The sequence below is a fragment of the Actinomadura flavalba DSM 45200 genome (assembly GCF_000374305.1).
In the GTDB taxonomy this organism is placed as follows: Bacteria; Actinomycetota; Actinomycetes; order Streptosporangiales; family Streptosporangiaceae; genus Spirillospora; species Spirillospora flavalba.
This window is the reverse complement of record NZ_KB894093.1, coordinates 688,165-745,835: the sequence shown is the minus strand read 5'-3', so window position 1 is coordinate 745,835 and position 57,671 is coordinate 688,165. Positions and strand designations below refer to the sequence as shown.

Sequence of the window (57,671 nt, the reverse complement as noted above, 5' to 3'; positions counted from 1 at the left end):
TCGTCACGCTGATGACGCTGCACACGGCGAAGGGGCTGGAGTTCCCCGTCGTGTTCCTCACCGGCATGGAGGACGGCGTCTTCCCGCACCTTCGCGCCATGAGCAACCCGAAGGAACTGGAGGAGGAACGCCGCCTCGCCTATGTCGGCATCACCCGCGCCCGGCAGCGCCTCTACGTGAGCCGCGCGACGATGCGCAGTTCGTGGGGCGCTCCGCAGGTGAACCCGCCGTCGCGTTTCCTGGGCGAGATCCCCGCGAACCTCATCGAGTGGGAGCGCGAGGGCTCCACGACGTCCCCGGCGATGGCCTCGATGGCCGTCCGGCCGGGCGTCCGCTCGCCGGGCAACCGCGCCGTCCCCACCCTCAGCGCCGGTGACAAGGTCACCCACGACGCGTTCGGCCTCGGCACGGTCGTCTCCGTCGACGGCGCGGGCGAGAAGGCCGCCGCCAGCGTCGACTTCGGCGGTGAGTACGGCGTCAAGCGCCTCGTCCTGCGCTACGCCCCGGTCGAGAAGCTCTGAACCCTCGAAGACGCCGGGAAACCCCGGTGCTCCCCCCTCCGTGAGCACCGGGGTTTCGTCCGGGGGCCTGCGGGTCAGGCGGTGTTCTCGGCGGCGGTCACGGTGTTGGACAGCAGCATGATGCGGGTCATCGGGCCGACGCCGCCGATGCGGGGGGTGATCCAGGCGGCGACGTCCGCGACGTCGTCGGTGACGTCCGGGACGAGCCTGCCGTTCTCGAACGACACGCCCGCCGAGACGACGACGGCCCCGGCGGCGACCATGTCGGCGGTCACCAGCCCGGCCGAGCCCGCCGCGACGACCAGGACGTCGGCCCGCCGGGTGTGCCGGGCGAGGTCGGGCACACCGGTGTGGACGACGGTGACGGCCGCGTTCGCGCCGTCCTCCTTGAGGGTCAGCAGGTCGGCCAGCGGACGTCCGATCGTCAGCCCGCGCCCGACGATGACGACGTTCCTTCCCGCGACGGGAATGCCGTGGTGCGCCAGCAGCCGCTGGATTCCGAGGGGAGTGCAGGCGCGGGGGGCGTCGGCGCCCATGACGAGCTTGCCGAGGTTGACGGGGTGCAGCCCGTCGGCGTCCTTCTCCGGATTCAGCCGCAGAATGGCCGCCTCGTAGTCGAGCCCGCGGGGAAACGGGTACTGGATGAGGCACGCGTGGACGCGCGGGTCGTCGTTGGCCCGCCGCACGGTGTCGTCGACCTCGTCCTGGGACGGCCTGCCCGGAAGGTGCAGGTCGTAGGAGTCGATCCCCACGGCGGCGCAGTCCCGGTGCTTCATCGCGATGTACTTCTTGGACGGCTCGTCGTCGCCCACCAGGATCGTCATGAGCCCGGGGACGACACCGCGTTCCCGCAGCGCCCCGATCCGTTCCACCAGCGACTCCCGCACCGCGGCCGCGGCGGCCTCTCCGTCGAGCAGTCGTGCGGTCATGCGGTCCCCCCGAACTCGATCGACTCCAGAAAACGCCGCTCGACGACCGTGGCGAACGGATCGTCGGCGGAGAAGGGAACGACGCTCAGCCGGTGACCGGCGATCCGGCCGAGTTGCCGGCTGTAGACGACGTCGTCGGCGAAAGACTCCAGCTCGACGATGCTGGCGTGGACGTCCTCCAGGACGGCGGCGATCCTCGCCCAGTCGAAGCGCAGCGCTCCGCCGCGTGCGCGGATCGCCTCCTCCCGCCAGAGGACGTTGAAGAAGGCCCGTCCGACGCGGGCGTCCACGCCGGTCCTGGTGCGGGGATCGAGGGCCAGCCGCAGCAGCCTGTCGAGCAGCATGACCCGGGCGACGGCCTCGTCCCCGGCGCCGGCCCGCCGGAAGGCCAGGAACGCCGCGCTGTCGGCTTTGACCTCGTCGGCGATCGCGTCGAGCGTGCGTGTCTTCGAGCGGAGATTGACGCGGTGCGGCCGGTCGCCGACGTTGTGGAACGTGTCGTGCACGGCGAGCCACGCACAGCGCAGCGCCGCCAGGTCGCCGGACGCCAGATGGGTCACCGGGCGGTCGCTCGGATGGACGAGCCGGTCGCACACGCGGGCCGTGTGCCCGGCGTAGAGCCGGGGGAAGCGGTCGACGAGGAACACCGCGAACGACTGCCGGGCCGGGATCGTCGCCGTCGCGACGTTCTCCGCGAAGAGCACGGCGCACTGGCCGCGCGTGTACCCCTCCGAGGCGGCCAGAGCGGACGCGAAGCCGCAGGTCCAGCGGTGGCTCCCGAGCGCCGCGGCGAGGGGCGGTGACAGGCGCGGTGCGATCCCTTCGAGCAGCAGTGCTTCGAGGTGGTAGCCGCGCGGTCCCGCGCTGTTGGGCGTCCGTACCGGTGCCGCGAAGACGGCGGGCTCGCCCGGCGCTGGCGGCGTCCAGTGCCGTTGCGTCGCCTGGAAATCGGGGCTGCGGTCGAGCCCGGCGTCGCGCCAGGCGGAGAGGTCCGTCAGTGCCTCGCCGGTTCCCCGGACGCCGGGGAACCGGTGCGCGACGTCGCGCAGGCCCGCCGCCACCGCGTCCAGGGCGCGGCGTGCGGCGTCCGGATCGCCGACGACGCCGCCGTCCGGTGCCTGGAGTCGCCGGAATCGTGCGACGTGGGGGAGGACTCTGCGGTTGAAGGCGTGGGCGACGTCGCCTCCGGATTGGCGCGCGGCGCGGAATTCGTCGATCTGGGCCACGTGCGCCTCTCCCGCTGCGAGGAAATGTCACTTGCAGTGTAGGTCGCTCCCGCGCCGCGTCAAGATCATTCTTGTGCCGGAATAAAAGAGTTCCGTACGGCGGTCAGGATTCGGTGCGCCGACTCGCCATAGGCCGCATGCTTGGCGAAGAAGTGGAAAAGTGAGAGATGGTGGGCGATGTCCTTCGGGTCGCGCATGAGGAGGGTTCCGCTGAACAACTCCGCCGTCGCCAGTCTCTCGTCGTAGACGGTGAACGTGTTCATCGGGCCGTCGCTGATCAGCGGCAGGCCGTTCGGGATGACGCCGAGGGACACGTTGGGCCGCGTGCTCAGGGCCAGTATCCGGGCGATCTGTTCGCGCATGGCCGCCGGGCCGCACAGCGGCCACCGCACGGACTGCTCGGTGACCAGGAACGAGAAGCGCTTGCCGGGGTGGTCGAGGATCGCCTGGCGGGCGATGCGCCGGCGCGTCACGTCCGCGACGTCTCCGGGGAACGCCGCCAGGCTCGCGCGCGCGTAGTCGGGGGTCTGGAGAAGTCCGGTGAGCATGGCCGGGAGAAAGCAGCGGAGCGTCTCGGTGCGCGCCTCGAACGCGGCGAGTTCCCGCTGCTTGTGGTGCAGGCCGCGCTTCAGTTCCGAGCGCAGGCTCTCGTACTCGGTGTTCGCCAGGCGCGCGAGCGTGAACACCCTCTCGCGCTCCCGGGCGTCCGCGTGCAGCGCGTCGAGGAGGCGTTCGAGGTCGGTCGGGCTGGCGGTGACCCGGGCGTTCTCGATCTTCGAGATCTTGCTCTGGCTGATTCCGCTGTGGAACGCCAGACGGTCGCCGGTGAGACCGGCGCGGCGGCGCAGCTCGCGCAGGGCGCGGCCCACGTCCTCCCAGTGGGCGCCCATCTCGTCGGGTTCGAGCACTACGGTGCGGGCCGGGACCTCGCGGGCGCGCGGAAGGTGAATCCCCGTGCGCATTCAAAGCGCGGATATCCACCCGCCCGCCGCATGTCACGTCCCCCGGTTCGCCGTCATGTCAGCAGTGACGTTAAATGGTGGCGCCCGGTGGGTCAATGGCGGAGGATTATTCCAGAACTGGAATCCCGCGTGCTGAGGCCACATTCGGTTCCATCGCGGTAATGGAGGCTTATTCGCTGCAAAACGGACAGGGTGCGGCGTTCCTCAATTCCGGTATTTCAGGGGCGGGTGAGCGCGACCGTCTCCGGGCGGAGGAAGGCGTCGAGTTTCGCGTAGGGCACCGGGGTCGACCATCCCTTGTAAGCGCACTCGTTCCGCGAACCGAAGCCGAACCGGGCGCCGGACGGCGTCAGCAGGACGGGCAGCGCCGCGCGCGCCTCCGGCGTGGCGTAGCCGTCGAGGCTGGGACGGCAGTAGTCGGGGTCGTCCAGGTGGATGTGCCGGTCGTACTTGATCGGCGGGACGAGCGGTGACATCCGCTTGATCCCCGCCTTGGTCAGGACGCCGGGGCGCAGCACGTCCGCGGCGGGAAGCGTGCGCCCGGTGGTGAGATCGACCGTCACCACCACCGGACGCGGCCACGAGCCGCCCCCGGCGTTGATGGGGTCGTCCACCATGTAGCCCACCGAGACGAGCCGGGGCCCGCGCAGCCCGATCTCGGTGCTGATCCGCAGGATCATCCGGCCGGGCGAGTCCCGCGCCGACTCCTTCTGGAGCCGGATGAAGTCGGGCCCCTGCCCGCGCGCGTGCTCGCGGTACCGGGTGATGGCGTCGTCCACGGGCCGCCGGAGCGCCGCGTCGACCTGGCGGGCGACGGCGGGTGTGGTGAGGCCGCTGACGGTGACGTACTGGGCGCCGTCCACGATGAGGCCGGTCTCGGGGTCGGTGAGCGACCGCGTCGCGGACCGCAGCGCGACCACCGGTGCGGCCGTCGCCGCGCGCGGCGCGTCGTCGCCCTGGGCCGCCTGGTACGCCGCCACGCCGCCGCCGGTGACGACGGCGGTGCCGACGACCGCCGCCGTGATCGCCTTCGCCCCGCCGATCTGGGCGAGGACGCCGGTGCCCGCCGACGTCCCGGACGCCGCCGCGCCCGCTCCGGCGGCGGTGCCCGTCGATCCGGCGAGGGCGGCGAGGGGGAACAGCGCCGCGAGCGCCGCCGCCGCGACGGCCATCGCGCGGTAGCCCGTCTCCTCCCAGTTCGCGCCGTACGCGCGGCGGGCCGTCTCCTCCAGGTCGGTGAGGAACGCGACCGCGCCCGGCGGACGGTCCGCCGCGTTCTTCGCCATCCCGTGCGCGACGAGCGCGCGCAGCGGCTCCGGCACGTCCGCGACGGGGATCTCGGCGGAGCCGTGCAGCGCCATGAGCGCGGACACGCCCGACCCCTCGTACGGCCGGCGTCCCGTCACGCACTCGAAGAAGACGCAGGTGGCGGCGTACACGTCCGTCGCGGGGGTCGCGGGTTCGCGGTTCCACTGCTCGGGTGCCATGTAGTACGGCGTCCCCGCGCCCGACGCGGCCCCGGCGGGCGTCGCGATGCCGAAGTCGATGAGCTTGCTGCGGCCGTCGACGGGGACGACGACGTTGGCGGGCTTGTAGTCGCGGTGCACGACCCCGGCGGCGTGCGCGGCCGCGAGCCCGAGCAGCGACCCCTTGAGGACGGTCAGCGCCGCCTCCGGCGACAGCGCCCCGTGCCGCGCCAGCACGTCCTTCAGCGGCACCCCGTTCACCGCCTCCATGACCAGCGCCGACCCGTGCTCGCTCTCCACCAGCCGGTACAGCCGCGTGACGTGCGGGCTCCGCACCTGCCCGAGCATCTGCGCCTCGTGCCGGAACCGGGCCCGCTCCTCGTCGGTCGCGGCGGCGGGCAGGTACTTGATCGCGACGACCGTGCCCCGCTCGGTGTGCCGCGCCAGCGCCACGCGTCCCTGCGCCCCGCGCCCCAGCTCCCGCACTTCCTCGAAGCCCGAGATGCGCCACTCCGTCATGCCGAGATCCCCCAGATGTCCGTTCCGGCCCCCAGCATGGCGAACCGCGCGTTCCGGCGGGGGCGTTGTGGCCGGGGACGGTCACCGCGATCCCCTGACCCGGGCGGCCGCGCAGTGGCGCATCACACGTCGACGCCGCCGCCCTCATCGAGGGGACGGCTCCCTACTCTTGGGTAGGAACCCCGGGGAATCAACGTCGCTCAGGGGGAAACACACGATGACGGGATCACCGGTGACCGGCCTCGGCAGCTCCCGCTTGGGTCCTGCCGAACGCGCGGCGGCACTGGAGCGGATGGGACGCGAGGAGTTCGACGTCGTCGTGGTCGGCGGCGGCATCGTCGGCGCGGGCGCCGCGCTGGACGCGGCGACGCGGGGGCTCAGCGTCGCGGTCGTGGAGGCACGGGACTTCGCGTCCGGGACGTCGTCGCGGTCGTCCAAGCTCGTGCACGGCGGCCTGCGCTACCTGGAGCAGTACAACTTCGACCTGGTGCGCGAGGCGCTGACCGAACGCGGGCTGCTGCTCCAGCGCATCGCGCCGCATCTGGTGCGGCCGGTGCCGTTCCTCGTCCCGACGACGCACCGCGTCTGGGAGCGCGGCTACCTCGGCGCGGGCGTCGCCCTCTACGACGCGCTCGCGTTTCAGATGGGCAGCACGCGCGGCGTCCCGCACCACCGCCACCTGACGCGGCGGGGCGCGCTCAGGCTGGCGCCGTCGCTGCGCAAGGACAGCTTCAAGGGCGCCATCCAGGTCTGGGACGCCCAGGTCGACGACGCCCGCTACGTCATGATGGCGCTGCGGACGGCCGCCGAGTACGGCGCGCAGATCGCCTCGCGCACCCAGTGCACCGGGTTCCTGCGCGAGGGCGAGCGCGTCACCGGCCTGCGGGTGCGCGACCTGGAGAGCGGCACCGAGAGCGAGGTCCGCGCCAAGCAGGTCGTCAACGCGACCGGCGTGTGGACCGACGACATCCAGCAGCTCGTCGGCGGACGCGGGCAGATCCACGTCAAGGCGTCCAAGGGCATCCATCTCGTCGTCCCCAAGGACCGCATCCACTCGGCGACGGGCCTGCTGCTGCGCACCGAGAAGTCGGTGCTGTTCGTCATCCCGTGGGGACGGCACTGGATCATCGGCACGACCGACACCGCGTGGGACCTGGACCGCGCGCACCCGGCCGCGTCCCGCGCCGACATCGACTACGTGCTGGAGCACGTGAACTCGGTGCTGAACACGCCGCTCACCCACGACGACGTCGAGGGCGTGTACGCGGGGCTGCGGCCGCTGCTGCGCGGCGAGCGGGAGGAGACGTCGAAGCTGTCGCGCGAGCACGTCGTCGCGCACCCGGTGCCGGGCCTCGTCCTGGTCGCGGGCGGCAAGTACACGACGTACCGGGTGATGGCCAAGGACGCGATCGACGCGGTCGCGCACGGCCTGGACGGCAAGGTCGCCGACTCCTGCACCGACCGCGTCGCGCTGGTCGGCGGCGAGGGGTTCCAGGCGATGTGGAACGCGCGGCACCGGCTGGCGCGGACGTCGACGCTGCACGTCGCGCGGATCGAGCACCTGCTGCGCCGCTACGGCACGCTCGTCGACGACCTGCTCGCGCTGATCGCGGAGCGTCCCGACCTGGCCAAGCCGCTCAAGGGCGCGGACGACTACCTGCGCGCCGAGATCGTCTACGCGGCGACGCACGAGGGCGCCCGGCACCTGAACGACGTCCTGGCCCGCCGGACGCGCATCTCGATCGAGACGTGGGACCGGGGCGTCGGCGTCGCGCACGAGGCGGCCGACCTGCTGATGCCGGTGCTGGGCTGGTCGAAGAAGCAGCGCGACCGGGAGATCGAGTACTACCGCAAGCGGATCGAGGCCGAGCGGCTGTCGCAGTCGCAGGACGACGACCTGGAGGCGGACGCGAAGCGGCGCGGGGCGCCCGACATCGTCCCGACGGCCGCGCCCTGATCGGGAGGATGTGACCTGTTACGCACTGGGTGTCCGTGAGAGGCCCGAGTGGCGCGAATCGTCGCATGTGAAGCGGGCTATGAACGTGACATGGCGCGCCAATGTGGAGGATACGGACGAGTGTGGCCGGATGTGGTGACGCGCCCGGTGCGGGACAAGTCATTGCAAGAGTAAATAACTGCTAATCTCCACCATCTCAGCGGGAAACGGGTGTTCCGCAGGTGATGGAGGCGTAGTGCGGCGTATCGCGCTTGTTGTCGGGGGACTGGTCACCGGACTGGTGGTGGGATCGGCGGGACTGGCCGCGGCGGCGACGCCGGCGGCGGCCGCGACCAAGCCGAAGCCGCCCAAGCTGCAACTCCAGCCGGCGGCCAAGCCGTTCCAGGAGCCGCGCACCTACGTGCCGTCCGGTCCGCTGTTCAACCTGCCCACGGGCACGCTGGAGCAGGCCGGGGCCATCGACCTCTACCTGAAGCGGCTGATCCGGAACACCCCCAAGGGCGCGGAGATCAACGTCTCCCTGTTCCGCCTCCAGACCAAGGGCATGGCGTCGGCGCTGGTCGAGGCGCACCGCAAGGGCGTCAAGGTCCGGGTCGTGCTGGACACCGACAGCCTCAAGAAGAAGGTCGAGACCTACGACTACCTGGTCAAGCAGCTCGGCACCGACATGACGAAGCCGTCCTGGGTGACGCTCTGCCCCACCACCCGGGGCTGCATCGCCGACAAGTCCAAGCCCGACAGCTGGTCCAAGAACCACAACAAGTTCTACGTCTTCTCCCAGACCTACGACAGCAAGAACGTCGTGGTGCAGACGTCGGGCAACGCCACCGGCGGCATGTACAACCAGTTCAACGACGCCTACACCACCACGGACGCGAAGCTGTACGGCGCGTTCCGCAGCTACTTCTACGACCAGGCGAAGAAGACGCCGAACAAGGACTACTGGCGCACGATCACCTCGGGCGGCACGACGGCCAGCTTCTTCCCCAAGGCGGCCGGTGACCCGATCGTCGACATCCTGGGCCGGGTGAACTGCGCGGGCGGCACGAAGCTCCGGCTGACGAGCGGCCTGTTCACCCGCGACAAGGTCGCCGCCAAGCTGTCCGAGCTGGACCACGACGGCTGCGACGTGCAGATCGCCAGCGGCAGCCTCGGTGAGTCCGTCGCCAAGAAGCTCACCATGCCCGGCAAGGGCGACGGTCCGCAGGTGCGGTACTTCGCCGGGGCCAACGTGCAGGCCGCCCACTCCAAGTACCTGCTGATCGACGGCCTGTACGCGGGCAAGAAGCGCCGCCTCGTGGTCACCGGCAGCCACAGCTACACCTGGGACGCGCTGCGCAACAACGACGAGGCGATGCTGTCGATCGACAACGCCGCGACGTTCAACGCGTACGCGGGCAACTTCGCCCGGGTCTTCGCCGCGGCGAAGGGCAGGCTCCAGGTCGGCTCGCTGATCAAGCCGCCGCTGGTGTCCGACGGCGCGCCCAGCGTCGAGAACGAGGTCCCGAACCCGGCACTGCCCACGGCGCCGAACGCGCCGGCCGCGCCGACGCCGCCCGGCGCGCAGGAGCAGCCCGCGCGCGAGCGTGAGGCTGGTCTGCCGCCCGTCGGCGAGGCCCCCGAGGACGGCCCGCTGGGCCAGGCCGTCGACCCCACCGGCCCCGGGGACTGACCCCGGCCCGACCGATCGTCCGGCGACCCCCGCGAGCTTTTCGCTCGCGGGGGTCGTCATGCATTTCCGGGGTCGTGACCTGACGGAGGGTGATTTTCCGGGTGATCTTGGGGACGACAGCAGCGTGGCGCCGGGGCGAGGGGGGTCGAGGTGCGGCGGAGTGGACGTGTGGCAGGAGGCGTGATCACCGCGCTGGCAGTGGGGTTCGGGGGACCGGCGGTGTCGGCCGCAGGGGGCGTGCGGCCCCGGCCCGCGCTGAGTCCGGCGATCGGGGCGTTCGCCGAGAAACGCCCCAAGGTGCCCGAGGGGCCGCTGTTCAACCAGCCCACCGGCACCGCCAAGCAGGCCGAGAGCATCGACCGCTACGTCCGGGGGCTCATCGCCGACACCCCCAAGGGCGCGTCGATCGACGTGGCGCTGTTCCGGCTGCGGACGGCGGCGATGGCGAAGGCGCTCGTCCAGGCGCACGGCCGGGGCGTCCGGGTGCGCGTCGTCCTGGACAGCGACAGCCCGAAGGCGCAGGCCGACGTCTACAAGACGCTGGTCAAGAGCCTCGGCACCCGCACGGCCAAGGCGTCGTGGGTGACGCTCTGCCCGGCGCGGCGCGGCTGCATCGCCGACCGCCTCGACCCGGACGACTGGTCGAAGAACCACAACAAGTTCTACGCCTTCTCCAAGACGCGGGGCACGGCGAACGTGGTGGTGCAGACGTCCGCCAACGCCACCGGCGCCATGTCGAGCCGGTTCAACGACGCCTACACCAGCACCGACGCCACCCTCTACAAGGGATACCGCCGCTACTTCCAGGACCTGGCCGCCAAGAAGCCCAACAAGAACTACTGGCGGACGGTCACATCGCAGGGCGTCTCGGTCGGCTTCTTCCCCAAGGCGAGCGGCGACCCGGTCCTGGACGCGCTGCGCAAGGTGGCGTGCGCGGGCGGCACGCGGGTGCGCGTGACGAGCGGCCTGTTCACCCGCGCCCCGATCGCGGAGCAGTTGTCGGCGCTCGGGCACGGGGGCTGCGACGTGCGGATCGCCGCCGGAATCCTCGGCGCGAACGCCTCGAAGGCCCTGGCGCGGGCGGGCACCGGTCCCGGGCCGCAGACGCGGTACTTCACGGGACGCAACGCGCACGCGGCGCACTCCAAGTACCTGCTGATCGACGGCCTGTTCGAGGGCCGGAAACGGCGGCTGGTGTTCGTCGGGAGCCACAACTACACCTGGGACGCGCTGCGCAGCAACGACGAGGCGATGCTGACGATCGACAACGCCGCGACGTTCAACGCCTACCTGGCCAACTTCGGCCGGGTGTTCGCCGCCGCGAACGGGCGGGTCAAGGTCGGCACGCCCGTCCCGCCGGTGCCGCCGCCCGTCACGCCGAGCCCGGAGGAGCCCGAGCCGTCCGAGGCGTCGCAGGAGCCCGAGCCCGTGTCGGACGCCCCGGAGGAGACGCCGTCGCCCGCTGAGGCGCCCGCCGGGTCACCCGCCGAGGCGCCCGTCGAGCCCGCGCCGACGCCGGAGGTCTCCGGGGCCGAACCGGCTCAGCCGACCGAGTCGCCGAGCACGAGCCGCCGCCCGGTGGCGTAGAGCCCGGCGGGGACGGTGTCGGGGTCCAGCAGGTGCTGGACGGCGAGCCCGAAGTCGAGCGCGAGCGCGAGCGCCGCGCGTTCCTCGGCGGTGGCCTCGCCGGGGGCGTCGGCGGCGGCGTCCCCGGCCAGGCGGGTGCGGCGCTCGGCGTACGACTCCGCGACGCGCCACCCCGCCGCGTAGTCGCGCATCCCGTACAGCCAGAACTCGGCCAGCAGCATGGCGAGCAGCCGGGCGTCGTCGGGCCGGTCGGTGAGATCGGCCACGTCGGGGGAGGCGGCGCAGTGCTCCATGAGGGCGAGGACGAGGTCGGTCTTGCCGGTGAAGTTGGAGTAGACGGCGCCCTTGGTGAGCCCGGCGGCGGCGGCGATGTCGTCGAGGGAGGCGCCGTGGATGCCGCGCTCGGCCCAGAGCCGCCGGGCGGCGGACAGCAGGGCGGTGCGCGTGCGTTCGCGGCGGTCGCGACGGCCGTCGGTCATGGCTCGGGTCTCCTCGTGCCGGGGGTGGGAGCGCTCTACGCACCGGCATACACCGTGACCGCATGGTCGTTCCGGGATTCCCAAGGATGGAACGGTCCGTAAGAGGCCGAGGGGCCGAAGCCGGTCAAGGTGGGTGACGTCACGGGAAGTAACCCATTACCAGCGGGTAGCCAGGTATGGGCACCTGGTCATACCCTGGCGTACATGGCATCTTCGACGGCCCCCACCCACGGCGCGACGGAGTTCTCCCTCCCCTCCGGCACCGTCGAGCGACTGGTGTCGCATGTCGCCTCCGGCGGCGCCGAGACCGCGACCATCCCCGCCCCCTTCACCGGCGAGCCGCTGGCGACGATCCCCCTGTCGTCCGCCGACGACGTGCGCGCCGCGCACGCGCGCGCCCGCGTCGCGCAGGAGAAGTGGGCCAAGCTGACCCCCACCGAGCGGGCCCGCCCGTTCCTGCGGCTCGCCGACGCGCTCGTCGCCCGGCGCGACGAGATCCTCGACATCATCCAGCTCGAAACCGGCAAGGCCCGTCGGCACGCGCTGGAGGAGTTCCTCGACGTCGGCCTCTGCTCGCTCTACTACGCGCGCCGCGCCGGCAAGCTGCTCAAGCCGCGCCGCCGCCAGGGCATGATGCCCGGCCTCACCCGCGTCTCCGAGCTGCGCCACCCCAAGGGCGTCGTCGCGCTCATCTCGCCGTGGAACTACCCGTTCTCGCTCGGCGCGTCCGACATCGCGCCCGCGCTGATGGCGGGCAACGCCGTCGTCCACAAGCCCGACACCCAGACGTGCCTGTCGAGCCTCTGGGTGCTGGACCTGCTGATCAGCCTCGGGCTCCCGCGCGACCTGTGGCAGATCGTCGTCGGCGAGCCGCAGGAGATCGGCGGGCCGCTGATGGACGAGGCCGACTACGTCTCCTTCACCGGCTCCACGCGCGGCGGCAAGGCCGTCGCCGCCCGCGTCGCCCCCCGGCTGGTGAACTACTCGCTGGAGCTGGGCGGCAAGAACCCGATGATCGTCCTGCCGGACGCCGACGTCGAGCGCACCGCGCGCGGCGCGCTGCGGGCCTGCTTCACCAACGCCGGGCAGCTCTGCATCTCGATCGAGCGCCTGTACGTGCACGCCGACATCTACGACCGGTTCGTCCCCCGATTCGCGGAACTCGCCCGCGAGATGCGGCTCGGCACCGGGCTGGACTTCTCCGCCGACATGGGATCGCTGACGTCGCAGCGGCAGATCGACGGCGTCACCGCGCACGTCGAGCAGGCCGTCGCGGCGGGCGCGACCGTCCTGGCGGGCGGCAAGGCGCGGCCCGACGTCGGCCCGCTCTTCTTCGAGCCCACCGTCCTCTCCGACGTCACGACCGCCATGGACCTGTGCGCGAACGAGACGTTCGGCCCGGTCGTGTCCGTCTACCGCTACACCGACCTGGACGAGGTCATCGACCGCGCCAACGACACCGAGTACGGCCTGAACGCCTCGGTGTGGACGCGCGACGTCGCGCAGGGCCGCCGCGTCGCCGCCCGCATCCAGGCGGGCACCGTCAACATCAACGACGGCTACGGCGCCGCGTTCGCGTCCTACGACGCGCCGATGGGCGGTTTCAAGCAGTCGGGCGTGGGCCGCCGGCACGGCTCGGAGGGCCTGCTGAAGTTCACCGAGGTGCAGACGGTCGCGAGCCAGCACCTCATGGACCTGGAGCCGCCCGGCTCGCTGAGCTACGAGAAGTTCGCCGACCTCATGTCGGGCAGCATCACGCTGATGAAGAAGCTGCGGAGGTAGCCGGGGTGGGTCACCAGTACGACGTCCTGGTCATCGGATCGGGGTTCGGCGGCAGCGTGTCCGCGCTGCGGCTGACGGAGAAGGGCTACAAGGTCGGCGTCATCGAGGCGGGCCGCCGCTTCGACACCGGCACCGAGGACGTCCCTGGCGAGCGGCACAAGGAGCTGCCGAAGACGAACTGGCGCGTCGCCCGCTACATCTGGGCGCCCGCGCTGGGCCTGACGGGCATGCAGCGCATCCACGTCATCCGGGGCGAGAAGTCCAGCCGCGTCATGGTGCTGGCCGGGGCGGGCGTGGGCGGCGGGTCGATCAACTACGCCAACACGCTGTACGTGCCGCCCAGGCCGTTCTTCCAGGACCGGCAGTGGGCGCACATCACCGACTGGCAGGACGAGCTGTCCCCGTACTACGACCAGGCCCGGCGGATGCTCGGCGTGGTGCAGAACCCGACGATCACGCCCGCCGACGAGATGATGAAGCGCGTCGCGGACCGGATGGGCGCGGGCGACACGTTCGTCAAGACGCCCGTCGGGGTGTTCTTCGGTGACGGGCCGGGCGTCGAGTCCGACGACCCGTACTTCGGCGGGGCCGGGCCGCGCCGCAAGGGCTGCACCGAGTGCGGCGAGTGCATGGTCGGCTGCCGCCACGGCGGCAAGAACATGCTGACCGAGAACTACCTGTACCTGGCCGAGCGCGCCGGGGCGCGGATCATGCCGCTGAGCCGGGTGACGGCCGTGACGCCGCTGCCCGAGGGCGGCTACCGCGTCGACATCGTCCGGACGGGGTCGTTCGGGCGCAACCGCAAGTCGTTCACCACCAACCAGGTGATCTTCGCGGCGGGCACGTACGGTACGCAGAAGCTGCTGCACAAGCTCAAGGTGACGGGCCGCCTGCCGCGCCTGTCGGACCGGCTCGGCGCGCTGACCCGCACCAACTCCGAGGCGATCCTCGGCGCGGGGCGGCGCAGCGGCAAGGAGGGCGGCGACTTCTCCCGGGGCGTCGCGATCACCTCGTCGTTCCACCCGAACCCCGAGACGCACATCGAGCCCGTCCGGTACGGCAAGGGCTCGAACCTGATGTCGATGCTCCAGACGCTGCTGGTGGACGGCACCCGGCCGGGGGAGCGGCACCGGCCGCGCTGGGCCAAGTTCCTCGGCCACGTCGCCCGCAAGCCCGGCGAACTGGTGCAGCTCCTGGACGTGCGGGGCTGGTCGGAGCGGTCGGTGATCGCGCTCGTCATGCAGACCCGCGACAACTCGATCACGCTGCACCCCAAGCGTGGTCCGCTCGGCTGGGACGTCCGCGCCGGGCGCGGGCACGGCGAGCCGAACCCGACCTGGATTCCCGAGGGCCACGAGGCGAGCCGGCTGCTCGCCGAGGAGGTCGGCGGGGTCGCGGGCGGCGGCTGGGGCGACCTGTTCGACATCCCGCTGACGGCGCACTTCCTCGGCGGCTGCGCGATCGGTGACTCGCCGGAGACCGGCGTCATCGACCCGTACCACCGCGTGTACGGGTACGAGGGGCTGCACGTCGTGGACGGTTCGGCGATCTCGGCGAACCTCGGCGTGAACCCGTCGCTGACGATCACCGCGCAGGCGGAGCGGGCCATGTCGCTGTGGCCGAACCGGGGCGAGACCGACGCGCGTCCCGCGCAGCACGACGGCTACCGGCGGATCGAGCCGGTGACGCCGAAGAACCCGGTCGTCCCGGCGTCGGCGCCGGGCGCGCTGCGGCTGCCGATCGTCGGCGTCTCCTGACGGCGGCCCGGCCGGGGCGGGCGACCGCCCCGGCCGGTTCCGGTCAGACCGACGTGCCCAGCGTGAAGACCTGGCTGGTCGCGGTGAACGGGGCCCCGTTGAAGTCCGGGGACTCGCTGAAGTTCTTCCACTGGCCGTTCTCGACGCGGACGACGTCCACGTCGACGACCTGCTGGCCGCTGACCGTGCCCGTCCAGGTGATCGTGAACAGGGTGGCCTGGCTGTCGTTGCCGTTGTCGAGGACCGAGCCGGTCACCTGCGTGAGCGACTTCTGGCCGACGACGCTGCCGTGCGAGCGGATGATCTCGAAGTACTCCGACGCCGACGCGGCCGGCGCGTTCGCGGCGATCAGCGCGAGCGCCGAACCGGCGACGACGGTTCCCGCGGCGAGCTTCCTCAGGCGCACTGGTGCTCCTCGGGTGGGGGAGCCGGGCCCGTCCCGGCTCCGTCTCCGTCAGGATGCGCCGGTCCGCCGCTCACTTCCCAGACCGCTTTTCGCCCGGTTTCCGCTCAGCCGATATTCATCCCTGAAATGTCAGGGTCGCGAGTACGCTGAGACGAATGGGGGCTGCTCGCAACGGCGCTGTCATGAACGAGAGTCAGACCATCGCTGACCGGCTGCGCGCCGCACGGCGCCGCCGCTTCGTCGGCCGCACCGCCGAACTCGCGTTCTTCCGGGCAGCCCTGCGCGCTCCCGAACCACCCTTTTCGGTCCTTTTCGTGCACGGACCGGGCGGCACCGGCAAGACCGCGCTGCTCGACGCGTTCGCCGCCCTCGCTGAAGAGGAGGGCGTCCCCGCCTGGTACCGCGACGGCCGCGCCGCCGAGGCGCCGCGCGACGTCCTCGGCCCGCCGCCCGGATCGTCCGGCGAACCGGCGCGGCGCGTCATGCTCGTCGACTCCTACGAGCGGCTCGCCGCGTTCGACGACCGGTTCCGGCAGGACGTCGTCCCCCGCCTGCCCGCCGGGACGCTCGTCGTCGTCGCCGGACGCGAGCCGCCCGGCCCCGCGTGGACGGCCGACCCGGGCTGGCGCGAGCTGCTGCACGTCGTCCCGCTGCGCAACCTCCCGCCCGCCGACGCCACCGCCTACCTGCGCGCCGAACAGGTACCCGAGCGGCTGCACCGCGACGTCCTCGCCGCGACGCACGGCCACCCGCTCGCCCTGGCGCTGCTCGCGGACGTCCTGTCGCAGTGCACCGGCACCGGCGACCTCGACAAGGTCGTCCTCGGTGACACCCCCGACGTCGTGCGGCGGCTCCTGGACCGGTTCCTGGAAGAGGTGCCCAGCGCCCGGCACCGGCACGCGCTGGAGGTCTGCGCCCACGCGATGCTCACCACCGAGGACCTGCTGCGCGCCGCCCTGGACGACCCGGACGCGGGCGAGCTGTTCGAGTGGATGCGGCGGCTGTCGTTCGTGGAAGAGGAGTCCGGCGGGCTGCGCCCGCACGACCTCGCCCGCGAGGTGTTCGACACCGACCTGCGCTGGCGCGACCGCGCCGCCTACACCCGCGTGCACCGCCGCGTGCGCGGCCACCTGCTCGACCGCATCGCCGCCCGGGGCGGCGCCGAACAGCAGGGCCTCGTCGCCGAGCTGACGTTCCTGCACCGCGCCGACCCCGTCATCCGCGCCTTCCTCGACTTCACCCACCACGGCACGCACAGCGTGGACGGGCTCCGCCCCGCCGACGTCCCCGCCCTCGCCGCCATGACCGCGCGGCACGAGGACGCGGCGGCCGCGTGGCTCGTCGAGTACTGGGCGGGACGGCAGCCGGACGCGTTCGTCGTCGTCCGCGCCAAGGACGGCGCCCCGGCGGGCTTCGGCGTCCGCCTCGACCTCACCCGCGTCACCGACGCCGACCGCGCCGCCGACCCCGCCGTCGCCGCCCTCACCGCCTACCTGCACCGCAACGGCCCGCCCGCCCCCGGCGAGACCGCCGCCGCCAGCCGCTTCTTCGTGGACCGCGAGGCGCACCAGGCCCCGTCGGTGTCGCTGACGCCGCTGCTGACGGCGTTCGTCCAGCGCCGCTTCACCGCGCCGCGCCTCACCTACGACTTCCTCGCCGCCTACACCGACGTGGACGGGCTCACCGACCTGTTCGCGTTCGGCGGCTTCCAGCGCGCGCACGACGCCGACTTCACCGTCGGCGGGCGGCGGCACCGCGTGTTCGTCCGCGACTTCCGGCGCGGCGGCGTCGCCGCCTGGGCCGACCTCATCGCCGACAACGAACTGCACTTCGCGCCCCCGCCGCCGGTCGCGCCGCCGGCGCCGCTGCTGGCGCTGTCGCGGCCGGAGTTCGCCGCCGCCGTCCGGCAGGCATTGCGCGACCTGCACCGTCCGGCGGCGCTGACCGCCAGCCCGCTCGCGGCGTCCCGCAGCGTCCGCGACGCGGCGCCCGCGCCCGTCGCCGACGCCCTCGCCGCGCTGCTGCGCGCGGCCGCCGCCACCCTCCCCGGCGACCCGCGCGGCGACCGCGCGCACCGCGCCGTGGACCGCACCTACCTGCGTCCCGCGCCGACGCAGGAACGCGCGGCCGAAGTGCTCGGCCTTCCGCTCAGCACCTACCGGCGGCACCTGTCGTCGGGGCTCGCCCGGATCGTCGAGGTGCTGTGGCAGTGGGAGCTGTACGGGCGTCAGGCCCGGTAGGCCGCCCACACCTTGCGGAGCCGCGCGGCCTGGCCCGACGTGAACTCGCTCATGCAGCGGTCGTGGCTGTAGTCCATGTAGTTGTGGAACGGGTCGGCGCCGCCGCCCCGGCAGGTGTCCTTGGCGCCGGGGCAGCCGTGCGTCGGGTCGCGCTGCGGCGGGGTGTCGGCCACGCGGTCGCCCTGGCCCGCGCAGCCGTCCTGGAAGGTGTGGTAGAGCCCGAGCCAGTGGCCGATCTCGTGGACGGCGCTGAACCCGAGGTCGTAGTTGCGGACCCGTCCGCCCGGCAGCGTCCCCTCGTGGATGACGACGCCGTCCAGCACCGGCTCGGACCGGTACTGCCACGGGAACGACGACCAGCCGAGCAGGTCGTCGGCCATGCCCGCCGTGTACAGGTTGAGCGTCCCGGCGCCGCCCTTGCGGAGCTGCCGCTTGAACGTGCGCTCGTAGCGTTCGGCGTCGCGGTACCAGGCGGCGTTCCGGGTGCGGGTCGTCTTGACGAGCCGGAACGCGACGCCGGTGTCGGCTCCGCCCCGGCGTCCCCCGTAGGCCGCGTTCAACGCCGCGATCTGCCGTTTGACGGCCGCGTCGGACGGCCCGCCGCGCCCGTCGTGCAGGACGTGCACGTACACCGGCACGGACAGCTTCCCGGTGCGCCGCTGTCCCGGCGGCAACCGGCGCGTCAGCCCGTCGAGTTCCCGCTCGACCCCGGCCGCTTGGAGTGGCGTCAGCTCGTTCCGCTCGACGCCGGGCCGCGCGCCGTCCGCGACACGCAGGGCGGCCCCGCCGCATCCCGCGGCCCGCATGTTCCCCGCCGCCGCGGCCTCCCGCCTCTCACCCGGCGCGATCCCGCCGGACGGGACCACGAGCACACAAGCGACGAGAACGGCGACGAGAACTCTCACGACACTCCAGGCAGCGGAAAGACGGGGACGGCCACACACGGTGACCAATTCGTATCAGAACGCCACCCGTCCGCGAGCGGTCTCCACCCGATCCGCCACCTTCACCTCACCCCGAGGCCACTGTCTGGAGTACGGCACTACCAGCCGATGCGGGCGAATACCGGGAGATGGTCGCTGGCGGTGGCGGGCAGGACGCGGGAGGACGTCGGCCGCACGCCGCGCACGAGGACGTGGTCGATGCGGGCGATCGGGAAGCGCGCGGGCCACGTGAACCCGAAGCCGGAGCCCGCCGCGTCGTGGGCCGGGCGGAGGCGGGACGTGAGGCCCGCGAAGGCGCGGTCGTCCAGGGTGCCGTTCAGGTCCCCGAGGAGGACCATGCGGTCGTTCCTCTCGGCGGCGACGGCCCGGGCGAGCGCCTGGGCGTTGCGGTCGCGCGAGTCCGTCCAGAAGCCCGCGCGGGGGTTGACGCGGGCGGAGCCCAGATGGGCCACGTAGACGGCCAGGGGTCCGCGGGCCGTGGTCACCGTCGTGCGGAGCGCCCGGTTGTAGGACAGCCTGACGCGGGCGGGCCTGGTGGCCGCCAGGGGGCCGTAGTCCATCGCGGTGTCGACCGCGCGGGTGTCCGACAGGGGCAGCCGGCTCCAGAGGCCGACCGTGCCCTGGACCGTGTGGTGCGGGTACGTCCTCGCCAGCTCCTTCTCGTACGCGCCCCGGGCGTCCGGGGTCAGCTCCGCCAGCGCCAGGACGTCGGCGCCGGAGGCGGCGAGCGCGCGGGCGGTGCCGGACGGGTCGGGGTTGGCGGCGCCGACGTTGTGGACGGCGAGGGCCAGGTCGCCGCCCGGACGGGACTTGTCGGGGAGCAGCCCGCCGAAGAGGGACAGCCAGACCGCGACCGGGAGCAGCAGCGCGGTCAGCGCGGCGGCGGAGCGGCGCCAGAGCGCGGCGGCCAGGAGCGGCGGGACGAACAGGCCCGACCAGGGCAGAAAGGTCTCCACGAGGCTGCCGAGGTTGCCGATCCGGTTGGGGATCTGCCGGTGCAGCAGCAGGCCGAGGCCGAGCAGCAGCGCCGCCGCCGCGAGCACCGGGCCGCGTCTCCAGGGCCCCGGGCGGGGCGGCGGGTCGGCCTCGGCGGCGGGGTCCGCCCGGACGGGGTCCGTCCGAACCTGCCCGGTCACGGCCGCATCCTCGGGTCCTCGGTGGGGTCGGCGTACATGCGCGGGCAGCCCTGGGCGAACGCGCCGGGGCGCAGCTCGTAGTGCCAGGGCTCGTTGCGGTAGATCTGGCACAGACCGAACGCGGCGCCGCGCCGGGACAGCCACCTCGTCGCGGCGGCGGGCCCGAGATCGACCGCCTCGCCGGACACGTGCGGAGACGTCGCCGCCGTCGCGACCCAGCGGGCGGCCTCGTCCTCGGACCCGTACTTGGCGACGGCCTCGCGGAGAAGCCGGTTCTGGTACGTCCGGGAGCGCCAGCCGCTGTTGACGTGGAACTCGACGCCGTCGCGCGCGGCGGCCCGCGCCGCCTGGCGGAGGGCCGCGAGCAGGCCCGGGTCGAGGTTGGCGACGGCCGGGACCGTTCCGTCGAAAACGGTCACCCCGGCGGGGACGACGCCGTCGGCCCTCCCGGCGGCACGCCGGGGTTCCGTGGGCGCGGCGGGCGACGAGGCGGACGTATAGGACGAAGGGGACGCGGATCGCGGCACCTGGTGGACGGCCACCGCGATGATCGCCACGACGAGCGCCGACAGGACGACGATGATCGGCCGCCGGGTCGCCGGGGCCACTGCTGGACTTCGCTTCATGCCGCCAGTGAAGGCGACCCGGCGTTGCCCGCCCGTATGCGGTTTCCGATACGCGGGCGATAGGTGACGGCGCGTAACCTCGACGGTATGCGCGTGCTGATCGTCGAGGACGAGCCCTATCTGGCGGAGGCCGTCCGCGACGGCCTTCGCCTGGAGGCCATCGCCGCCGACATCGCCGGTGACGGCGACGCCGCCCTGGAACTGCTGGCCGTCAACAGCTACGACATCGCCGTCCTCGACCGGGACGTGCCCGGCCCGTCCGGCGACGAGATCGCCGGACGCATCGTCGCGTCCGGCAGCGGCATGCCGATCCTCATGCTCACCGCCGCCGACCGGCTCGACGACAAGGTCTCCGGGTTCGAGCTGGGCGCCGACGACTACCTCACCAAGCCGTTCGAGCTGCGCGAACTCGTCCTGCGGCTGCGCGCGCTCGACCGCAGGCGGGCGCACAGCCGTCCGCCCGTGCGGGAGATCGCGGGACTGCGCGTCGATCCGTTCCGCCGGGAGGTCTACCGGGACGGACGCTACGTCGCGCTCACCCGCAAGCAGTTCGCGGTGCTCGACGTGCTCGTCGCCGCCGAGGGCGGGGTCGTCAGCGCCGAGGAGCTGCTGGAACGCGCCTGGGACGAGAACGCCGACCCGTTCACCAACGCCGTGCGCATCACCATGTCGGCGCTCCGCAAACGGCTCGGCGAACCGTGGATCATCGCGACCGTGCCCGGTGTCGGCTACCGCATCGACACGGGCGGGACGCATGCCTAGGGCACCCGGGCTGAGCGTCCGGCTCAGGCTCACCCTCAGCTACGCCGGGTTCCTCATGCTCGCGGGCGTCCTGCTGCTCGCGGCGGTCTGGTTCTTCACGCTGCGGCATCTGCCCGCGTACACGGACGTCGAGGGCGGCGTGCTGATCCGCTCGACCCTCCTGAGCGACCTCGCGTCGGCCGCAGGCGTGGTGATGGCCGTCCTGCTGGTCTTCGGGCTGGTCGGGGGATGGGTCCTCGCCGGGCGGATGCTGGCGCCGCTGACCCGCATCACCGACGTCACGCGCATGGCCACGAACGGCTCCCTCTCCCACCGCATCCGGCTCCCCGGCCGCCAGGACGAGTTCCGCGAACTCGCCGACGCCTTCGACACGATGCTCGCCCGCCTCGAAGCGCACGTAGCCGAACAACGGCGCTTCGCGGCGAACGCCTCCCACGAACTGCGCACCCCGCTGGCGATCTCCAAGGCACTCCTGGAAGTGGCCCGAACCGACCCGGACCACGACACGGGCGAGATCATCGACCGCCTGCACACCGTCAACACCCGCGCGATCGACCTGACCGAGGCACTGCTCCTCCTGAGCCGAGCCGAACGCCGATCCTTCACCCCAGAACGCGTGGACCTGTCCCTCCTGGCAGAAGAAGCAACCGAAACACTCCTACCCCTAGCCGAAAAACGAGACGTCACCCTGGAAACGTACGGCGAGATCACCCCGGCTCTGGGCTCACCGGCGCTCCTGCTGCAACTGACGATGAACCTCGTACAGAACGCGATCATTCACAACCTGCCCCGCCAGGGCAAAGTCCGGGTGCACACCGAACGACGCCCCCGCACCGTGGTACTCGTCGTGGAGAACACCGGCGACCCCATCCCGCCGCCCGTCGCCGCGACCCTCACCGAACCTTTCCAACGAGGCACCGAACGAGTCCACACCGACCACGCAGGCGTGGGCCTGGGCCTGGCCATCGTCCGAACCATCACCGAAGCCCACAACGGCACCCTCACCCTCACCCCCCGCCGCCCCGGCGGCCTCCGCATCATCATCGAACTCCCCGCCCTCCAGGCTCGCCCTGGAACGGCCATCTGAGTTCAGTCGGGAAGGAGGTCGAAGTCGAACGTTCTCCACCGGCCCTGGACGGCCGCGTACTCGCCGTACTCGATGACCTCGCCCTCGACGTCCCTGATCCAGTTCTGGCCGATGAGGACGGGGTCTCCCGCAGAGATGTCGAGAGCGTCCGCGTGCTGACCGGTGGCGGCTCCGGGGAGGGCGCTGTGTGGATGTTGTCGCGGCGTGAATACGAAGGCGCGGACGGCACCTGGCCCGCGCCGATCATGACCACCCATCCTCCGCTGTGCCGGACTGCGTCGAGCGCTCAACGCGGCTTTGCCCGCATCTGCGCAATGGGCACGTCATCCTGCGCGCTCGACGGGTCACCCCGGTCGCGGTCTCGGGCATGGTCTTCCGGCCCACACCGGGCGGCCTGGAGTCCACGCCCATGATCGTTTCTCTTCATGACCCGCTGACCCGCTGATGCGCTGGGTGGCGAACGGCGAGTGCGCGGCCCGCGCTCCACGTCCCCGCGCCATGTGGAAGCAACGCGGCCGCGCCATGGCGGTCTGCCGCCGGACCGTCGCCGAGGCCGCTGGCGGGTTGTCCACAGGGTGGATGGGCGGCGCGTTGGTGCAGGCAGGCGGCTCTAGACTGGGGGCTTCCGAATCCCCGGTTGTTCGTGAGAGGCGCCAGTTCAGTGGAGCAGAGCTTCGACACCGTGCTCGTCGTCGACTTCGGTGCGCAGTACGCGCAGTTGATCGCGCGGCGGGTGCGTGAGTGTCACGTGTTCAGCGAGATCGTTCCGTCCACGATGCCCGCGGCCGAGATGCTCGCCAAGAAGCCCAAGGCGATCATCCTGTCCGGGGGACCGGCCTCGGTGTACGAGGAGGGCGCGCCCGCCGCGCCGGAGGGGCTGTTCGAGCTGGGCGTGCCCACGTTCGGCATCTGCTACGGGCACCAGGTGATGGCGCAGGCGCTCGGCGGGACGGTCGTCAACTCCGACGTCGCTGAGTACGGCGGCGCTACCGTCGCCGTCACCGCGCCGGGGATGCTGTTCGAGGGGCTGCCCGGCGAGCAGGCCGTCTGGATGTCGCACCGCGACTTCGTCAGCCAGGCCCCGGCCGGGTTCACCGTCACCGCGTCCACCGACGTCACGCCCGTCGCCGGCATGGAGGACCGCGAGCGCGGCATGTTCGGCGTGCAGTTCCACCCCGAGGTGCTGCACACGCGGCACGGCATGGAGATCCTGCGCCGGTTCCTCTACGAGGGCGCCGGATGCCGCCCGAACTGGACGATGGTGAACATCGCCGAGGAGTCCATCGAGGAGGTCCGCGCCACCGTCGGCAGCAAGCGGGCCATCTGCGGCCTGTCGGGCGGCGTCGACTCGGCCGTCGCGGCGGCGCTCGTGCAGCGCGCCATCGGTGAACAGCTCACCTGCGTCTTCGTCGACCACGGGCTGCTGCGCAAGGGCGAGGCCGAGCAGGTCGAGAAGGACTTCGTCGCCGCCACCGGCGTCAACCTGCACGTCGTCGACGCGCAGGAGCGCTTCCTGGCCGCGCTCGACGGCGTCACCGACCCGGAGACCAAGCGCAAGATCATCGGACGCGAGTTCATCCGCGTGTTCGAGGAGGCCGCCCGCGAGATCGTCGGTGAGAACGCCGCCGAGCCCGTCGAGTTCCTCGTCCAGGGCACCCTGTACCCCGACGTGGTCGAGTCCGGCGGCGGCACCGGCGCGGCCAACATCAAGTCGCACCACAACGTCGGCGGCCTCCCCGACGACCTCCAGTTCCGGCTGGTCGAACCACTGCGCACCCTGTTCAAGGACGAGGTCCGCGCGCTCGGGGAGCAGCTCGGCCTCCCGGCCGAGATCGTCTGGCGGCAGCCGTTCCCCGGCCCCGGCCTCGGCATCCGCATCATCGGCGCCGTCAGCCGCGAGCGCCTGGAGATCCTGCGCGACGCTGACGCCATCGCCCGCGAGGAACTCACCCGCGCCGGGCTCGACCGCGACATCTGGCAGTTCCCGGTCGTGCTCCTGGCGGACGTCCGCTCCGTCGGCGTCCAGGGTGACGGCCGCACCTACGGCCACCCGGTCGTCCTGCGCCCCGTCACCAGCGAGGACGCCATGACCGCCGACTGGGCCCGCCTGCCCTACGACGTCCTCCAGCGCATCTCCACCCGCATCACCAACGAGGTCCGCGAGATCAACCGCGTCACCGTCGACATCACCAGCAAGCCTCCCGGCACGATCGAGTGGGAGTAGGCGCGGGCGGTCAGCGTTCGGCCAGGTCCGCGAAGAGGTGTTCCCAGCGGGCGCGGATGGCGTCGGGGTCGTAGCGGCGGGCCGTCCGCAGGCCCGCCGTGCCGAGCGCGCGGCGGGCCTGGTCGTCGGCGATGACGCGGCAGAGGGAGGCGGCCAGGGCGTCCACGTCACGAGCGGGGACGAGAACACCGTCCACGCCGTCGGTGATGATCTCGCCGGGCCCCTCCGGGCAGTCGAACGCGACCGTCGCCAGGCCGTGGCTCATCGCCTCGGCCAGCACCATGCCGAACCCCTCGAACCGTGAGCTGAGCGCGAACACCGACCCCTTCGTCATCTCGGCGCCGAGGTTCGACCGGGCGCCCATGAGGAACACGTGGTTGTACAGGTGCCGCCTGCGGACCAGGCCGCGCAGCCGCGCCTCCTGCTCGCCGTCGCCGTAGATCCGCAGCCGCCAGTCCGGGAACCGCGCGGCCACCCGCTCGAACGCGGGGATCAGCAGGTCGAACCCCTTCTGCCGGGTGAGCCGCCCCGCCGCCACGACCGTCCGCGCGGACGGGTCGGCGCGCGGCACGTCCAGCGTGTGCAGCGCGTTGGGGATCTGCTCGATCCGCACCGCGCCGCCGAGCGCCTTCTCGTACGCGACGCGGTCGCCCTCGGTGAGCGTCACGACGGCGTCGAGCCTCCCGTAGGACGCGAGGATCGCCGCCCGCGTGCCGGGCCGGTGCACGCCGAGGTTGAGGTGCTCCTGCGCGACGCGCACCAGCCGCGCCGGCGCGTGCTCGGCGGCGAGCAGGTTCAGCGCGGGACGCGTCGTCACCAGCACCCCGCCGGTCACGCCGCGCAGGTACCGGGCGACGGTCTCCTCGACCTCGGCGGTGTAGGTCCCGGCGCGCGGCTCGTCGGCGGGGACGAGCCGTCCCGGCGCCCCGTCGGGCGCGGCGCCGCCCCGCCGGTCGATCAACGTCACCATCCGGACCCGGGGATCGACGGGAAAGTGCGGTTCGTCGCGGGTGCGCAGCACGGACACGAGTTCGACGTCGTGCCCGGCCGCCGCCATGGCGTTCGCCTGGGTGATCACGGTGCGGATCGTGCCGCCCACGGCGTACGCCCAGGTGAGGACGTACGTCAGCCTCATGCGTCGGCGGACTTGCGGCGGCTGCGGACGGCCAGCGCCTCACCTGCGGTGAAGTACGGCTGGACGGTCACGGCGTCGTCGACGCGCTGCACCGGGAACCGCACGATCTGCTTCTTGCCGGGCATGTCGTCCAGCCAGCGGCCGACCTTCAGCGCGCGGCGGTCCTCGCCGGAGCCGCTGACGAGCAGCAGGTCCCAGTGCTCACGGGCGTGCGGCGCGCGGGGGGCGAGGTCCTGGACGGGGACGGCGACCTCGAACCGGTCACCGTCGGCCGTGACGGGGAACGTCAGGCGGGCCGGGACGGAGCGCAACCCCGACCGGAGCCGCTTGCGGAGGCGTCCGGGCAGCGACGCGGGCCGCCGGTGCTCGCGCGACACCGCCTCCAGCGTCCAGGGGCCGGGCAGCGGCGCGGTCACCTCGCCGACGAGCCGGATGACGCCGTCCCGCGGCCAGACCTCCGCCACCTCGGCATGCGTTCCCGTCTCAGCCTGGACTGCCATTGATCCCCCTGATCGCGCAGTGAACCGAAAGAAAAAGGATACGGCGCCGTCGCACCGCTCCCTTTCTCATCAGACGTGTGAAGGCCCGGCCGGGATGACGGCACCGGCCGGGCCTTCGCGCGAGGGAGCCGTCAGACGCCGACGGCGGCGAGGACGTCCTCGCCCTCCAGCGTCGCGGCGGTGGCGTGCACCACGGCGGCGACGCGCAGCGCCTCCTGGATCAGGTCGCGGGACAGCCCGCCGTCGCGCAGCACCTTCTCGTGCGACTCCAGGCAGCGTCCGCAGCCGTTGATCGCCGAGACGGCGAGGCACCACAGCTCGAAGTCGAGCTTGTCGACGCCCGGCTTGCCGATGATCGACATGCGCAGCTTGGCGGGCAGCGTCGCGTAGGCGTCGTCACCGATGAGGTGCGTCGACCGGTAGTAGATGTTGTTCATCGCCATGATCGACGCGGCGCCCTTGGCCGCCTCGAACGCCTCGGCCGTCAGGTAGTCGCCGGCCTCCTCGGCCAGTTCCCGGATGACCTGCGCGTTGCGGCTGGCCAGGGCGGTCGCCAGGACCGTGCCCCAGAGCTGCTGCTCGGACAGCGCGGACGTGGAGGTCACCGAGCCGAGGTTCAGCTTGGTGTCCTTCGCGTACGCGGGAAGGGCGGACTTGAGGGCGTCGACGCTCACGAGGCGCCCGCCATGAGCTTGGCGGCGTCGAGGGTGTTCTCGCCCTTGTTCCAGTTGCAGGGGCACAGCTCGTCGGACTGGAGCGCGTCGAGGACCCGCAGGACCTCCTTGACGTTGCGGCCCACGGACCCGGCGGTGACCATCGAGAACTGGATCTCGTTGTTCGGGTCGACGATGAAGGTCGCGCGCTGGGCGACGCCGTCGGCGGTGAGGATGCCGAGGGCCTCGGTCAGCTCGCGGTTGAGGTCCGACAGCATCGGGAAGGGCAGGTCGCGCAGGTCGGGGTGGTCCTTGCGCCACGCGAAGTGCACGAACTCGTTGTCGACGGACGCGCCGAGCACCTGGGCGTCGCGGTCGGCGAACTCCTCGTTGAGGCGGCCGAACTCGGCGATCTCGGTGGGACAGATGAACGTGAAGTCCTTGGGCCAGAAGAACACGACGCGCCACTGGCCCTCGTAGGACTTGTGGTTGATCGTCTCGAACGCGTTGTCCGCGTCCAGCGAGACGCAGGCGGTCAGCTCGTACTCGGGGAACTGGTCTCCGACAGAAAGCACGCGGGGCTCCTTCGTCGCACGTGTGATGTGGATCGCCTGGTCAGGCGCAGCGCCCGGCGGATGGTCACTCCCGTCCCGGACGTCACACAGGCTTCCGCAGCCCCACTGAAAAGAGAAATAGATCGACGCGTCGCCGTTGATAGCTGTTCCCTATCAGCCGCGCCTGCGCGGGGGTCTCTCGGACTAACCGCCTCCGGCTGTGAAGAAGCTCGCACACCAGGACGAGCCTCCGGGAGTCTAGACGGCCGTTCCCCGTCCCGCCCCCTTGGGACGGCTGCTCGGCGCTGGTCGGTTGATGGCAGTTCTGACTTTAATGTCCTTCTATATTCGACATTTGTGGTTCGCTAGGCCCTGCATCCGACCCCCCATGAGAGGACGCCGAGGTGAGCACTCCGCCGCCCGGGTTCCCCCCGCCCTACGGCGGCCCGCCCCCCGCCCCGCCCGGACCTCCCGGACCGTACGGCCCGCCGCCCGCGCCGCAGGGCCCGCCCCGGCCGCCCGGCCCCTTCGGACCGCCGCCGCCCGGGATGCCGGGACCGTTCCCCGGCGGGCCGCCCGGGTACCCGCCGCCGCAGCGCGGCGGGGGAGGCGGGGCCGGGATCGTCCTGGCGATCGTCGGCGCGATCGTCGCGCTGGGGCTGCTCGGCGCCGGGGCGTTCGTCGTCCTCGGCGACGATGACGACCACCCGCCCGCCCGTCCGCTCAGCGTGCCGTCCTTCACCGTCCCGTCGGTCCCGGCCGTTCCGACGCCGACGTTCAGCGCCCCGACGATCCCGACCCCGACGCCGACGCGGCGCGAGAAGGTCCAGGTCGGGTCCACGTTCCTCGCCTCGTCGGTGTCGACCGACCGGGGCACCTACCGGCGCTCGTCGAGCTGGACGACGTCCTGCACCGGCGCCGCCAAGCCGGGCCTGGTCACCGTCCTGCGCTCGACCCCGTGCGAGAGCAGCCTGCGCGGCGCGACCTACCGGGCGCCGAGCGGCAACACCTGGGTGCAGATCTCGGTGCTGGAGTTCGGCACCGAGTCCCAGGCGCGGCGCGTCGCCAACAGCGTCAACGCCAACCGGGCGCCGCGCATCCGCGTCGACTACGGCAACGAGCCGGGCCACTGGTGGTCGAGCCAGTCGGTCGGACGGCACGTCCTCATCCGCCAGTCGTTCGTCAACGAGTCCCGCGAGCCCGGCCCGCGCAGCGGCCCCGCGCAGGTGCTCGGCGACACGCTCCTGCGCAAGCTCGCGACCGTGCTCACCAACCTCTACGTGTGGGGGGACTAGACCATGCAGGCGTCCCGCGCCGGTTTCCTGCTGTTCCTGCTGCTCGGCCTCGGGTCGATCGTGACCGGTCTCGGCTTCGGCTTCCTCAGCCTCGCCGCGGCCGGCGACCCCGACCGCAAACCCCTCCAGGTCACCGAGGGCGGCAGGTTCTGCGAGATGCTCGTGCTCGCCGGGCTCGCGTTCGTCATCGCCGGACTGGCCTGCAAGATCGGCTCGGCTCCGGCCGCGCCCGCCCAGCCCTTCGCGCCGCCGTACGCGCAGCAGCCGCCGCCTCCGCAGCAGCAGTTCGTGCCGCAGCCGCAGCCGTCCGGCCCGCAGGCCCAGCCGCGGTTCGAGCCGCCGCAGACCTGACGGGAGCCCTAGCCCAGGTGCGCCAGGAGCGCGCGGTGGCGCTGCCAGCCGTCCGTCGACCGTCCGTCGCCGAGCGGGAACAGCGTCATCGGCGCGCGCGGCGGCCCGATCGGCGAGCCCTGCACCCCCGGCGGGCCCTGGACGCCGCCCGCCACGGCCAGCGCGACCGGGGCGGCGGCGCCCGACCAGCGCGCCTCGGTGGTGAGGTCGGCGCGGCCCGGGGTGAGCTGGACGAACATGGTCGCGAGGGGCTGGTCGGCCGCCATCGCCGCGACGAGCGACGGCAGGTGCGCCAGCGGCGGCGGGTCTTCGGGTGCGTAGCCGACGGTGACCGTCGTGGACTCCTCGACGGCGCCGCCGTCGATCGTGGTGAACTCGCAGACGGCCTGCGCGGGACGCGGCCCGTCTCCGGCGACGATGATCGTGGCGCTGGACCGTCCGCGCGCGTACTCGGTGAGCCGGTCGGGCTGCCAGGGGTGCTCCAGCGGCTCGGCGGGCCCCCATCCGGCGGGCCACTTGCCGGTGAGGAGCTGGAGCAGCCGGTCGACGGCGCCGCTCAGATGCCCCTCGGCCGCGTGCCGGACCCGGTACGTCAGCCCGAGCTGCGCCCCGATCGGCGCGGTGAGCCGCGTGGTGAACCCGGGCGCGTAGTCGCGCGCGTCCGGGACGGGCACGAACGCCTCCCCGCCCCACTGCATCGGCCGCCCGGTGAGCCCCTCGTAGTACCCGTCGCCGTGCCGGACGATCCATAGCGCCCCGCCCCCGGCCACCACCGTCCGCAGCGGCAGCGAGACCCGCGACTCCAGCGGCGTCACCACCTGCAACGCCCGCCCCGCCTCCGCGCAGTCGCGCGCGGCCCCGCTGATCCAGGCACTCAGCGCGACGAGGGGCCGATCCTGCAACACGACCATGGCCTGACCGGTCAGTGCGTCTACGGTGCTCATCTTCGTCCGAGTCTAGTGAGAATGCCGCTCCCGCGAACGGGTGGAGGGAGGAGGGCGCACCGGTACACTAGCCGGGTTTTTATGCCTCTATGCGAGTTGAGCCCACGTACGGGCCCATTGCGACGACAGAGGAGCTTGGGAGTGAGTCGCCGCCATGACCTCCGCTGAGCACGGCGACGCGGACCGCCCGCACGCGCACGACGCCGACGAGCGGGAGGCGCTGGCCCGGTCGCTGCGCGAGACCGAGGAACGGCTCCGCGAGACCGAGCAGCGGCTGCGCGACGCCGAGGGCCGCTACGCCTACCAGGTCTACAAGACCGACTACGTCTCCTGGCAGCTCCGCTCGACGTTCAGCCGCCGCTGGTGGCGGCTGGGCGAGGCGCTGTGGCAGGCGCGCGGCAAGCCCGCCGGCGTGCTCCGGGTGCCCGCCGAACTCGGCCGCGCGCTGCGCAAGTCACCGATGCCGTCACCGCCGCAGCGGCCGAGCGGCAAGGCACCGTCCGCCGCCCCCGGAACGGCCGACCGGCCACGGATGCCCGACCTGCCCGAGACGTCCCTCCCGGACGGGCCGATCGCGCGCCCCGAACTCACCGCGGCCGTCGTCCTCGACACGTTCTCGGCGACGGCGTTCCGGTACGAGTGGCGGCAGGTCGAACCCGGCCCCGGCGACTGGCGCGAGGTGCTCGACCGCGAGCGGCCGGACCTGCTGTTCGTCGAGTCGGCGTGGTCCGGCAACGACGGCCGCTGGGGCGGCCAGATGAGCGGCCCCGACGCCCCCGGCCGCGAACTGCGCGAACTCGTCGCGCACTGCCGCGAACAGGGCGTCCCGACGGTCTTCTGGAACAAGGAGGACCCGCCGAACTTCGACGTCTTCATCGACACCGCGGCACTGTTCGACACCGTCTTCACCACCAGCGCCGAGATGATCCCCCGTTACCGCGAGATCCTTGGCCACGACCGCGTCGACGTGCTCCCCTTCGCCGCGCAGCCCCGCCTGCACAACCCCGTGAACGTCCCCGGCGGACGCCGCCACGACGTCGCCTTCGCCGGCACCTACTTCAGCCACAAGCACCCGGACCGCGCCGAGCAGATGCGGACCGTCCTGGAGCCCGCCCGCGACTTCGGCCTGCACGTCTACAGCCGCATGCTGGAGAAGGAGAGCCGCTTCCAGTTCCCGCCCCGCTTCGACGCGCACATCGTCGGCTCGCTGCCGTACGAGCGGATGCTGTCGGTGTACAAGGCGTACAAGGTCTTCCTGAACGTCAACTCGGTGCTGGACTCCCCGACGATGTGCGCCCGCCGCATCTTCGAGCTGTCCGCGTGCGCGACGCCCGTCCTGTCGGGCCACTCCGCCGCCGTCGACGCCTACTTCCCCGGCCTGGTGTCCGTCGCGCACACCCAGGACGAGACCCGCACACTGCTCGCCGGGCTCCTCGCCAACCCCGAGCTGCGCGACCGCCAGGGCCACCGCGCGATGCGCGAGGTGTTCGCCGCGCACACGTTCGGGCACCGCGTCGACACCGTCCTGGACGCGGTCGGCCGGCCGCACCCGCGCCCCGAGCCGACAGTCTCGGTCGTCCTGCCCACCAACCGTCCCGACCGGATCGCGGGCGCGCTCGCGCAGGTCGCCCGGCAGCACTGGACGCCCCTCCAGCTCGTCCTCGTCCTGCACGGCCTCGACGTGGAACCGGAGAAGGTCCGCGCGCAGGCCCACGAAGCCGGGATCGAGAACGTCGTCGTGGTCGAGGCCGACGCCGCGCTCCCGCTCGGCGCCTGCCTCAACCTCGGCATCGACGCCGCCGACGGCGACCTCATCGCCAAGATGGACGACGACGACGTGTACGGCGCGCACTACCTGTCCGACCTCGTCCCCGCGTTCTCCTACACCGAGGCCGGGATCGTCGGGAAACGCGCCTGCTACGTCCAGCTCCAGGCGATGGACGCCACCCTGCTCAGCAAGCCCGAACTGGAACACACCTACACGAACCTCGTGCGGGGCGGCACCATCGTCGCGCGCGGCGACGTGCTGCGCGACCTGCGGTTCGACCCGCTGCCGCGCGGCTCGGACACCAAACTGCTGCGCCGGGCGAAGGCCGCGGGCGTCCGCGTCTACTCCGCCGACCGGTTCAACTACGTCTACGTGCGCGGTGCCGACCCGTCCTCCCACACGTTCCAGGTGAACGACGCCGAACTGCTCCGGCAGGCGCGGGTGGAGTTCTACGGGCCGCCCGAGGCGCACGTCTGCATCTGACCGAACCAGCCCCCTGACGACGGAGCGAGCCATGGCGACTTCCTCCCCCCGCCGCCGCATGCTGACGATCGCCGCCCTCGGCGGCGCGGCCGGCGCGGGTCTCGTCGTCGCCGCCGCGCTCGGCGGACCGAGCCCGTGGGAGGCGGCCGGGCTGCTGGCCGCCGACGCGATCCTCGTCGCGCTCGCCTTCGTCGTGCTCGGCGTCCGGCGGGTGGACGCCAAGGTGCAGAAGGCGCTGCGGGAACAGCGCACGCACGCGTCCGAGCTGCGCGCGTCCTCGCAGCGCGACCTGGCCGCCCTGATCACCGCGCAGACCGCTCTCCAAGAGGAACTGCGCGACGCCGTCCGCGAGACGCGCGGCACCGTGGGGGAGGACCGCGTCGAGTTCTTCACCCATCTGACGGGCCTGCGCGACGGCCTCGCCGACCTCGCCGCCCGCGTCGACGCCCTCGACGAGCGGGCCGCCGCGCTCGCCGCCGGAGTCCGCGACGCCGCCGACGACACCTACGACCGCGTCGAGTCGCACGCCGCGGTGCTCGCCTGGCTCCGCCCCCGCGCCCCGATGCCCGCCCTCAGCGGCTGGGCGCTGCGCCCCGACGTGCTCCGCACCGTCGTCGACGTCCTCGTCGAACGGCGCCCCGGCCTCGTCGTCGAGTGCGGCAGCGGCGCGTCCAGCGTCTGGCTCGGCTACGCCCTGGAACGGCTCGGCGGCGGACGCCTCGTCGCCCTCGAACACGACGAACGCTACCTGCGCGCCACCCGCGACCTGATCCGCGCCCACGGCCTCGACACCGTCGTGGAGATCCGCCACGCCCCCCTCGAACCGTGGCGCCAGGACGACGAGGAGTACCCCTGGTACTCCGTCACGTCCGTCAAGGACCTCACCGGCATCGGCGCCGTCCTCGTCGACGGCCCGCCCGGCGCCACTCGCCCCCATGCTCGGTATCCCGCGCTTCCGCTGCTGCTGCCGCACTGCGCGGACGACGTCGTGATCGTGCTGGACGACGCCCTCCGCGACGACGAGCAGGAACTGAGCGACCGCTGGCTCACCGACCACCCGTCGTTCGGCCGGACCACCACCGGCCACGCCCACGTCTTCACGGGACGGCCGCGATGATCACGAAGACCGTCCGGGACATGATCCGTACGGCGCCCGGGCTGATCGTCACCGTGGGCCTGCTGCCCGGCGACGACGGCGCCGACCTCGCGCCGCCCGGTGACGGCGCGGTCGTGGACCTCGACGCCGCCACCGGCCCCGTGGGGGAGACGCCGAACGGCGTCCTCGCCGTCTTCGCCCGCACCGCCACGGACCTGCGGCGTGCCGTGTCGGCGGGGGCGCTGCTTCCCGGCGCCGACCGGATCGTCGTGGGCGTCCTGCGCGCGCCGGACCAGGCCGGACCGGCACTGCCCGCGCTCCCCGCCGAATGGCGGACGCTGCGCGAGTTCCACGCCCAGCGCGGGGACTCCGGGGACTGGGCGGTGCGGGCCCGGTTCCGCGGCGCCGTGCCCGCCGGCGTCTTCCTCGCGGCACTCGTGCGGGGCCTGGACGGCGGGCGCCCGCAGGCGTGGCCGGGCGTGCGCGCGGCCCTGGCCGGGCCGGGCGCCGCCCACTGGCGACCCGGCGATCCGTCGGCCGCCCCGGCCGGAGTGGACGGCCCGGTGCCCGACGTCGGCCAGGTACCCGCCGCCGACGTCGTGCTGCGCACCATCGGCGCGGACACCGCCGCCTGGCCGGATCCGCGCGTCCCGGCCGTGGACCGGTCCGAAGCGGGGACGCTGACCTGGGCCGCGCTCAGCGCCCCGGGCGGCCACGACGGGGTGCGGACCGCCGTCCAGCGCCTCGACGGCCCCGGCGCGATACCGCCGGTGGACGAACGCTCGGTGAATCCCGTCGGCTTCCTCTCCGCTCCGGCGCACGGCGAACGTCCGCTCGTCCAGACCGGCGACCGCTGGAGCGTGGAGGCCGGCCCCGGCGAGGTCGTGCGCTTCCACCCGTCCGGTGCGGTGACGGACGCCGACGTCGCGCGGCTCCGGCACGTCCGCGCCGTCCGCGTCGAGCACGGCCGGCACAGCGGCCCCGACGCCGCCGTCCGCGTCCTCGCCGGGCTCGCGGCCGCAGGGGTGCCGCTCGTCGCGTCCCGGCTGCCCGGCTGGACGCTCCCGCTGGGCGCGGAACTGACCCGGCTGCTGACCGACGGCACCGCCCTCGACCTCACCGACGACCTGGTCCGCGAGGAGCACAGCATCCGGCTGCGCCGGGCCGCGCTGCGCTCGCACTCCACGTCGGCGCGGTGGCGGGCCTTCGCCCACGCCGCTGGGACGCCCGCACCGGCGCGCTCCCCGGTCTCGGTCCTGCTGTGCACCCGCCGCCCCGACTTCCTCGCGTTCGCGTTCGCGCAGATCGCCCGGCAGCGCGACGTGGACATCGAGGTGCTGCTGGTCCTGCACGGCCTGTCCGCGGCCGATCCGCGGGTCGTCGCGGCGGTCACCGGACACGACGGGCCCGTCACGCTGGTGGAGGCGTCCGCCGACCTCCCGTTCGGCGCGGCGCTCAACCTCGGCGCCGTGCGCGCTACCGGCCGTTACCTGCTGAAATGGGACGACGACGACTGGTACGGTCCGGACTTCGTCGCCGACCTGCTCCTCGCCGCCCACTACGCCAACGCCGACGTCACCGGCTGTTTCGCGCAGTTCATCTACCTGGAGGAGATCGACCTGACCGTGTACCGCCCCGCCGGGCCGTCCGAGCGCATGAGCGGCACGATCTCCGGCGCGACGCTCCTCACCGAACGCTCCTTCTTCGACGCGGTCGGCGGTTTCGCGCCGGTGCCGCGCTCGGTCGACGCCGTGTTCCTGCGGGCCGCCACGGCAGCGGGCGGACGCGTCTACCGCACGCACGGCCTCGGCTTCCTCGTCAACCGACGCGCGCGCGGGCACACGTGGGGCGTCTCGCCCACCTACTTCCTGCGCACCGCCACCCGGCAATGGCGCGGCTTCCGGCCCAATCCCCTGATGGAGTCGCCCGCCCGCGTGTCGCCCGGCCCGCTCCCGATGAGGACCACGTGAGCCCTGACCAGCACGCCGCCCCCCGTCCCCCGCGTGTCCGCCACAACGACCACACGTCGCTGGACGTCCCCGCCGTCGGCGGCTACACGCCCCGCCGCACGGTGTCCGTGGTCGTCCCCGCTTTCGAGGACCAGACCCGCCTCGATCTCACGCTCGCGTCACTCGCCGCGCAGAGCTACCCCGAGCACCTGCTGGAGGTCGTCGTCGTCGACGACGGCAGCACGCCCCCGCTGCGCCTCCCCGAGATCGCGCCCGCCCGTACCCGCCTGGTGCCCGCCGACCCCGGCGGCTGGGGACGCGGTCATGCCCGCGCCACCGGGGCCCGTGTCGCAGACGGAGAGGTCGTCCACTGGCTCGACGCCGACATGGTCGTGTTCCGCGAGCACGTCGAGGCGCAGTTGCGCTGGCACCACGTCGCCGACTACCTCGTCGTCCTCGGCTACAAACGCTTCATCGACCACGCCCCCGGAGAACTGACGCCCGCGAAAGTCGCCGCCGCCGTCGCCGCCGATGCCGCGGACACCCTCTTCGGCGTCGAGGAGGGCCACCCGCACACCTGGGTCGAGGACATCATCGCCGAGACCGGCGGCCTCGTCCGCTTCCACCCCCGCCTGTACCGCGTCCACGTCGGCGCGACGGCGTCGGTGCCCGCCTCGCTGCTCACCGCGGCCGGGGGCCTGGACGCCTCCCTGCTGCTCGGCGAGGACACCGACCTCGGCTACCGCCTCGCTCAGCAGGGCGCGGTGTTCGTCCCCGAACCCGGGGCGCGCAGCTGGCACCTCGGCCCGTCCACCATCATGCGCCGCCGCGAAGAGGTCGCCCGGCACAACGAGCCCTACCTCAGCCATCGGCTGCCGTTGCGGCGTGACTGGCGACGCTGGGCCGGACGGCAGTTCGACATCCCCTACACCGACATCGTCGTGCACGCCGACGGCGCCACGTTCGAAGACGTCCGCGCCACCGTCGCCGGGGCGCTCGCCGGCACCGTCCCCGACATCCGCGTCACCGTCGCCGGACCGTGGAGCGCGCTCACGGACGGACGCCGCGCACCGCTGGACGACCCCGACCTCGACCTGCGCCTGATCCGCGCCGCATTCGCCGCCGACGGGCGCGTCCGGTTCGTCGAGGACGTTCCGGCGACGTCCGCGCCCGCCCCCTTCCGGCTCGTCTGCCCGCCCGGCCTCGTGCCGGGCCCCGAGGCGATCCAGCGGCTCGTGGCCCTCGCCGACGAGGGCGGGCACGGCGCCGTCCAGGTCGCCGTCGACGATCCCGGCGGCGGGCTGCGCATCGCCCGGTTCGAACGCACCGCCGCGCTCGCGCGCGCCCATCACGTCCGGGCCGCCGGAGAGGATCTCGACGACGTCGTGCACGAGCTGTACGGCGTCCACTGGATCGACGGCGCGGACTGGGCGTTCCCCGCAGGCGCCGGGAGAACGGCACCGCCGACGGCCACCGAGGTCGACAAGTGGCGGAAAGAGGCCGCACGCTGGAAGAAGAGGGCCGAGCAGCGGGAGAAGGAGGCGGAGCGGTGGAAGCAGGAGGCGGCCCGCCTCAAACGCAAACTGCAGGCCCCGCTCAGCGCGAAACTGCGCGAGGCCGCCCGGCGCCGCGCCGGCGAGGCGCTGCACCGGCGGAGCCCAGATGACCGGAACGCCTGACCCGCGCCGGTCCTCTCCGGCCACGCCCAGGGCTCGCACCACCGCGTTGCTGTCTCTCGGTGTGGGAGCCGCGACGACGCTCGTCCTCACCATCGCGCTGACCGGCATGAGCGGCACCGACGCGCCCCCGGCGCGCCCCACCCCCACGCCTGCCGCGCCCACCGTCCTTCGCCTCCATCTCGACCCGGCGGGCAGCGACGCCCGGGACGGCGCCAGCCCCGCCCGCGCCGTCGCCACGCTCGCCCGCGTCCAGCAGATCATCGCCGCCGCGCGGCCCAGCACCGACGTCGAGGTCCGCATCAAGCAGGGCGTCTACCCGACCGCCCCCCTCACCTGGAACACCTACGTGCCCGGCCGCTCCATCAGCTTCCTGCCCGCCGACCACCGCTACGGCGGCGACCTCACCGGCATCGCCGGGCGTCCCGTCTTCCGCGGCACCGGCACCGCCGGGTTCTGGTTCCGCGCCGAGCCGCCGCCGTCCGGCCTGCCGCCCGAGACGTCGCTGCGGTTCTACTACCTCCAGGTCGAGCAGTACGCCAGCGGCGGCATCATGTTCGACGGCGGCACCGCGCGCTCCGCCGCAGGGCTGCTCGGCGCCCGGACCGGCGGCGTCAACGGCAACACCGTCTACGGGATGCGGTTCCGCGCCATCGGCTCCAAACACGTTCCCGCCGCCGTCGGCTACGGCGCCGTCGACCTCATCAACTCCCGCCGCAACATCATCGAGAAGAACGAGTTCACCGACATCGAGAACCGCGGCACCCCCGACCAGGCCGCCCTCGTCCACGGCGTCTACCTCGCGCACCTGAGCAGCGACAACATCATCCGGAGGAACACGTTCACCGGCATCAGCGGCGACCCCGTCCGCACCCGCAACGCCAGCGGACGCAACCAGATCTCCGGCAACACGTTCGTGCGCGCCGGGTCGAAGGCGTACTTCTCCGACTGGTACCAGCGGCAGGCGTCACCGACGTCACCGCGTGAATGCGCGTCGGTCGGCAACAAGTTCCACGGCAACACGCTGACGTCCGGCTACCGGGGGCCCGTGCAGACCTGGGCGGCGACGCCCGGCTCGACGACGTCGCCGGGCGGGCCCGGCTGCGGCACCGGGCCCGTCCAGCGCGTCACCGCCTGGGACAACCACGCGGGCTGACCGCCGTCACGGCGCGTCGAACCGCCACAGCGTCGCGCGGTCGCGGCCGTCCTCGGCCGACGTGCCGACGCCGAGCAGGCCGTCGCCGGACCCCGCGACCGCCGTGACCTGCTGGCGTCCGTCGCCCGACAGGCCCGGACCCTGCGGCACCGACGGCTGCCACGCCCGCCCGTCCGGGGACGTCCAGCGGATCGTGTCCGCGTTCAGCCAGCTCCCGAACATGCCGACGAGCGTGAAGCCGCTCTCGCCCGCCGCCGCGGCCCGCAGGTAGCTCACCGAGTCGCCCGTCGGCGTCGGCAGCACGCTGCCGCGCCAGGTGCTGCCGCCGTCGGTCGACACGATCGCGACGGCGCGGAAGCCCGACTGGTCGCCCTCGCCCGCCGCCACCAGCGCGCGGCCGTTCGCGGTGACGTGCGTCAGCCGGATGTTCCGGACGCCCGCCGGTGCGACCGCCTCCTTCTGCGTCCACGCCAGACCGTCCTGCGACACCCAGATCGCCGGCTCCGACGGCTTCGCCGTGGGCGCGCCGCCGTTCGCCGTCGCGCCTACGGCCGCGAACCCGTTCGGCGTCGCCGCCACGGCCGTCATCTCCCGCGACGTGCCGCCGCCCGCCGCGAGGCCGCCCCGCTGGGCGGGCCGCCACGTGCGCAGGTCCGCCGAATGCCAGGCGAGCGCGGACGACTCGGCCGTCCCGCGCGCGTCCCGGCCGACGATCAGATAGCCCTTCGGGCCCGCCGCGACCCCGGTCAGCGTCACGACGCGGCCGCCGTGCGGCGCGAACGCCGACGGGTCCTGCCGCTGCCACGTCCGGCCGTCCGCCGACGTCACCACCAGCGGACGCCCGCCCTCGGCGCCGACCGCCAGCCAGCCCTGCGGGCCGTGCGCGACCTTGACCAGCCGCTGCCGCGCGTCGGCGGCCAGCGCCTTCGCGTCGGCGCGCTCCCAGGAGTCGCCGTCGCCGGTCGTCCAGATCGCCGCGCGGCCGTTGGTGCTGCCGACCGCGACCGTCCGGCCGCCGCCGGAGGCCACGTCCAGGAGCGAGCGCTCCGTGGCCGTCGCGCCGGTCACCTTGCTCAGATCGACCTCGGCGGACCGGCCGCCGGACGCGCTGATGAGCTGGTAGTCCTCGTCGGCCTGGCGGCGGCTGCCGCCGACCAGGGCGGTTCCGCCCGCCGAAGCGATCGACGACAGCGTGCGGCCGGGCGCGTTGCCGAGATCGGCGGCCTGCGCCCAGTTCGTGCCGTCGCCGCTCTGGAAGACGGCCTTGCGGTCGTCGGAGACCCCCGCGAGCAGCGCGAGACCGGCGTCGCCTCCCGCGAGCCGCACCGGCTCCAGCACCGGGCCGTTCTCCACCTTCCCCGCGGCCTGCCAGCGGCGGCCGTCCGGAGAGGTGAACGCGACGCCGGGCCGGGCGTTCCCGGCCTTGCCACGGCGCAGCGCGACGAAGCGGTTCCCGCTCACCGCCAGGTGCAGGTCGCCCCACGCGCCCGACGCCGAGGGCGTGGCCATCTCACGCCAGCTCCGCCCGCCGTCCGTCGAACCCCACAGGCCCGCGACCGTGCCGGCCTTCTTCACGACCGTCCCGGCGATCAGCGTCGTCCGGCCCGCCGACGCGACATAGCGGAGCGGGCCGACGCTGTTCTTGCCCGCCTTGAGACCGAGCGAACGGCCGGTGACGCGCTGCCACTCGGTGCCGTCCGCCGACCGCCACAGCACCGGGACCGACCGCCCGCCCCACGGACGGTGCCCGACCGCGACGAACCCGTCCCCAGCGCGCGCGACCTGCTCGATCTGGTCACCGACGGCGAACACGCCGGGCTTCGCGGCGCGCTGCGTCCACGTGGTGCCGTCGGCGCTCGTCCACACGTTCTCGGCGCCGTTGCGGGTGCCGAGGGCGACCCACGCGCCCTTGACGCCGAAGACCACGTCGGGGCCCTGGCCGAGCGCCTGCCCACCGTCCCTGGTCCGGACGGTGGCGAGCTGCCAGGTGCGACCCCCGTCCTTGGAGTACAGGAACTTGGGCCGCGCGTTCGGGCCACCGCTCTCGGACCCGGCGGCGACCGCCATCCCGCCCGCGACCGCGACGTCCCCGATCGCCTGGTCGAGCCCGTCCCCGGCCGCGGCCCGGTCGGCGGCGAACAGCGCGTCGGCGTACCGCGACGGCGCGTCGGCCGCGTCGTCGTCACCCGCCATGAGCGCGTACGCCCCGTATCCTCCGCCGCCGACGAGCACCAGCGCTCCCACGACGGCGAGCACCGGCTTCACCGGGAACGACCGCCGCCTCCGCGCCGCGGTCTGCTCCCGCAACCATGGCTCCGCGCTCGCCGCCCCGGCCTGCTCCCAGGGCTGCCGCACGTCCGGCGGCGGCGCGGCCGCTCCGCTCTCCCAGGGCTGCCGCACATCGGGCGGCGGTGGTGCGGCTGCTCCGCTCTCCCAGGGCTGCCGCACATCGGGTGGCGGCCCGAACGACGGCGCGCCCTCCTGCGCCGCCGGTCCGCTCTCCCAGGGCTGACGCGTCTCAGCACCTGGCGCCGCGCCCTCATGCGACGACGCGGGCGGCCGCGCGGCCAGCCCACCGCTGCCGCTCCCAGGCCGCCGCGCGTCAGACGCGGGCGGCCCCGTCTCCCAGGGCTGCCGCACATCGGGCGGTGGCCCGAACGCGGGCGTGCCTTCCGGCTGCCCAGCGGGCCGCCCGACCTCGGAAGGCGGCGAACCCTCCTGCGGCGCTCGCGCAGCCAAACCGCCCCGGTTCTCCCAGGGCTGCCGCACATCCGGCGGCGGCGTGCCCGGTCCGCTCTCCCAAGGCCGCGCGACCACGGACGGCGGGCTGTGCGGCTGCGGACTCCGTCCAGCGTCGTCGCCCTCCCCGCCCGCCCACGGCGGCGTGGGCGGACCGACCGGCGGCGCGCCGGAACCCGGCCTCTCACTCCCAGCGGCCGCGCCGTCCGCCTCGTCCGCCCAAGGCGGCGGCGGAGGCGACGACACCCGCCACTCATCCCCGCTGGATCCGTCGCCCGACGTCCCTGACGTGCTCACGCTGTCTCCCGGAGCTGCAAATCCACAAGCCGAATCAGCACAAAGCACCCTACGGCCTCCCCGCCCCTCCGTCATTCGCTCCCACTCACCCGCCCCCCGCGCTCCAGCCGCCCGAGAACACCGCACCGCACACCACACGCAGCACGTCCGCTCACACGGAAGCCACAACGACGGCCGACGGCGCGCCTCGTCCGGAGCAAGACCGAACGACATCGTCGGCACTCGGACACAGTCGGCGAGGTGTCGTCCACCGCGAGGAGGAACACAGTCACGCGATTGCCGCCCGCGCCCCGGCGGGCAGGGGCACGAGAGACGCAGGGCGCATTGCGAACCTGGCAGTTGCCGACAGATCTTCTTCAAGCAAACGCACACAGCAAGATCTCGAGCCGAAAGGCATTGCACATTCTAGCGAGAAGTGCCATCTGTGCGCGTCACGGAAAGTAGTCACGAAAGCCCGTTCCGTCCACAGGGGTGCCGCTCCGGGGCGATCACCCAATGGTGCGTGGAACCGAGTAGGCCGGGGGTGGGGCGGCGCACCTGGCCCGCGGCTGGTAACGAACCGATCGTTGGCTTCCTGGAGTATGCGGCAGGCGATAGCATCAACTTCCCTGGTCCTGCCTATTCATCACGGATGGGAGCAACCGTTCCGCAGAGATTGCAAACCGCGTCGCTGAAGGGCGAATGGATCGATCCACATACTCTCATCGAGTTCATGACTGGATTCGGATGAGCATCTGCTCCAGGAGCCTAGTAGGCGCTTTCGATTTCATTGCGTACGTGTTCCGTCGTATTCGGAGGACTCGTTGAGTATCGATATCTGTTTTTGGAAAGCAGGGAACGGACCTGCTGAGAAGCTATACGAGGAAGCGTGCGAGGGGGTGTACCGGTCCTTTGTGGCCAGTGATGAACTGGTAGTTTTCCGGGAGGCTTTGGTCGATAGGTGGCCGCAGGTTCGCGACATGATGGAGCCTCTCGAGGGTGACGACGATCCAGACGAGATTGAAGCGATGGGGCGTTACTTGATTCTCACCCTTCCGTTTCGCCTCGCGGAGTTGATCCCGGAAATGCGTGATCTGGCGGTGGGTGCGGCGATCAGCGGTTTCGATCCACAGGCCGAGGTCGCTTTCTGAGTGCGAAGTTTTTCCGCCGCGAGCGTTCGGTAGGGTCTCGGTGGACGCTTCAGTAAAGGCTGTGGCCCGAGATATCGTACAGGTAGGAGTCATCTAACAGACTCATCCGCTCCGTAAGCGTGTTGTGATGCCACGAGGCGGCTATCTCGGTCAGGTGATCTTTGTTCATTTTCGGCACCGACCGTGTTAGCGGGACCAGTTTTCTAGGTGGGATACGAAGTGTTTTGCCTGGTTGGGCCAGTGGTAGTGGAGGCGGGCGGCGCGGTGGCCGTTGGTGGCGTAGGTGTGGCGGGTTTCGGGGGAGTTGTTGAGGTGGAGGATGGCGGCGGCGGCTGTGGGTGGGTCGTGGAAGGGGACCATGATTCCGCAGGCGTCGCGGTCGATGATGGTGCGGGCGGCCGGGAGCGGGGTCGTGATGACGGGGATGCCGTGCGCCATGTATTCGATGATCTTGGTGGGGATCGAGTGGCGGTAGTTCGGTTCGTCGTGCAGGAGGGATAGACCCGCCAGGGCTCCCTGGATGAGGGCCAGGGCCGTGTCGTTGGGGCGGTAGCCGTGCCAGCGGAGGTGGCCGGCGCGGTTGGCGTCGCGGAGGCGGGCGGCGATCTTGGGGTCGGCGCTGCCGATCAGCTCGGTGGTGATGCCGTGGGGGCGGAGGAGATCGGCCAGGGCGATGAGGTCGTCGGCGCCACGGGCGGCCGAGAGGTGGCCCAGGTAGACGACCTTCGGGGCGTTCGGCGGGGGCGGTGACGTCAGCGGCACGTACGTCGTGTTCGGGACGACCGGGTGGCCTCCGGCGAAGCGCGGACGGTAGCCCTCCTCGGCCAGCAGCAGGTGCAGGCGCTTCTCCGCCGCGCGCTCGGCCCGTCGCACGAACGGGCGCAGCAGCGCGGACAGCGGCCGGGGGAGCCACGGCTTCGCGGTCAGCGCGGCGGCGGTGTCCTCGTGGACGTCCCAGACGGTCGGGGGGCGCCGGCGCACGAACGGCAGGACCAGCAGGAGTTCCGGGTCGTGCACGAGCAGGACGTCCGCGTCCCGCGCGTGCCGCGCCAGTGCTCGCCGCGCGAGGCGCAGCGCCTTGACGCGGCGTCGGCCTCCGGCGCGCGGTACGTCGACCGCGTGCAGCTCAGGCCACGGTTCGGCGCCGACCGCCGTGAACGGCGCGATGTAGGTGACGTCGTGTCCGGCGTCGAGGAGGGCGCGGATCTGGCGGTGGAGGATGCGGGCGTCCTCCGGATGGTGGACGACCGTGCACACGCAGACGCGCATCCGGTTCACCGCTTTCGTGGGGGCTCATCCCTAGGACGCCGGAGAGGTGATCATGGATTACAGCGCCTCGACGGTCGGCCGGGACGGGACGACGCCGCGTGTGTCGAGCAGCAGGCGCGCACGGTCGGCCAGCAGCGCCGCGTCGTAGTCGCGGTGGTTCTGGAGGAGGACGGCGAGGTCGGCGTCCGCGAGACCGTCGTGCAGGTCGGCGCAGGTGATCGCGTTGCCGTCGACGTCCCAGTCGGGCACGTGCGGGTCGTGGTAGGTCAGTTCGGCGCCGAGAGCGAGCAGGCGGCGGGCGACGGCCGTGGCGGGGGATTCGCGTTGGTCGGCGATGTCGGGCTTGTAGGTGACGCCGAGCAGGAGCACGCGGGCGCCCTTCAAGGCGCGGCCTTCGCGGTTGAGGAGTTGCTGGGCGCGTTCGGCCACGTAGCGGGGCATGCGGTCGTTGATCTCTTGGGCCAGTTCCACGAACCGGAACGGGTAGCCCAGGGAGCGGACCTTGTACGACAGGTAGTTGGGGTCGATGGGGATGCAGTGTCCGCCGACGCCCGGTCCGGGGCGGAATGCTTGGAACCCGAACGGTTTGGTCGCGGCGCAGTCGATGGCATCCCACAGGTCGATGCCGAGTTCGTTGCAGAAAACGGCCATCTCGTTGACCAGCGCGATGTTCACGTGCCGGTAGGTGTTCTCCAGCAGCTTGGCCATCTCGGCCTCACGCGTGCCCTTCGCCTGCACCACGTGCTCGATGAACTTGCCGTAGAACGCGGCGGCGGCGTCGGCGCACGCGGCCGTGTGCCCGCCGACGACCTTCGGGGTGTTCGCGACGCCGTAGACCGGATTGCCCGGGTCGATCCGCTCCGGGGAGAACGCCAGGTGGAAGTCGGCGCCCGCGACCAGCCCGTTCATCTCCAGCAGGGGGCGGACCACCTCGTCCGTCGTGCCGGGGTACGTCGTGGACTCCAGCACGACGAGCGTCCCCGGCGCCAGGTGCTCCGCGACGGCGCGCGTCGCGCCGATCACGGCGGTGAGGTCCGGGCCCTGGTCGGACGAGAGGGGCGTCGGAACGCAGATCACGATGTTCCGGGCGCGGTCGAGGACTGTTTCGTCCGTCGTCGGGTGGAAGTCCCGATCCAGCATGGTCCGGACGGCTTCGGGGGACACGTCGTCCACATGAGACCGCCCGGCGGCGAGCCCGGCGACGAGTTCCGCGTCCCGGTCCAGGCCCGCGACGCGCAGGCCCGCGCGTGCCGCCTCGCGGGCCAGGGGCAACCCCACGTACCCCAGGCCGATCACGGCCAGATCGAACTCCACCCCGTCAGCCCCCTCCGGAAACGCTCCTCAGCAGGGGACGCCCAGAGTTCGGTAGGCGTCGCGGAGGAGTGCGGTGCCCGCGGCCCAGGTCCGCTCCTCGTGCACCCAGGCGCGGGCCGCGCCTTGCATCTGTCGCGTTTCGGGACTGTAGAGGGTTTGGAGGATGGTATTTGCCAAGTCATCCGGATTGTTGGGGAAAGTTAGCGTGCCTGTGATCTCCGGACGGACGATCTCGCGCAGCGCCGGAAGGTCGCTCGCGATCACCGGCACGCCGCCCGCCATCGCCTCCAGCGGCTTGAGCGGCGTGACGAGACGGCAGACGCGCTCGTCGCGGCGCGGGACGACGAACGCGTCCAGCAGCGCGTGGTACTTCCGCACATCGTCGGCCGGGACGCGGCCGGGGAACAGTGCGAGGCCGCCCAGCCCGAGGTCGTCGGCCCGGCGGCGCAGCGCCGGTCGCTCGGGGCCGTCGCCGACGAGCAGCAGGCGTACCGGGCGTCCCCGGTCGCGCAGCAGGGCGCCCGCGTCGAGGAGCGTGTCGAGGCCCTCGTAGCCGTAGAAGCTCGTGGTCGTGCCGACGACCTTCTCGTCCGGGCCGATGCCGAGGTCGGCGCGGAGCGCGGACGCGTCCGGGAGGGGCTGGAGGAACGCGTCGTCCACGCCGTTGGGCAGGACGAGGACCTGTTCGGCGGGCACGCCGCGCGCGACGATCTCGTCCCGCATCGTGGTGCCCAGCGTGACGACGAGGTCGGCGGCGCGCATGCAGGCCGTCTCCAGGTCACGGGACAGGCGGTAGAAGTCGCGCTCGGTGTCGCGCGAGGCGTCACGGGACAGCCACGACTCCTCCAGGAACCCCCGAACCTCGTACACGACGGGCAGTCCGTGCCGTTCGCGGAGAGCCAGGGCGATCTGGGCGTTGACGTGGTTGCTCGCGGCGTGCAGGACGGACGGGCGCAGCGCACCGACCAGCTCCGACGCGGCGTCGACGTTGGCGTCCAGCGCCTCCCGCGCGGTGCGGGGGAGGCGCCAGGGGATCAGCCGGTGGTACGGGACGCCGTCCACCTGCCGCCGCGCGAGCGGGTCCCGCGCCCCTTGCGCGACCGGGAATCCGAGCCGCGTGACGACGTGCGGATCGAGGCCCTGCGCGCGTTGGGCGGTGGCCAGCCGGTGCGTGCGCACGGTGTAGCCCGCGTTCGTCGTCGGCAGCGCGTTCGTGACGACGTGCAGCACGCGGGCCGGGTCTCCCGAAGATTCTTTCGGGAAGTTATCCACAGAATCGCGCTCGGTCGCGCGGGCCGCTCGCGCAGCGGCCAGGCTGGACCCGTCATCGAAGTTCTGGGAGGTAGCGATGCGTTTTCTGGTCTGGCTGCTCGTTCTGGTGTCCGTGGTCCGGTCGCGGTCGGTGGTGTCGCGCGGAGGCGTCCAGGTGAGGGCGTCGAGGCGGCCGGAGAGGTCGCGGTGGAGGCGTCGCGCGGCGCGGGTCGGGGCTTGGGCGGCCGTACGCTCGGCGGCGTGCAGGCGGCCTTCCTTGGCCGCGAGCAGGGCTTCCAGATATGGGCGCACCGGGTCGGTGGACGGGAGGGCGCCGAGCAGTGGCGTCGCCGCGTCCGGGCGCTCGACCGCGACGGCGAAGCCCGCGAGGCGGCGCAGACGGCGCGGGCGCGCGCCTCCGGCGGCCCGGGCGAGGGCGGCGAGGGCGTCGTCGCGGTGGCCCTGGTCCCACAATCCATACACCGACGGGACAGGACCGGCACGCAGTAGCATTCCGCGCATAATCCGTCGAACCGGCGGCGGGAGAACCCGCAGTGCCAGCAGCGGTGTGCGCGCCGGCTCGGTGCGCAGGTGCCGAGCGGCGACCTGTGGGGCGAGCAGAACGGCCTTGGCCCACGACATAGGCCATAAGTGAACCAGACCACCGGAGGCTCGGATGCCGTCGCCCGTCCTGCACGTGATGGGTGCCCGTCCCAATTTCATGAAGGCCGCTCCCGTCGTGTCCGCCCTGGCCGGACGCGGAGTTGAACAACGGGTGGTCCACACGGGACAGCACTATGACGAGCGCATGTCCACCGTGTTCTTCCGCGAACTCGGGCTGCCCGAGCCGGACGTGAACCTCGGCGTCGGATCGGGGGGCCACGCGGAGCAGACGGCGGCGCTTCTCGTCGCGCTGGAAAAGGAGTTCCTGACGTCCGAACCGGCGCTGGTCGTCGTTTACGGCGACGTGAACTCGACGCTCGCGGCGGCGCTCGCGGCGGCGAAGCTCCACATTCCGGTGGCGCACGTCGAAGCGGGTCTGCGCAGTTTCGACATGTCGATGCCGGAGGAGGTGAACCGTCGCCTGGTCGACCAGCTCTCGGCGTTGTGCCTGGTCACGAGTCCGGAGGCGATCGGGCACCTGGCGAACGAGGGGATACCGGTGGAGCGCGCGCATTTCGTCGGCAACCCCATGATCGACACATTGCTCGCGCATCTCGACCGTTTCGATCCGGGCGCCGTCCGCCGACGCTACGGCCTGCCCGCGCGATATGCGGCGGCGACACTGCACCGCCCGGCGAACGTGGACGATCCGCGCCAAGCGGCGGAACTCGTCGCCCGGCTGCACGAGGTCGCCGACCTGGTGGACGTCGTCGTCCCCGTCCATCCGCGCAGCCGTCCGACGCTCGACGCGGCGGGCCTGCGCGGGCACCGGGGTGTTCACGTCCTGGACCCACTGAGTTATGTGGAATTCATCGGACTGGTACGCGGCGCGGTCGCCGCCATCACCGATTCCGGCGGCGTCCAGGAAGAGACGACGGTCCTCGGCATTCCGTGCCTGACACTGCGCCCCAACACCGAACGCCCGATCACCATCACCCACGGCACGAACCGCCTCGTCACACCGGACGACCTGGTCCCCGCCATCCGCAAGACCCTCACCGACCCGCCACCCGCCGACCCCGCCGCCCCACCCCTGTGGGACGGCCAGGCCGGCCCCCGCATCGCCGACGTCCTCCTGGGAGCCCTCGGTGACCACTGACTCCGACCACTCGTCCACCACCCGATCCACGGCCGACTCGATAACGCCCACCGGGGCCCGCCCCGCCGCGCCAGCGGTGGGTGGGGCGCGGGTGGGAAGGGGTGGGGTATGAGCGACGAGCGGGATGCCGAGATCCAGCGGCTTGAAGCCCGGTTGCGCAAGCGGGAGCGGGATCTGCGCGAGCGCGAGCGGCGGCTGCGGGAGACGCAGACACGGCTGGCCGCGCTGGAGGCGTCGACCGCGTTGCAGGTGGGACGACGTCTCGCGGCGGCGGCCCGCAAGCCGGGACGCGGCCTGATCGCGCTGCCCCGCGACCTGTACCGGATGGCCAAGGGCCGCACACCCGCGTCGCCGCAGACGGTCCCGGGGCCGGGTGCGGCGGACGGCTGGCCGGAGCTGCGCGGCGAGGTCGGCCAGGACGAACGCCTCCTGTTCGGCGCCGCCCTGCGCCCCTCCGGCCTGGTCGTCGCGGGCGCCCTCACAGCCGCCTCCCGAGAAGCCCTGACCTCCGCCCCCGACCGACGCCCGCACCGCGGACTCACCAGCGACCCGGCACTCACCCCGCACGAGCGGACAGGCCCGTTCCCAACACCCGCCAGCCCCGCTCACGACGACCCCGCACCTCTCCCGGGTGGGCCGGGCGGGTCGTACGCGGCGCCTGGCGGCCCGTTTTCGGATGACCCCGCGTCTGCGTCGGGCGGGCCGGGCGCAACGCCTGCCAGCCCGTCTGCCGACGACCCCGCACGCAGCCCGGGCGGGCGGGGCGGGTCGTACGCGGTGCCTGGCGGCCCGTTCAGTGGTGATCCGGCGTCTGGGCGGGGTGGGGCGTACGGTCGGTCGGGGGCCGGTGGTAGGGCCTCCGGCGCCGGGTTGATTGCTGAGCGCGGTGGGGTTCACGTGGTCTTGTTGAATCCGCATGATGCGGCTGTTGTGGTTGACCAGGTTGATCCTGATCTCGTCGTGTTCGAGGCGGCGGCCTGTGTCGCGGGGCATCCGTGGGCGTATCTGGGGGATGCCGGGGCGGCCGACCGGCAGCGGACGCTGCTGGCCGTCGCCGCGGCGGCGCGGGCGCTCGGGCGGCCGGTCGTGCTGTGGCGGAACGCCGAACCGTCGCCGGGGCTGCCCGGCCTCGGCTGGGACGCCGTCGTCCCGGGCACCGGGCCGCTCACCCCCGCCGACCTCGACGACATCCTGGGACGGTTCGCATGACGGCCACGCGCCCGCGCCGCGCCCTCGTGTACGGCGACGTCGACCTCAACCTCATCGACGGCTCGGCGATCTGGGCCCAGTCGATGGTGCGGGCCCTGCGGGACGCGGGGTGCGCGGTCACGCTCGTCCTCAAGGCGCCCGTCCGCACGGGACGGCTCGTCGATCCGCTGACCGGGCTCGACGGCGTCACCGTCCGGTACCCGCACCACGAGGGCCTGGTCGACGACGACGCCCCGCTGACGGTCGCGCAGGCGCACCGGGTCCTGGCGCGGATCGACGGCGACCGCCCGCACGACCTCGTCGTCGTCCGGGGCCGCGCCGTCGCCGCCGCGCTCGCCGGGGACGGCGCGTTCCAGGGACGGCTGTGGAGCTACCTCACCGACGTCCCGCGGAACGTCGCCGGATTCACCCCGGCGATCCACGGCGACCTGCGGCGCATCGCCCGCGCGTCCCGGGTGCTGCTGTGCCAGACCGAGGAACTGCGCTGCTTCCTGGAGCAGACCGTCCCGGAGACGTGCGGCAAGTGCGCGCTGTTCCCGCCGGTCGTCGTCCTGCCGCCCGGCCTGGCGGCGGACGGCCCGCGCACGCCGGGCAGCCAGCTCCGGCTCGTCTACACGGGCAAGTTCGCGCTGCGCTGGAACACCTACGAGATGACGGGCTTGCCCAAGCGCCTCACCGACGCGGGCGTGCCCGCCGAACTCCACATGGTCGGCGACAAGATCCACGACGAGCGCGCCGACCCCGACTTCGCCGAGCGCATGCGCCGCGCCCTCACCGGCGCGGCGGGCGTCGTCTGGCACGGCGGGCATCCCCGGGAGAAGGCGATGGCGCTGGCGGCGTCCGCCGACATCGGCCTGTCGTGGCGCGCCCCGGAGATGGACGCGAGCCTCGAACTGTCCACGAAGGTGCTGGAGTTCGGCGCCCTCGGCCTGCCGGTGCTGCTGAACCGCACTCCGATGCACACCGCGCTCCTCGGAGACGACTACCCGTTGTTCGCCACGGACGAGGACGACGCCGTGGACGTCCTGCGCCGCGCCGTCCAGCAGCCCGGCGTCTACGCGACGGCCGCCGAGCGCTGCCGTGCCGCGGCGGGCGACTTCACCCTCGACCGCGCCGCCGGCCGCCTGCGCGCGATCCTGGCCCGCGAGTTCCCGCCGGGCACCGTTCCGACGGACCGCAGGCTCCGCGTCGTCGTCGCCGGGCACGACCTGAAGTTCTTCACCCGCCTCCTGCGCCACCTGGAGGCGCTGCCGAATCTGGAGGTCCGCGTCGACCCGTGGCGGTCGCTCGCCGACCATGACGAGGCGCGCAGCAGGGAGCTGGCGGCCTGGGCGGACGTCGTCGTCTGCGAGTGGTGCGGCCCCAACGCGCTCTGGTACGCCCGGCACAAGCGGTCGAGGCAGCGGCTCATCGTGCGCCTGCACCGGTTCGAGCTGGACGCGGGCTGGCCGGACCGGCTCGACATCGGCAAGGTCGACCAGGTCGTCTGCGTGAGCCCGCACTACGCCGACCTCACCCGCGAGCGGACGGGCTGGCCCGCCGAGAAGATCACGGTCATCCCGAACTGGGTCGATCTCGACCAGCTCGACCGCCCCAAGCTCGCCGACGCCCGCTTCCACCTCGGCGTCATCGGCGCCGCCCCGTCCCGCAAGCGCCTCGACCTGGCCGTGGACGTCGTGGAGGAACTGCGCCGCCGCGACCCGCGCTTCACCCTGTTCGTGAAGTCGAAGCTGCCGTGGGAGTACTGGTGGATCTGGAAGCGCCCCGAGGAACGCGAACACTACGAGGCGCTGTTCCGCCGCATCGCCCGCTCGGAGTCCCTGCGCTCCGGCGTCGTCTTCGACGGCTACGGCGGCGACATCGGCGCCTGGCTCCGCCGCATCGGCTTCGTCCTGTCCACCAGCGACGACGAGTCCTTCCACCTCTCGCCCGCCGAGGGCATGGCGTCCGGCGCCGTCCCCGCCCTGCTGCCCTGGCCCGGCGCCGACACCGTCTACGACCGCCGCTGGATTCACCGCGACCCCGTCGAGCTCGCCGACGCCATCGAAGTCATCGTCCACGGCGACCGCTGGCAAGAAGAACGGCGGATCGCGCGGGCCCAGGTCCGCGACGCCTACGACCTCCCCCGGGTCTGCGCCATCTGGGAGGAACTTCTGCACTCCGGCTGAATGGCCGGATGCGGACACGGGTGGGGCCTGGGTGTCCGTTGTTTGCCGCAGGTGGGCTAGGTGGGTGAATTGTCCAGTGGAGTCGGAGATCGGGGGACACGTTCGTGTGAAGGGGACGCGGCACGGCGGGATTCTCTTTACCCTGTGCCGGAGAGGCGTTCCCGCAGTACCGGCATCACCCAGGGGTCTCACGACGTGACGGACATGGCAGGCGGGTCCGCGATGACGCGGTTCATCCAGGCCGACCGCGTGTACGTGGGCTGGCGTTACGCGCAGGTGCACCCCGACCCGGGGCCGCCGCCCGTGCCGCCGACGCATCCGCCGGGCCCGTCCGCGGCCACGGTGACGCGGGCGCCGGGGGACCAGTTCGTCGGGCGCCCGCTGCGGATCGCGGCGGGCGGTGCCGTGGCCGGGATCTCGCTGTTCCTGCTGATCGCCGTCGCGGGCGTGCTGCCGTGGGCGTTCGCGCTCGTGGCGCTGGTGGCGTGCGCCGTCGTGCTCGGCATCACCGGGTCGGCGCTGTGGCGGGACGAGCGCGCCGCCCGCGCCCGCGTCGCCGCCCAGCGGGCGCGCGACGACGCGGCCCGCACCGCGCACGAGCGCGTCGTCTCCGAAGCGGAGGCCGTCTACGCCGAGAAGCTGCGGGCCTGGGAGGAACGCCGGCGCGCCTATGAGGGCCAGCGCGAGTGGTACCCGGTCGCGGTGCCGCCCGGCGTCGACCGCGTCGACGTCGTCGGCGGCACGCTCGCGGGCTGGTCGGCGGCGGTGACGACGATGGGCGCGGCCCGTCTCGCGGTCGGCTCGCGCCTCACCGTCATCGACCTGTCGGAGGGCGCCGTCGCGCACGACCTGCTGCGGCTGGCCGCCGACCGGGGCGACGACCCGCTGGTGTGGGTGCTGCCCGCCGACCTGCCCCGGCTGGACGCGACGCGCGGCCTCGGCCCCGAGGCGCTGGCGGACGTGCTGTCGCTGGTCGTCAGCGCGGGCGAGGAGCAGGCGAGCACCCGCGACCTGTCGTTCGACAACTCCATCCTGGAGCGGATCATCGAGGTGCTGGGGCCGTCGCCGACGATCCCGCAGATCACCGCGGCGCTGCGCGTGCTCGCGCAGGTCGGCGACCCGCGCGACGACCTGCGCCGCGGCCTGCTCACCGACGAGCAGCTCGAACGCGTCTCGGCGCTGTTCGGCCGCAACGCCACCGACCGCATCGTGGTGCGGCACGCGTGGGCGCTGGAGGCGCAGCTCCGCAAGCTGGAGAAGCTGGCGACCGAGCAGGTGAACCTGCCGCCGTCGCGGCTGCACGTGGTGTCGATGGACCGGCGGGCGGGCGTGCTGACGAACCGCGTCCTCGGCACGTACGTCACGACGGCGCTGACGCACCGCATCCGCGAGTCGCCGCCGGGCGGCCGGTGGGACCACACGCTGTTCCTGTGCGGGGCGGAGAAGCTGCGCGGCGACGTGCTGGACCGGCTCATCGACGCGTGCGAGGCGACGGGCACGGGCCTGGTGCTGATGTACCGGTCCATCCCGAACCACGTGCGGGAGCGGCTGGGCCGCCGGGGGCACGCGGCGGTGGGCTTCATGCGGCTCGGCAACCCCGAGGACGCGCGGATCGCGGCCGAGCACATCGGCGCGGACCAGCCGCTGCTCGTCGCGGAGATCACCGACACGGCGGGGGAGACGCTGTTCGACGTGGCGGGCGAGTCGTACGCCTCGACGGTCGCGTACGCGCGGGTGCGCGGCGACGGGCTGACCGAGCCCGCGTGGTCGCCGCTGCCCGCTCCGGCGGCCGACGACGACGCGCTCGTGCAGGGCATCTCGTCGGCGACGGCGTGGGGGCGCACGATCTCGCCGTCGCCCGCCCGGCAGCGCGCCCGCGAGCTGACCGTGGAGCCGCCCCAGCTCCAGCAGCTCCCGCCGACCGCGATGGTCTTCACCCACGCGGGCACGTCGGGCCGCCGCGTCCTCCTGGTGGACGCCAACCCGGGTATCATCACGCTCCCGACGGCCCACTCGATGGAGTTCGAGGAGTACCAGCGCGAACTCCAGCGCCAGACCCCCGCCTCGGACACCCCCGTCGACCCGCCCCCGGACCCCGCCCCTGACCTCCCGTCGCCGCGCCCGTCCTCGCCCCGCCACGGCCGCCCCCGCCAGTCGACCCCCCGCCTCTCCCCACCCCGCCGAGGCAACGGCAAACACGCGGCGAGCTGACCGCGGAGCAACGGACTGCTCTGCGGGAGCGGTGTGCGGCGGTCGTGAGCCGGGGCGGGGTCTGCGGCTCGCGCCGTAGCCGCAGACGGGCCGCTCGTTACAGGTCGAACTCCTCGGGGGAGAGGCCGACGGCGAAGCAGGCTTCGCGGACCACGGACTTCTCGGTGTCGTCGAAGTGGCCGTCGGCGCCGCCGATGATGATGCCGATCTGGATGACGGCGCGGGCCTCGGCGGGCTTCTTCTTGACCTTGCCGATGTCCTGGAGGACGCCGACCTTGCCGAAGTCGAAGTCGGCGGTGAGCTTGTCGAGGTAGGCGTTGAAGCGCTGCTGGAGGTCGGCGGCGGGGAAGTTCTGGAGGACCTCGTTGGAGGCGATGAGGTTCGCGGTGCGGCTGCGTTCGGACGGATCGACGGTGCCGTCGGCGGCGGCGACGAGCGCGCAGACCGCCATGCTCGCGTCACGGAACGCGCCGCTCTTGAGGTCGTTCTTCTTGGCGAGGAGCTGCTCCTGCATGCCCTGGGCGGACTCGCGCAGACGGTTCCAGATGGCCATGGTCCGAAATCTCCTGTCAGGGGTGCACGGCGGGCCGACCTGACGACCCGCTACGACAAACGTAATAGCAGATCCGGGGGTTCCACCGTCAGAGCAGGATGAACCCGATCGCCCGGTCGAGCTGGAACGCGGCCGACGCCATCGCGGTCGTCGTCGCGCCCGTCGACACCACCGTCACGGGGCCGGTGACAGGATTCTTACCTGGAGGTTCGGAAAGTAGCGCCTGCACGCGCTGCGGTACCCCGTTGCCCGCGAACGCGGGCAACGCCCCCGGCGCGCGGTTCAGCGCCACCCGCGCGATCGTCCGCGCGACGAGCGCGCGGTCGCCGACGGCCTCGGCGGCGGCCTCGTCCGCCCAGCGCTCGACGGTGAAGCGCAACCGCCGGTCGAGCGGTCGCAGCGGCGGCAGCACCGCCGCCGAGAGCGCGCCGGCGGCCAGGTACCGGTGATGGCGGTGCCGCAGGTGGCAGCGCTCGTGCTCGAAGACGACGCGCAGCTCGTCCCGCGTGAGCAGCGCCAGCAGCCCCCGCGACACCAGCACGCCGCCGTCCCGGCCGGGGACGGCGAGCGCGACGGGCTCGTCGGTGCCGACGACGGTCCGCGCGTCCCGCCGGGCGGCGCGGATCTCGCGCCGCCACCGCGCCGACCGGACGGCCGCGACGGTGACGCCCGCCGCCGTCAGGGCGAGCGCGGGCACGCCGAGCACGGCGGGGAGCGGCCGGTCGTCGCCGAACAGCGCCCACTCGGGCAGCCACGCCGTCGCGGCCGGGTCGAGCCCGGCCAGGTAGTTGACGCCGACGAACCCGGCGGTGCCGAGGACCGCGAGCGCCGTCGTCACCGCGACGATGGCGAGCAGCCGCGCCGACCACACCGGGTGCAGCGGCGGCGGCAGGACGCCGACGAAGGCGGCGAGCACGAGCGTGATGAACGCGGGCGCGAACGTGAGGACGGTCATGGGCCGGGCTCGCCGTCGCGCAGGACCGCGCGCAGCGCCGCCTCCTCCTCGCTGGTCAGGGTCTGCACGAACTGGGTGAGGACGCCGGGCGGGTCGCTGGCGTAGCGCAGGTGCTCGCGCATGCGGTCGGCGACGAGGCGGGACTCGTCGACCATGAGCCGGTAGGTGAAGTGGCGGCCGTCGCGGTCGCGGGTGACCAGGCCCTTCTCCAGCAGCCGGAACAGCACGGTGTTGACGGTGGTGTAGGCGGGCTCGCCGGCGAGGCGGGCGCGGATGTCGGCGGGCGCGAGGGCGTGCTCGTCCGCGGCGAGCACGGCGAGGATCTCGGCTTCGAGCTGGCCGAGCTGGCGACGGACCAACGGTGGTGCCTTCGTGTGGGTGCGGACGGTTGTCCACAGAGTACCGAGACGATCTTTATTACACGTGTAGTATCCGCCCCGTAGGCTCAACGTCGAGGGGATGAACCATGTCGGTGTCGTTGGTCAAGGGACAGCGGATCTCGCTGGAGAAGGGGAGCGGCGACGCGCTCACCCAGGTCCGGATGGGGCTCGGCTGGGACGCGGTCAAGAAGAAGGGCTTCTTCGGCGCACGCGACCAGGAGATCGACCTGGACGCCACGTGCGTCCTGTTCGCCGACGGCCAGGTCGCCGACGTCATCTACTTCGGCAAGCTCACCAGCGACGACGGCTCGATCCGGCACAGCGGCGACAACCTGACCGGCGCCGGTGACGGCGACGACGAGACCATCGGCGTCGACCTCGGCCGCGTCCCGCCGCACGTCACCGCGCTGGTGTTCACGGTCAACTCGTTCAGCGGCCAGACGTTCGACGTCGTCGCCAACGCGTTCTGCCGCCTGGTCGACGAGACCACCGGCCAGGAACTGGCCCGCTACGAACTGACGGGCGGCGGCTCCCACACCGCGATGGTGATGGCCCGCATCTACCGCCAGGGCGACGGCTGGAAGCTGAACGCGATCGGCGAGCCCGCCGCCGGGCGCACCGTCCAGGACATGCTCCCGGCGGTCGCCGCCCACGCCTGACCACCCGGGCGGGCGGGGGTGGCCGCCCCCGCCCGCTCCGGCGCGGCGTCAGTCGTCGGCGAACTCTTCGGTGGCCTCCTCGTACGCCTCTTCGTAGGCGTCCTCGTACGCCTCCTCGACGGCCTCCTCGATCGCGTCCTCGTACGCCTCCTGGTAGGCGGCGGCGGTGGCCTGGTCGATGACGGCCTGGACGTCGCCGACGACGTTCTCGGGCTCGTCCTCCTCCTCGTCGTCGTCGCTCAGGGCCTCGCTCGCGAGGTAGCCGACGGCCGCGCCCGCGGCGACGCCGCCGACGCCCGCCGCCGCGACACCGCCCCAGCCGGGCCCACCGGAGTGCCCGTGCCCGTCGCCGTGGCCGTGGGAGTGCCCGGCGGCGGCGTGCAGCCAGTTCGTGAGGGACTGCTCCCACGGGTGGTAGAGGGCTTCGTCGTGGGACAGGGCGAACCGGCCGTAGACGTCGTCGGACGCGCCGTCGGCCTCCAGCACGACCGTGAGCCCGTGCGGCGAGGCGACGAAGGTGAGTTCGACCTCGCTGATCCGGCCCGCGTATTCACCCGGGGGCGCGAATTCGATCTCCTGGTAGAACGGCAATTCCTGCGCGACGCCCGAAAGGTATCCCTCTTCCAGGTCGGCGCCGGTGAAGTGGAACCCGAGCGTCGCGAAAGCGTCCAGAACGCGCTGCTGCGAGGCCAGCGGGCCGACCGTGACGGCGTCCAGGTCGCCCTGGTCGACGGCGCCGGAGATCTCCAGCTCGGTGCGGACGGCGAGCGTCGTCCCGTGCAGGGGCTGTCCGTACACGGTGCCGACCGGCAGCTCCCACGGCGTCGGCAGCGCGAACGGCACGGTCACGGATTGGCCCGCGGGCAAGGTGAACGGCCCCGTCACGGCCCAGCGGTGGAACTCGCGCGCGGCCTCCCCGGCGTCGTCGCCGACCTCGACGACGGCGACGAAGGCGAGCGTCACCTGCTCGACGTGGGCGTCGTGCCCGCCGCCGCGCAGGTGGATCTCGCCGTGCAGGGTGTCGCCGGGAAGCAGATGCGCGCCGGTGAGGACGGTCTCGACGGACGGCCCGTCCGCGCCGAACGCGCCGAACAGCTTGAACACCACGGTCCCTCTTTTCACTTGTCCGAAGTACGACAAGTGTAATTACAAGAACGCCCCGCCGCGATGGGCTTTGCCGCACATCGGCTACTGTCATGCGCGACCATTTCTTCACTCCTTACGGGAGCCGCCGTGGCCACCGAGCACCTCGTCCTGCTGCTCGCCGCCGCCGTCGCCGCGGGCTGGGTGGACGCGGTGGTGGGCGGCGGCGGGCTGATCCAGCTCCCCGCGCTCATGCTGCTCGGCCCCGGCCAGCCCGTCACCGCGCTCGCCACCAACAAGCTCGCCTCGATCGCGGGTACGACGACGGCCGCGATCGCCTACACCCGCCGGGCCAAACCCGACCTCCAGGTCGCGGTGCCCGCCGGAGTGCTCGCGGTGGGCTGCGCGGCGCTCGGCGCGCTGACGGCCACCGCGATCTCCTCGGCGCTGCTGCGCCCGATCATCATGGTCGTGCTGCTGTCGGTCGCCGCGATCGTCGTGCTGCGCCCGAGCCTCGGCCGGCTGCCGAAGCCGGTGCTGCGCACGCGCCGCCGCATCGCCGCCGCCGTCCTCGTGCCGGGCGTCGCGATCGCCTTCTACGACGGGCTCGTCGGCCCCGGCACGGGCACGTTCCTGGTGCTGGCGTTCACCGCGCTGCTCGGCAGCGACTTCGTCAACGCGTCCGCCAACGCCAAGATCATCAATACCGGCACGAACCTCGGTGCGCTGCTGGTGTTCGCGTCCCAGGGGCACGTGCTGTGGACGCTCGGCGCCGCGATGGCCGTCGGGAACATCCTCGGCGCGCAGCTCGGCGCGCGGATGGCGATCGCCCGGGGCGCCGGGTTCGTC

The 57,671-nt window shown here is 72.8% G+C and carries 47 protein-coding genes (2 of these 47 only partly in view); 24 read left to right on the top strand and 23 right to left on the bottom strand.

The annotated features are described in order from the left end of the window. Window positions 1-521, top strand: partial view of a DNA helicase PcrA gene (gene pcrA / locus C229_RS0103325; RefSeq protein WP_155884576.1) — the end only. 1,750 nt of this gene lie to the left of the window's left edge; only the last 521 of its 2,271 coding nucleotides appear in the window; its start codon lies off the left edge, out of view; it ends in the stop codon at window positions 519-521. Window positions 522-595: 74 nt separating this feature from the next. On the opposite strand, the gene C229_RS0103320 is transcribed toward pcrA, so the two are convergent. From C229_RS0103320 to C229_RS34830, 4 genes are all read right to left on the bottom strand, one after another. Further along, window positions 596-1,450: a bifunctional 5,10-methylenetetrahydrofolate dehydrogenase/5,10-methenyltetrahydrofolate cyclohydrolase gene (locus C229_RS0103320; RefSeq protein ID WP_018653659.1), complete on the bottom strand. Its 855-nt coding sequence runs from the start codon at window positions 1,448-1,450 to the stop codon at window positions 596-598. Further along, window positions 1,447-2,676: a DUF6421 family protein gene (locus C229_RS0103315; protein ID WP_155884575.1), complete on the bottom strand. Its 1,230-nt coding sequence runs from the start codon at window positions 2,674-2,676 to the stop codon at window positions 1,447-1,449. Before C229_RS0103315 ends, C229_RS0103320 begins: the two co-directional genes overlap by 4 nt. Before the next feature lie 65 nt (window positions 2,677-2,741). Further along, the gene (locus C229_RS29245; protein WP_018653656.1) at window positions 2,742-3,638 is read right to left on the bottom strand and encodes a helix-turn-helix domain-containing protein; all 897 of its coding nucleotides are present in this window, start codon (window positions 3,636-3,638) and stop codon (window positions 2,742-2,744) included. Between the two features lie 218 nt (window positions 3,639-3,856). Then, the gene (locus C229_RS34830; protein WP_051108854.1) at window positions 3,857-5,623 is read right to left on the bottom strand and encodes a serine/threonine-protein kinase; all 1,767 of its coding nucleotides are present in this window, start codon (window positions 5,621-5,623) and stop codon (window positions 3,857-3,859) included. 217 nt (window positions 5,624-5,840) lie between these two features. Between C229_RS34830 and C229_RS0103295 the strand changes: the two genes are divergently transcribed. From C229_RS0103295 to C229_RS0103285, 3 genes are all read left to right on the top strand, one after another. Next, window positions 5,841-7,580 carry a glycerol-3-phosphate dehydrogenase/oxidase gene (locus C229_RS0103295; protein WP_033423905.1) on the top strand — a complete coding sequence of 580 codons (1,740 nt, stop codon included), beginning with the start codon at window positions 5,841-5,843 and terminating at the stop codon, window positions 7,578-7,580. A gap of 235 nt (window positions 7,581-7,815) precedes the next feature. After that, entirely contained in the window at window positions 7,816-9,252 is a 1,437-nt protein-coding gene (locus C229_RS0103290) for a phospholipase D-like domain-containing protein (RefSeq protein WP_155884574.1), read from the top strand. Window positions 9,253-9,432: 180 nt separating this feature from the next. Then, the gene (locus tag C229_RS0103285) at window positions 9,433-10,839 is read left to right on the top strand and encodes a phospholipase D-like domain-containing protein (protein ID WP_018653653.1); all 1,407 of its coding nucleotides are present in this window, start codon (window positions 9,433-9,435) and stop codon (window positions 10,837-10,839) included. On the opposite strand, the gene C229_RS0103280 is transcribed toward C229_RS0103285, so the two are convergent. After that, window positions 10,794-11,318 carry a TetR/AcrR family transcriptional regulator gene (locus C229_RS0103280; RefSeq protein WP_018653652.1) on the bottom strand — a complete coding sequence of 175 codons (525 nt, stop codon included), beginning with the start codon at window positions 11,316-11,318 and terminating at the stop codon, window positions 10,794-10,796. The two genes, C229_RS0103285 and C229_RS0103280, sit on opposite strands and share 46 nt — an antisense overlap. Before the next feature lie 204 nt (window positions 11,319-11,522). Here C229_RS0103280 and C229_RS0103275 point away from each other — a divergent pair, with 204 nt between their 5' ends. Further along, on the top strand, window positions 11,523-13,100 hold the full coding sequence (locus tag C229_RS0103275; RefSeq protein WP_026313405.1) for a succinic semialdehyde dehydrogenase: 1,578 nt from the start codon (window positions 11,523-11,525) through the stop codon (window positions 13,098-13,100). Window positions 13,101-13,105: 5 nt separating this feature from the next. After that, complete coding sequence (locus tag C229_RS0103270) at window positions 13,106-14,857, top strand: GMC oxidoreductase (protein ID WP_018653650.1); 1,752 nt, start codon at window positions 13,106-13,108, stop codon at window positions 14,855-14,857. 43 nt (window positions 14,858-14,900) lie between these two features. Here C229_RS0103270 and C229_RS0103265 read toward each other — a convergent pair whose 3' ends face one another. Next, a complete protein-coding gene (locus C229_RS0103265) occupies window positions 14,901-15,263 on the bottom strand; it encodes a hypothetical protein (RefSeq protein ID WP_018653649.1) in 363 nt (120 codons plus the stop codon). A gap of 182 nt (window positions 15,264-15,445) precedes the next feature. On the opposite strand from C229_RS0103265, the gene C229_RS0103260 reads away from it, so the two are divergent. Continuing rightward, window positions 15,446-17,503 carry an AAA family ATPase gene (locus C229_RS0103260; RefSeq protein WP_018653648.1) on the top strand — a complete coding sequence of 686 codons (2,058 nt, stop codon included), beginning with the start codon at window positions 15,446-15,448 and terminating at the stop codon, window positions 17,501-17,503. On the opposite strand, the gene C229_RS0103255 is transcribed toward C229_RS0103260, so the two are convergent. The 3 genes from C229_RS0103255 to C229_RS0103245 all read right to left on the bottom strand — a co-directional run bounded on the left by C229_RS0103255 (window position 17,491) and on the right by C229_RS0103245 (window position 20,209). Continuing rightward, window positions 17,491-18,309, bottom strand: a complete 819-nt coding sequence (locus C229_RS0103255) for a zinc metalloprotease (RefSeq protein WP_155884573.1) — start codon at window positions 18,307-18,309, stop codon at window positions 17,491-17,493. The genes C229_RS0103260 and C229_RS0103255 overlap by 13 nt on opposite strands. 236 nt (window positions 18,310-18,545) lie before the next feature. Next, window positions 18,546-19,490: an endonuclease/exonuclease/phosphatase family protein gene (locus C229_RS0103250; protein WP_051108911.1), complete on the bottom strand. Its 945-nt coding sequence runs from the start codon at window positions 19,488-19,490 to the stop codon at window positions 18,546-18,548. Between the two features lie 89 nt (window positions 19,491-19,579). Further along, window positions 19,580-20,209: a M15 family metallopeptidase gene (locus C229_RS0103245; protein WP_026313404.1), complete on the bottom strand. Its 630-nt coding sequence runs from the start codon at window positions 20,207-20,209 to the stop codon at window positions 19,580-19,582. 87 nt (window positions 20,210-20,296) lie between these two features. On the opposite strand from C229_RS0103245, the gene C229_RS0103240 reads away from it, so the two are divergent. Both C229_RS0103240 and C229_RS0103235 read left to right on the top strand, forming a co-directional pair. After that, on the top strand, window positions 20,297-20,971 hold the full coding sequence (locus tag C229_RS0103240) for a response regulator transcription factor (protein WP_018653644.1): 675 nt from the start codon (window positions 20,297-20,299) through the stop codon (window positions 20,969-20,971). Continuing rightward, window positions 20,964-22,058, top strand: a complete 1,095-nt coding sequence (locus C229_RS0103235; RefSeq protein ID WP_033423904.1) for a sensor histidine kinase — start codon at window positions 20,964-20,966, stop codon at window positions 22,056-22,058. The genes C229_RS0103240 and C229_RS0103235 overlap by 8 nt, the downstream gene beginning before the upstream one ends. 2 nt (window positions 22,059-22,060) lie before the next feature. Here the strand turns inward: C229_RS0103235 and C229_RS0103230 are convergent, their stop codons facing one another. Further along, window positions 22,061-22,315, bottom strand: a complete 255-nt coding sequence (locus C229_RS0103230; protein WP_018653642.1) for a hypothetical protein — start codon at window positions 22,313-22,315, stop codon at window positions 22,061-22,063. 404 nt (window positions 22,316-22,719) lie between these two features. Here C229_RS0103230 and guaA point away from each other — a divergent pair, with 404 nt between their 5' ends. Continuing rightward, window positions 22,720-24,282, top strand: coding sequence for a glutamine-hydrolyzing GMP synthase (gene guaA / locus C229_RS0103225; protein ID WP_018653641.1), 1,563 nt, complete (start codon window positions 22,720-22,722; stop codon window positions 24,280-24,282). 10 nt (window positions 24,283-24,292) lie between these two features. On the opposite strand, the gene C229_RS0103220 is transcribed toward guaA, so the two are convergent. The 4 genes from C229_RS0103220 to C229_RS0103205 form a co-directional block, all read right to left on the bottom strand. Continuing rightward, window positions 24,293-25,417: a glycosyltransferase family 4 protein gene (locus C229_RS0103220; RefSeq protein ID WP_018653640.1), complete on the bottom strand. Its 1,125-nt coding sequence runs from the start codon at window positions 25,415-25,417 to the stop codon at window positions 24,293-24,295. Then, the gene (locus tag C229_RS0103215) at window positions 25,414-25,917 is read right to left on the bottom strand and encodes a hypothetical protein (RefSeq protein ID WP_155884572.1); all 504 of its coding nucleotides are present in this window, start codon (window positions 25,915-25,917) and stop codon (window positions 25,414-25,416) included. The genes C229_RS0103220 and C229_RS0103215 overlap by 4 nt, the downstream gene beginning before the upstream one ends. A 131-nt stretch (window positions 25,918-26,048) precedes the next feature. Further along, complete coding sequence (gene ahpD / locus C229_RS0103210) at window positions 26,049-26,591, bottom strand: alkylhydroperoxidase, AhpD family (protein WP_018653638.1); 543 nt, start codon at window positions 26,589-26,591, stop codon at window positions 26,049-26,051. Beyond that, window positions 26,588-27,145 (bottom strand): peroxiredoxin, encoded by a 558-nt coding sequence (locus C229_RS0103205; protein WP_018653637.1) that lies wholly within the window; start codon window positions 27,143-27,145, stop codon window positions 26,588-26,590. Before C229_RS0103205 ends, ahpD begins: the two co-directional genes overlap by 4 nt. A gap of 383 nt (window positions 27,146-27,528) precedes the next feature. On the opposite strand from C229_RS0103205, the gene C229_RS33990 reads away from it, so the two are divergent. Next, the gene (locus tag C229_RS33990) at window positions 27,529-28,419 is read left to right on the top strand and encodes a hypothetical protein (RefSeq protein ID WP_155884571.1); all 891 of its coding nucleotides are present in this window, start codon (window positions 27,529-27,531) and stop codon (window positions 28,417-28,419) included. Window positions 28,420-28,422: 3 nt separating this feature from the next. Then, window positions 28,423-28,770, top strand: coding sequence for a hypothetical protein (locus C229_RS34825; RefSeq protein WP_018653636.1), 348 nt, complete (start codon window positions 28,423-28,425; stop codon window positions 28,768-28,770). Window positions 28,771-28,778: 8 nt separating this feature from the next. Here C229_RS34825 and C229_RS0103190 read toward each other — a convergent pair whose 3' ends face one another. Then, on the bottom strand, window positions 28,779-29,714 hold the full coding sequence (locus C229_RS0103190) for a DUF6177 family protein (RefSeq protein ID WP_026313402.1): 936 nt from the start codon (window positions 29,712-29,714) through the stop codon (window positions 28,779-28,781). Window positions 29,715-29,868: 154 nt separating this feature from the next. Between C229_RS0103190 and C229_RS0103185 the strand changes: the two genes are divergently transcribed. The 5 genes from C229_RS0103185 to C229_RS0103165 all read left to right on the top strand — a co-directional run bounded on the left by C229_RS0103185 (window position 29,869) and on the right by C229_RS0103165 (window position 37,842). Continuing rightward, complete coding sequence (locus C229_RS0103185; protein ID WP_018653634.1) at window positions 29,869-31,965, top strand: glycosyltransferase family protein; 2,097 nt, start codon at window positions 29,869-29,871, stop codon at window positions 31,963-31,965. A 31-nt stretch (window positions 31,966-31,996) separates the two neighbouring features. After that, entirely contained in the window at window positions 31,997-33,082 is a 1,086-nt protein-coding gene (locus C229_RS35200; protein WP_033423902.1) for a class I SAM-dependent methyltransferase, read from the top strand. Then, complete coding sequence (locus C229_RS34820) at window positions 33,079-35,031, top strand: glycosyltransferase family 2 protein (protein WP_018653632.1); 1,953 nt, start codon at window positions 33,079-33,081, stop codon at window positions 35,029-35,031. The genes C229_RS35200 and C229_RS34820 overlap by 4 nt, the downstream gene beginning before the upstream one ends. Next, window positions 35,028-36,689 carry a glycosyltransferase family 2 protein gene (locus C229_RS34815; protein WP_018653631.1) on the top strand — a complete coding sequence of 554 codons (1,662 nt, stop codon included), beginning with the start codon at window positions 35,028-35,030 and terminating at the stop codon, window positions 36,687-36,689. The genes C229_RS34820 and C229_RS34815 overlap by 4 nt, the downstream gene beginning before the upstream one ends. Before the next feature lie 61 nt (window positions 36,690-36,750). Beyond that, window positions 36,751-37,842 carry a right-handed parallel beta-helix repeat-containing protein gene (locus C229_RS0103165; protein ID WP_018653630.1) on the top strand — a complete coding sequence of 364 codons (1,092 nt, stop codon included), beginning with the start codon at window positions 36,751-36,753 and terminating at the stop codon, window positions 37,840-37,842. A 6-nt stretch (window positions 37,843-37,848) separates the two neighbouring features. Here the strand turns inward: C229_RS0103165 and C229_RS33970 are convergent, their stop codons facing one another. Continuing rightward, window positions 37,849-40,149: a hypothetical protein gene (locus C229_RS33970; RefSeq protein ID WP_155884570.1), complete on the bottom strand. Its 2,301-nt coding sequence runs from the start codon at window positions 40,147-40,149 to the stop codon at window positions 37,849-37,851. A 1,622-nt stretch (window positions 40,150-41,771) separates the two neighbouring features. On the opposite strand from C229_RS33970, the gene C229_RS0103155 reads away from it, so the two are divergent. Then, window positions 41,772-42,008, top strand: a complete 237-nt coding sequence (locus C229_RS0103155; protein WP_155884569.1) for a hypothetical protein — start codon at window positions 41,772-41,774, stop codon at window positions 42,006-42,008. A 186-nt stretch (window positions 42,009-42,194) separates the two neighbouring features. On the opposite strand, the gene C229_RS0103150 is transcribed toward C229_RS0103155, so the two are convergent. From C229_RS0103150 to C229_RS32555, 3 genes are read right to left on the bottom strand one after another with little or no spacing between them, the layout of a single operon-like run. Next, window positions 42,195-43,277: a glycosyltransferase family 4 protein gene (locus C229_RS0103150; protein ID WP_033423901.1), complete on the bottom strand. Its 1,083-nt coding sequence runs from the start codon at window positions 43,275-43,277 to the stop codon at window positions 42,195-42,197. Between the two features lie 57 nt (window positions 43,278-43,334). Next, window positions 43,335-44,591, bottom strand: coding sequence for a nucleotide sugar dehydrogenase (locus C229_RS0103145; RefSeq protein ID WP_018653627.1), 1,257 nt, complete (start codon window positions 44,589-44,591; stop codon window positions 43,335-43,337). Window positions 44,592-44,618: 27 nt separating this feature from the next. Then, the gene (locus tag C229_RS32555; RefSeq protein ID WP_240487061.1) at window positions 44,619-46,325 is read right to left on the bottom strand and encodes a glycosyltransferase family 4 protein; all 1,707 of its coding nucleotides are present in this window, start codon (window positions 46,323-46,325) and stop codon (window positions 44,619-44,621) included. 193 nt (window positions 46,326-46,518) lie between these two features. On the opposite strand from C229_RS32555, the gene wecB reads away from it, so the two are divergent. From wecB to C229_RS0103120, 4 genes are all read left to right on the top strand, one after another. Then, on the top strand, window positions 46,519-47,604 hold the full coding sequence (gene wecB, locus C229_RS0103135; protein WP_026313401.1) for a non-hydrolyzing UDP-N-acetylglucosamine 2-epimerase: 1,086 nt from the start codon (window positions 46,519-46,521) through the stop codon (window positions 47,602-47,604). A 930-nt stretch (window positions 47,605-48,534) separates the two neighbouring features. Beyond that, window positions 48,535-48,813, top strand: coding sequence for a hypothetical protein (locus tag C229_RS29210; RefSeq protein ID WP_155884567.1), 279 nt, complete (start codon window positions 48,535-48,537; stop codon window positions 48,811-48,813). Next, window positions 48,810-50,981 carry a glycosyltransferase gene (locus tag C229_RS0103125; RefSeq protein WP_018653622.1) on the top strand — a complete coding sequence of 724 codons (2,172 nt, stop codon included), beginning with the start codon at window positions 48,810-48,812 and terminating at the stop codon, window positions 50,979-50,981. The genes C229_RS29210 and C229_RS0103125 overlap by 4 nt, the downstream gene beginning before the upstream one ends. A 204-nt stretch (window positions 50,982-51,185) precedes the next feature. Further along, the gene (locus C229_RS0103120) at window positions 51,186-53,192 is read left to right on the top strand and encodes a hypothetical protein (protein WP_155884566.1); all 2,007 of its coding nucleotides are present in this window, start codon (window positions 51,186-51,188) and stop codon (window positions 53,190-53,192) included. Between the two features lie 97 nt (window positions 53,193-53,289). Here C229_RS0103120 and C229_RS0103115 read toward each other — a convergent pair whose 3' ends face one another. From C229_RS0103115 to C229_RS0103105, 3 genes are all read right to left on the bottom strand, one after another. Then, window positions 53,290-53,745, bottom strand: a complete 456-nt coding sequence (locus C229_RS0103115; protein ID WP_018653620.1) for a tellurite resistance TerB family protein — start codon at window positions 53,743-53,745, stop codon at window positions 53,290-53,292. Between the two features lie 88 nt (window positions 53,746-53,833). Further along, window positions 53,834-54,700, bottom strand: coding sequence for a M48 family metalloprotease (locus C229_RS0103110; RefSeq protein ID WP_018653619.1), 867 nt, complete (start codon window positions 54,698-54,700; stop codon window positions 53,834-53,836). Beyond that, complete coding sequence (locus C229_RS0103105) at window positions 54,697-55,059, bottom strand: BlaI/MecI/CopY family transcriptional regulator (RefSeq protein WP_018653618.1); 363 nt, start codon at window positions 55,057-55,059, stop codon at window positions 54,697-54,699. Before C229_RS0103105 ends, C229_RS0103110 begins: the two co-directional genes overlap by 4 nt. Window positions 55,060-55,166: 107 nt before the next feature. Between C229_RS0103105 and C229_RS0103100 the strand changes: the two genes are divergently transcribed. Next, window positions 55,167-55,739 carry a TerD family protein gene (locus tag C229_RS0103100; protein WP_018653617.1) on the top strand — a complete coding sequence of 191 codons (573 nt, stop codon included), beginning with the start codon at window positions 55,167-55,169 and terminating at the stop codon, window positions 55,737-55,739. A gap of 48 nt (window positions 55,740-55,787) precedes the next feature. Here the strand turns inward: C229_RS0103100 and C229_RS0103095 are convergent, their stop codons facing one another. Continuing rightward, on the bottom strand, window positions 55,788-56,846 hold the full coding sequence (locus tag C229_RS0103095; RefSeq protein WP_018653616.1) for a sporulation protein: 1,059 nt from the start codon (window positions 56,844-56,846) through the stop codon (window positions 55,788-55,790). A 126-nt stretch (window positions 56,847-56,972) separates the two neighbouring features. Between C229_RS0103095 and C229_RS0103090 the strand changes: the two genes are divergently transcribed. After that, window positions 56,973-57,671, top strand: the 5' portion of a protein-coding gene (locus tag C229_RS0103090; protein ID WP_018653615.1) for a TSUP family transporter. 66 nt of this gene lie beyond the right edge of the window; only the first 699 of its 765 coding nucleotides appear in the window; the start codon lies at window positions 56,973-56,975; its stop codon lies beyond the right edge, outside the window.

Bases quoted from the DNA above. Each gene is read 5' to 3' on its own strand.
- C229_RS0103320 (WP_018653659.1), bottom strand. From the start codon at position 1,450: ATGACCGCACGACTGCTCGACGGAGAGGCCGCCGCGGCCGCGGTGCGG.
- C229_RS29245 (WP_018653656.1), bottom strand. From the start codon at position 3,638: ATGCGCACGGGGATTCACCTTCCGCGCGCCCGCGAGGTCCCGGCCCGC.
- C229_RS34830 (WP_051108854.1), bottom strand. From the start codon at position 5,623: ATGACGGAGTGGCGCATCTCGGGCTTCGAGGAAGTGCGGGAGCTGGGG.
- C229_RS0103295 (WP_033423905.1), top strand. From the start codon at position 5,841: ATGACGGGATCACCGGTGACCGGCCTCGGCAGCTCCCGCTTGGGTCCT.
- C229_RS0103280 (WP_018653652.1), bottom strand. From the start codon at position 11,318: ATGACCGACGGCCGTCGCGACCGCCGCGAACGCACGCGCACCGCCCTG.
- C229_RS0103275 (WP_026313405.1), top strand. From the start codon at position 11,523: ATGGCATCTTCGACGGCCCCCACCCACGGCGCGACGGAGTTCTCCCTC.
- C229_RS0103260 (WP_018653648.1), top strand. From the start codon at position 15,446: ATGAACGAGAGTCAGACCATCGCTGACCGGCTGCGCGCCGCACGGCGC.
- C229_RS0103255 (WP_155884573.1), bottom strand. From the start codon at position 18,309: ATGCGGGCCGCGGGATGCGGCGGGGCCGCCCTGCGTGTCGCGGACGGC.
- C229_RS0103245 (WP_026313404.1), bottom strand. From the start codon at position 20,209: ATGAAGCGAAGTCCAGCAGTGGCCCCGGCGACCCGGCGGCCGATCATC.
- C229_RS0103240 (WP_018653644.1), top strand. From the start codon at position 20,297: ATGCGCGTGCTGATCGTCGAGGACGAGCCCTATCTGGCGGAGGCCGTC.
- C229_RS0103235 (WP_033423904.1), top strand. From the start codon at position 20,964: ATGCCTAGGGCACCCGGGCTGAGCGTCCGGCTCAGGCTCACCCTCAGC.
- C229_RS0103230 (WP_018653642.1), bottom strand. From the start codon at position 22,315: ATGGGTGGTCATGATCGGCGCGGGCCAGGTGCCGTCCGCGCCTTCGTA.
- C229_RS0103220 (WP_018653640.1), bottom strand. From the start codon at position 25,417: ATGAGGCTGACGTACGTCCTCACCTGGGCGTACGCCGTGGGCGGCACG.
- C229_RS0103215 (WP_155884572.1), bottom strand. From the start codon at position 25,917: ATGGCAGTCCAGGCTGAGACGGGAACGCATGCCGAGGTGGCGGAGGTC.
- C229_RS34825 (WP_018653636.1), top strand. From the start codon at position 28,423: ATGCAGGCGTCCCGCGCCGGTTTCCTGCTGTTCCTGCTGCTCGGCCTC.
- C229_RS0103190 (WP_026313402.1), bottom strand. From the start codon at position 29,714: ATGAGCACCGTAGACGCACTGACCGGTCAGGCCATGGTCGTGTTGCAG.
- C229_RS0103185 (WP_018653634.1), top strand. From the start codon at position 29,869: ATGACCTCCGCTGAGCACGGCGACGCGGACCGCCCGCACGCGCACGAC.
- C229_RS35200 (WP_033423902.1), top strand. From the start codon at position 31,997: ATGGCGACTTCCTCCCCCCGCCGCCGCATGCTGACGATCGCCGCCCTC.
- C229_RS34820 (WP_018653632.1), top strand. From the start codon at position 33,079: ATGATCACGAAGACCGTCCGGGACATGATCCGTACGGCGCCCGGGCTG.
- C229_RS0103150 (WP_033423901.1), bottom strand. From the start codon at position 43,277: ATGCGCGTCTGCGTGTGCACGGTCGTCCACCATCCGGAGGACGCCCGC.
- wecB (WP_026313401.1), top strand. From the start codon at position 46,519: ATGCCGTCGCCCGTCCTGCACGTGATGGGTGCCCGTCCCAATTTCATG.
- C229_RS0103125 (WP_018653622.1), top strand. From the start codon at position 48,810: ATGACGGCCACGCGCCCGCGCCGCGCCCTCGTGTACGGCGACGTCGAC.
- C229_RS0103120 (WP_155884566.1), top strand. From the start codon at position 51,186: ATGGCAGGCGGGTCCGCGATGACGCGGTTCATCCAGGCCGACCGCGTG.
- C229_RS0103115 (WP_018653620.1), bottom strand. From the start codon at position 53,745: ATGGCCATCTGGAACCGTCTGCGCGAGTCCGCCCAGGGCATGCAGGAG.
- C229_RS0103110 (WP_018653619.1), bottom strand. From the start codon at position 54,700: ATGACCGTCCTCACGTTCGCGCCCGCGTTCATCACGCTCGTGCTCGCC.
- C229_RS0103100 (WP_018653617.1), top strand. From the start codon at position 55,167: ATGTCGGTGTCGTTGGTCAAGGGACAGCGGATCTCGCTGGAGAAGGGG.